General features: G+C 73.1%; 57 protein-coding genes and 1 pseudogene (2 of these 58 running past the window's edge). 23 read left to right on the forward strand and 35 right to left on the reverse strand.

The window, feature by feature from the left end; all coding sequences use genetic code 11:
- The 3 genes from ABD332_RS30665 to ABD332_RS30675 form a co-directional block, all read left to right on the forward strand.
- Positions 1–940 carry the 3' portion of an acetyl-CoA hydrolase/transferase family protein gene (locus ABD332_RS30665; RefSeq protein WP_344505814.1) on the forward strand. It extends 293 nt beyond the left edge of the window, so 940 of the gene's 1233 nt are visible here — the last part of the coding sequence; the start codon falls outside the window, past its left edge; the stop codon is at positions 938–940.
- A 77-nt stretch (positions 941–1017) separates the two neighbouring features.
- Positions 1018–1884 carry a universal stress protein gene (locus ABD332_RS30670; protein WP_344505815.1) on the forward strand — a complete coding sequence of 289 codons (867 nt, stop codon included), beginning with the start codon at positions 1018–1020 and terminating at the stop codon, positions 1882–1884.
- A gap of 33 nt (positions 1885–1917) precedes the next feature.
- The gene (locus ABD332_RS30675; RefSeq protein WP_344505816.1) at positions 1918–2205 is read left to right on the forward strand and encodes a hypothetical protein; all 288 of its coding nucleotides are present in this window, start codon (positions 1918–1920) and stop codon (positions 2203–2205) included.
- A 23-nt stretch (positions 2206–2228) separates the two neighbouring features.
- On the opposite strand, the gene ABD332_RS30680 is transcribed toward ABD332_RS30675, so the two are convergent.
- The gene (locus ABD332_RS30680; RefSeq protein WP_344505817.1) at positions 2229–2411 is read right to left on the reverse strand and encodes a hypothetical protein; all 183 of its coding nucleotides are present in this window, start codon (positions 2409–2411) and stop codon (positions 2229–2231) included.
- A gap of 39 nt (positions 2412–2450) precedes the next feature.
- Entirely contained in the window at positions 2451–2813 is a 363-nt protein-coding gene (locus tag ABD332_RS30685; protein WP_211273616.1) for a VOC family protein, read from the reverse strand.
- 218 nt (positions 2814–3031) lie between these two features.
- Between ABD332_RS30685 and ABD332_RS30690 the strand changes: the two genes are divergently transcribed.
- Both ABD332_RS30690 and ABD332_RS30695 read left to right on the forward strand, forming a co-directional pair.
- Positions 3032–3640 (forward strand): TetR/AcrR family transcriptional regulator, encoded by a 609-nt coding sequence (locus ABD332_RS30690; protein WP_344505818.1) that lies wholly within the window; start codon positions 3032–3034, stop codon positions 3638–3640.
- 327 nt (positions 3641–3967) lie between these two features.
- Positions 3968–4945 (forward strand): tetratricopeptide repeat protein, encoded by a 978-nt coding sequence (locus tag ABD332_RS30695; RefSeq protein ID WP_344505819.1) that lies wholly within the window; start codon positions 3968–3970, stop codon positions 4943–4945.
- Positions 4946–5166: 221 nt separating this feature from the next.
- Here the strand turns inward: ABD332_RS30695 and ABD332_RS30700 are convergent, their stop codons facing one another.
- Positions 5167–5898, reverse strand: a complete 732-nt coding sequence (locus ABD332_RS30700) for an alpha/beta hydrolase-fold protein (RefSeq protein WP_344505820.1) — start codon at positions 5896–5898, stop codon at positions 5167–5169.
- A 270-nt stretch (positions 5899–6168) separates the two neighbouring features.
- Positions 6169–7077, reverse strand: a complete 909-nt coding sequence (locus ABD332_RS30705; RefSeq protein WP_344505821.1) for an SDR family NAD(P)-dependent oxidoreductase — start codon at positions 7075–7077, stop codon at positions 6169–6171.
- 65 nt (positions 7078–7142) lie between these two features.
- Here ABD332_RS30705 and ABD332_RS30710 point away from each other — a divergent pair, with 65 nt between their 5' ends.
- Positions 7143–7730 (forward strand): acyl-CoA-like ligand-binding transcription factor, encoded by a 588-nt coding sequence (locus ABD332_RS30710; RefSeq protein ID WP_344505822.1) that lies wholly within the window; start codon positions 7143–7145, stop codon positions 7728–7730.
- 55 nt (positions 7731–7785) lie between these two features.
- Here the strand turns inward: ABD332_RS30710 and ABD332_RS30715 are convergent, their stop codons facing one another.
- Together ABD332_RS30715 and ABD332_RS30720 are read right to left on the reverse strand one after the other, a co-directional pair.
- Entirely contained in the window at positions 7786–8064 is a 279-nt protein-coding gene (locus tag ABD332_RS30715; protein WP_344505823.1) for an Imm32 family immunity protein, read from the reverse strand.
- A gap of 259 nt (positions 8065–8323) precedes the next feature.
- Positions 8324–8914 (reverse strand): DinB family protein, encoded by a 591-nt coding sequence (locus tag ABD332_RS30720; RefSeq protein WP_344505824.1) that lies wholly within the window; start codon positions 8912–8914, stop codon positions 8324–8326.
- 293 nt (positions 8915–9207) lie between these two features.
- Between ABD332_RS30720 and ABD332_RS30725 the strand changes: the two genes are divergently transcribed.
- Positions 9208–9645, forward strand: a complete 438-nt coding sequence (locus ABD332_RS30725) for a hypothetical protein (protein ID WP_344505825.1) — start codon at positions 9208–9210, stop codon at positions 9643–9645.
- A gap of 323 nt (positions 9646–9968) precedes the next feature.
- On the opposite strand, the gene ABD332_RS30730 is transcribed toward ABD332_RS30725, so the two are convergent.
- Together ABD332_RS30730 and ABD332_RS30735 are read right to left on the reverse strand one after the other, a co-directional pair.
- The gene (locus tag ABD332_RS30730) at positions 9969–11153 is read right to left on the reverse strand and encodes a HEAT repeat domain-containing protein (RefSeq protein WP_344505826.1); all 1185 of its coding nucleotides are present in this window, start codon (positions 11151–11153) and stop codon (positions 9969–9971) included.
- A 152-nt stretch (positions 11154–11305) separates the two neighbouring features.
- Positions 11306–11563 (reverse strand): hypothetical protein, encoded by a 258-nt coding sequence (locus ABD332_RS30735; RefSeq protein WP_344505827.1) that lies wholly within the window; start codon positions 11561–11563, stop codon positions 11306–11308.
- Positions 11564–12161: 598 nt separating this feature from the next.
- Here ABD332_RS30735 and ABD332_RS60155 point away from each other — a divergent pair.
- On the forward strand, positions 12162–12890 hold the full coding sequence (locus tag ABD332_RS60155; RefSeq protein ID WP_425552311.1) for a DUF4240 domain-containing protein: 729 nt from the start codon (positions 12162–12164) through the stop codon (positions 12888–12890).
- On the opposite strand, the gene ABD332_RS30745 is transcribed toward ABD332_RS60155, so the two are convergent.
- From ABD332_RS30745 to ABD332_RS30825, 17 genes are all read right to left on the reverse strand, one after another.
- Entirely contained in the window at positions 12866–13864 is a 999-nt protein-coding gene (locus tag ABD332_RS30745; protein ID WP_344505829.1) for a leucine-rich repeat domain-containing protein, read from the reverse strand. The genes ABD332_RS60155 and ABD332_RS30745 overlap by 25 nt on opposite strands.
- Before the next feature lie 129 nt (positions 13865–13993).
- Positions 13994–14608 carry a DUF4839 domain-containing protein gene (locus ABD332_RS30750; protein ID WP_344505830.1) on the reverse strand — a complete coding sequence of 205 codons (615 nt, stop codon included), beginning with the start codon at positions 14606–14608 and terminating at the stop codon, positions 13994–13996.
- Positions 14609–15754: 1146 nt separating this feature from the next.
- Entirely contained in the window at positions 15755–17713 is a 1959-nt protein-coding gene (gene cydC, locus ABD332_RS30755) for a thiol reductant ABC exporter subunit CydC (RefSeq protein WP_344505831.1), read from the reverse strand.
- Complete coding sequence (locus tag ABD332_RS30760) at positions 17710–17847, reverse strand: hypothetical protein (protein WP_344505832.1); 138 nt, start codon at positions 17845–17847, stop codon at positions 17710–17712. The genes cydC and ABD332_RS30760 overlap by 4 nt, the downstream gene beginning before the upstream one ends.
- The gene (locus ABD332_RS30765) at positions 17844–17981 is read right to left on the reverse strand and encodes a hypothetical protein (RefSeq protein ID WP_344505833.1); all 138 of its coding nucleotides are present in this window, start codon (positions 17979–17981) and stop codon (positions 17844–17846) included. Before ABD332_RS30765 ends, ABD332_RS30760 begins: the two co-directional genes overlap by 4 nt.
- On the reverse strand, positions 17978–19615 hold the full coding sequence (gene cydD, locus ABD332_RS30770; protein ID WP_344505834.1) for a thiol reductant ABC exporter subunit CydD: 1638 nt from the start codon (positions 19613–19615) through the stop codon (positions 17978–17980). Before cydD ends, ABD332_RS30765 begins: the two co-directional genes overlap by 4 nt.
- Complete coding sequence (gene cydB / locus ABD332_RS30775; protein WP_344505835.1) at positions 19612–20616, reverse strand: cytochrome d ubiquinol oxidase subunit II; 1005 nt, start codon at positions 20614–20616, stop codon at positions 19612–19614. Before cydB ends, cydD begins: the two co-directional genes overlap by 4 nt.
- An 11-nt stretch (positions 20617–20627) precedes the next feature.
- A complete protein-coding gene (locus tag ABD332_RS30780) occupies positions 20628–22022 on the reverse strand; it encodes a cytochrome ubiquinol oxidase subunit I (RefSeq protein ID WP_344505836.1) in 1395 nt (464 codons plus the stop codon).
- Between the two features lie 88 nt (positions 22023–22110).
- Positions 22111–23373, reverse strand: coding sequence for a PucR family transcriptional regulator (locus ABD332_RS30785; RefSeq protein WP_344505837.1), 1263 nt, complete (start codon positions 23371–23373; stop codon positions 22111–22113).
- 8 nt (positions 23374–23381) lie between these two features.
- Positions 23382–23789 (reverse strand): hypothetical protein, encoded by a 408-nt coding sequence (locus ABD332_RS30790; RefSeq protein ID WP_344505838.1) that lies wholly within the window; start codon positions 23787–23789, stop codon positions 23382–23384.
- 73 nt (positions 23790–23862) lie between these two features.
- Positions 23863–24168: a TraR/DksA family transcriptional regulator gene (locus ABD332_RS30795; protein ID WP_344505839.1), complete on the reverse strand. Its 306-nt coding sequence runs from the start codon at positions 24166–24168 to the stop codon at positions 23863–23865.
- Between the two features lie 53 nt (positions 24169–24221).
- Positions 24222–25058: a rod shape-determining protein gene (locus ABD332_RS30800; protein WP_344505840.1), complete on the reverse strand. Its 837-nt coding sequence runs from the start codon at positions 25056–25058 to the stop codon at positions 24222–24224.
- A gap of 158 nt (positions 25059–25216) precedes the next feature.
- Positions 25217–25471, reverse strand: coding sequence for a hypothetical protein (locus ABD332_RS30805; RefSeq protein WP_344505841.1), 255 nt, complete (start codon positions 25469–25471; stop codon positions 25217–25219).
- 124 nt (positions 25472–25595) lie between these two features.
- Positions 25596–26501, reverse strand: a complete 906-nt coding sequence (locus ABD332_RS30810; protein WP_344505842.1) for a methyl-accepting chemotaxis protein — start codon at positions 26499–26501, stop codon at positions 25596–25598.
- Positions 26498–27040 carry a PAS domain-containing protein gene (locus ABD332_RS30815; RefSeq protein ID WP_344505843.1) on the reverse strand — a complete coding sequence of 181 codons (543 nt, stop codon included), beginning with the start codon at positions 27038–27040 and terminating at the stop codon, positions 26498–26500. The genes ABD332_RS30810 and ABD332_RS30815 overlap by 4 nt, the downstream gene beginning before the upstream one ends.
- A 45-nt stretch (positions 27041–27085) precedes the next feature.
- Positions 27086–27877, reverse strand: coding sequence for a sigma 54 modulation/S30EA ribosomal C-terminal domain-containing protein (locus tag ABD332_RS30820; RefSeq protein WP_344505844.1), 792 nt, complete (start codon positions 27875–27877; stop codon positions 27086–27088).
- Positions 27878–27977: 100 nt separating this feature from the next.
- Positions 27978–28295 carry an HPF/RaiA family ribosome-associated protein gene (locus tag ABD332_RS30825; protein ID WP_344505845.1) on the reverse strand — a complete coding sequence of 106 codons (318 nt, stop codon included), beginning with the start codon at positions 28293–28295 and terminating at the stop codon, positions 27978–27980.
- A 295-nt stretch (positions 28296–28590) separates the two neighbouring features.
- Here ABD332_RS30825 and ABD332_RS30830 point away from each other — a divergent pair, with 295 nt between their 5' ends.
- Together ABD332_RS30830 and ABD332_RS30835 are read left to right on the forward strand one after the other, a co-directional pair.
- Complete coding sequence (locus ABD332_RS30830) at positions 28591–29592, forward strand: Acg family FMN-binding oxidoreductase (protein WP_344505846.1); 1002 nt, start codon at positions 28591–28593, stop codon at positions 29590–29592.
- A gap of 67 nt (positions 29593–29659) precedes the next feature.
- On the forward strand, positions 29660–30244 hold the full coding sequence (locus tag ABD332_RS30835) for a CBS domain-containing protein (RefSeq protein WP_344505847.1): 585 nt from the start codon (positions 29660–29662) through the stop codon (positions 30242–30244).
- Between the two features lie 43 nt (positions 30245–30287).
- Here the strand turns inward: ABD332_RS30835 and ABD332_RS30840 are convergent, their stop codons facing one another.
- The 3 genes and pseudogenes from ABD332_RS30840 to ABD332_RS30850 form a co-directional block, all read right to left on the reverse strand.
- Positions 30288–31325: an Acg family FMN-binding oxidoreductase gene (locus ABD332_RS30840; protein WP_344505848.1), complete on the reverse strand. Its 1038-nt coding sequence runs from the start codon at positions 31323–31325 to the stop codon at positions 30288–30290.
- A gap of 138 nt (positions 31326–31463) precedes the next feature.
- Positions 31464–31868, reverse strand: a pseudogene (locus ABD332_RS30845) (CoA-binding protein); the annotation flags it as partial.
- Between the two features lie 128 nt (positions 31869–31996).
- On the reverse strand, positions 31997–32926 hold the full coding sequence (locus ABD332_RS30850; RefSeq protein WP_344505849.1) for a universal stress protein: 930 nt from the start codon (positions 32924–32926) through the stop codon (positions 31997–31999).
- Positions 32927–33415: 489 nt separating this feature from the next.
- Between ABD332_RS30850 and ABD332_RS30855 the strand changes: the two genes are divergently transcribed.
- Together ABD332_RS30855 and ABD332_RS30860 are read left to right on the forward strand one after the other, a co-directional pair.
- Positions 33416–34396, forward strand: coding sequence for an Acg family FMN-binding oxidoreductase (locus ABD332_RS30855; RefSeq protein WP_344505850.1), 981 nt, complete (start codon positions 33416–33418; stop codon positions 34394–34396).
- 64 nt (positions 34397–34460) lie between these two features.
- A complete protein-coding gene (locus ABD332_RS30860; RefSeq protein ID WP_344505851.1) occupies positions 34461–34757 on the forward strand; it encodes a PLDc N-terminal domain-containing protein in 297 nt (98 codons plus the stop codon).
- 45 nt (positions 34758–34802) lie between these two features.
- Here the strand turns inward: ABD332_RS30860 and ABD332_RS30865 are convergent, their stop codons facing one another.
- Positions 34803–35024, reverse strand: a complete 222-nt coding sequence (locus tag ABD332_RS30865) for a DUF1918 domain-containing protein (protein ID WP_344505852.1) — start codon at positions 35022–35024, stop codon at positions 34803–34805.
- 502 nt (positions 35025–35526) lie between these two features.
- Between ABD332_RS30865 and ABD332_RS30870 the strand changes: the two genes are divergently transcribed.
- Positions 35527–36405 carry a universal stress protein gene (locus ABD332_RS30870; protein ID WP_344505853.1) on the forward strand — a complete coding sequence of 293 codons (879 nt, stop codon included), beginning with the start codon at positions 35527–35529 and terminating at the stop codon, positions 36403–36405.
- Positions 36406–36436: 31 nt separating this feature from the next.
- On the opposite strand, the gene ABD332_RS30875 is transcribed toward ABD332_RS30870, so the two are convergent.
- Positions 36437–37441 carry a zinc-dependent alcohol dehydrogenase family protein gene (locus ABD332_RS30875; RefSeq protein WP_344505854.1) on the reverse strand — a complete coding sequence of 335 codons (1005 nt, stop codon included), beginning with the start codon at positions 37439–37441 and terminating at the stop codon, positions 36437–36439.
- A 219-nt stretch (positions 37442–37660) separates the two neighbouring features.
- Between ABD332_RS30875 and ABD332_RS30880 the strand changes: the two genes are divergently transcribed.
- From ABD332_RS30880 to ABD332_RS30895, 4 genes are all read left to right on the forward strand, one after another.
- The gene (locus tag ABD332_RS30880) at positions 37661–38563 is read left to right on the forward strand and encodes a universal stress protein (protein ID WP_344505855.1); all 903 of its coding nucleotides are present in this window, start codon (positions 37661–37663) and stop codon (positions 38561–38563) included.
- Positions 38564–38597: 34 nt separating this feature from the next.
- A complete protein-coding gene (locus ABD332_RS30885; protein WP_344505856.1) occupies positions 38598–39494 on the forward strand; it encodes a universal stress protein in 897 nt (298 codons plus the stop codon).
- 183 nt (positions 39495–39677) lie between these two features.
- On the forward strand, positions 39678–40511 hold the full coding sequence (locus ABD332_RS30890; RefSeq protein ID WP_344505857.1) for a universal stress protein: 834 nt from the start codon (positions 39678–39680) through the stop codon (positions 40509–40511).
- Between the two features lie 92 nt (positions 40512–40603).
- A complete protein-coding gene (locus ABD332_RS30895) occupies positions 40604–41458 on the forward strand; it encodes a universal stress protein (protein ID WP_344505858.1) in 855 nt (284 codons plus the stop codon).
- A 49-nt stretch (positions 41459–41507) separates the two neighbouring features.
- Here ABD332_RS30895 and ABD332_RS30900 read toward each other — a convergent pair whose 3' ends face one another.
- Positions 41508–43934 (reverse strand): putative bifunctional diguanylate cyclase/phosphodiesterase, encoded by a 2427-nt coding sequence (locus ABD332_RS30900; protein ID WP_344505859.1) that lies wholly within the window; start codon positions 43932–43934, stop codon positions 41508–41510.
- Between the two features lie 199 nt (positions 43935–44133).
- Between ABD332_RS30900 and ABD332_RS30905 the strand changes: the two genes are divergently transcribed.
- Both ABD332_RS30905 and ABD332_RS30910 read left to right on the forward strand, forming a co-directional pair.
- A complete protein-coding gene (locus ABD332_RS30905; protein ID WP_344505860.1) occupies positions 44134–44604 on the forward strand; it encodes a Crp/Fnr family transcriptional regulator in 471 nt (156 codons plus the stop codon).
- Between the two features lie 317 nt (positions 44605–44921).
- Entirely contained in the window at positions 44922–45191 is a 270-nt protein-coding gene (locus ABD332_RS30910; protein ID WP_344505861.1) for a DUF1876 domain-containing protein, read from the forward strand.
- Between the two features lie 123 nt (positions 45192–45314).
- Here ABD332_RS30910 and ABD332_RS30915 read toward each other — a convergent pair whose 3' ends face one another.
- Positions 45315–45944, reverse strand: a complete 630-nt coding sequence (locus ABD332_RS30915; protein WP_344505862.1) for a hypothetical protein — start codon at positions 45942–45944, stop codon at positions 45315–45317.
- 269 nt (positions 45945–46213) lie between these two features.
- Here ABD332_RS30915 and ABD332_RS30920 point away from each other — a divergent pair, with 269 nt between their 5' ends.
- Positions 46214–46849: a response regulator gene (locus ABD332_RS30920; protein ID WP_344505863.1), complete on the forward strand. Its 636-nt coding sequence runs from the start codon at positions 46214–46216 to the stop codon at positions 46847–46849.
- A 38-nt stretch (positions 46850–46887) separates the two neighbouring features.
- Here ABD332_RS30920 and ABD332_RS30925 read toward each other — a convergent pair whose 3' ends face one another.
- The gene (locus ABD332_RS30925) at positions 46888–47652 is read right to left on the reverse strand and encodes a site-2 protease family protein (protein ID WP_344505864.1); all 765 of its coding nucleotides are present in this window, start codon (positions 47650–47652) and stop codon (positions 46888–46890) included.
- Positions 47653–47915: 263 nt separating this feature from the next.
- On the opposite strand from ABD332_RS30925, the gene ABD332_RS30930 reads away from it, so the two are divergent.
- Entirely contained in the window at positions 47916–49463 is a 1548-nt protein-coding gene (locus ABD332_RS30930) for a Rieske 2Fe-2S domain-containing protein (RefSeq protein WP_344505865.1), read from the forward strand.
- Between the two features lie 36 nt (positions 49464–49499).
- Here ABD332_RS30930 and ABD332_RS30935 read toward each other — a convergent pair whose 3' ends face one another.
- Positions 49500–50702 (reverse strand): molybdopterin molybdotransferase MoeA, encoded by a 1203-nt coding sequence (locus ABD332_RS30935; RefSeq protein ID WP_344505866.1) that lies wholly within the window; start codon positions 50700–50702, stop codon positions 49500–49502.
- 151 nt (positions 50703–50853) lie between these two features.
- Positions 50854–52068, reverse strand: coding sequence for an MFS transporter (locus ABD332_RS30940; protein ID WP_344505867.1), 1215 nt, complete (start codon positions 52066–52068; stop codon positions 50854–50856).
- 374 nt (positions 52069–52442) lie between these two features.
- Here ABD332_RS30940 and ABD332_RS30945 point away from each other — a divergent pair, with 374 nt between their 5' ends.
- Both ABD332_RS30945 and ABD332_RS30950 read left to right on the forward strand, forming a co-directional pair.
- Complete coding sequence (locus tag ABD332_RS30945; protein ID WP_344505868.1) at positions 52443–54017, forward strand: GMC oxidoreductase; 1575 nt, start codon at positions 52443–52445, stop codon at positions 54015–54017.
- Positions 54014–54832: the 5' portion of an NAD-dependent epimerase/dehydratase family protein gene (locus tag ABD332_RS30950; RefSeq protein ID WP_344505869.1), read on the forward strand. Its footprint extends 51 nt past the window's final position; the window shows 819 of its 870 coding nt (coding positions 1–819); its start codon is at positions 54014–54016; its stop codon lies off the right edge, out of view. The genes ABD332_RS30945 and ABD332_RS30950 overlap by 4 nt, the downstream gene beginning before the upstream one ends.

Genomic DNA, 54832 nt, shown 5'->3' on the forward strand with positions numbered 1-54832 from the left:
GCCCGACGTGGTGCTGCTGCACACCTCCCGGCCGGTCGGCGGTGCGGTCAGCCTCGGCGTCGAGGTCAACGTCCTGCCGGCCGCGATCGAGTCCGCCCGCGCCCGCGGCGGCATCGTCGTCGCGCAGGCGAACCCCGCGATGCCCTTCACCCACGGCGACGCGCTCCTGCCTCTCGACGCGGTGGACTACCTCCTCGAGGTCGACGAGCCACTCGCCACGCACGCGGTCGTGGCGCCCGACGCGGTGTCGGCGGCCATCGGGGAGCGGGTGGCCGCGCTCGTGCCGGCGGACGCGACGCTGCAGCTCGGCATCGGCGCCATCCCGGACGCGACGCTCGACGCCCTGCTCGACCGGCGCGGGCTGCGGATCTGGTCGGAGATGTTCAGCGACGGCGCCCTCGCCCTGGAGAAGGCGGGCTGCCTCGACCGGGACACGCCGATCACCGCCTCCTTCTGCTTCGGTTCGGCCGAGTTGTACGACTGGGTCGACGCCAACCCACGTATCCGCATGCTGCGCACCGAGAAGACCAACAACCCGGGCACGATCGCCGCGCACCCCAACCTCATGAGCGTCAACAGCGCGCTGCAGGTCGACCTGTTCGCGCAGGCCAACGCCACCCGGGTCGGCAACCGTACGCACTCCGGCTTCGGCGGCCAGACCGACTTCATCGTCGGCGCCATGCACTCCCCCGGCGGCCACGCCGTCATCGCGCTGCGCTCCTGGCATCCGAAGGCCGACGTGTCCTCGGTCGTGCCGCTGGTGTCCGGCCCGGTCACCTCGTTCCAGCACAGCTACATCGTCACCGAGCAGGGCACCGCCACGATCTGGGGCCGCGACTCGGTGGAGCAGGCCCAGGAGATCGTCGACCACGCCGCACACCCGTCGATCCGCGACGAGCTCCGCGCCGCCGGCCGGACGTTCGGGCTCCCCCTCCACTGACGACCGGGACCAACGGCCCGCATCCGCCGATCCACATGCCTCTGCCGGGTCCGCGCGCACCGGTCGACGCTGATCTCATGGACACCACAATCACGGGCACCACGAGCATCGTCGTCGGGCACGACGGGTCGCAGGCTTCACAGCAGGCGGTGGACTGGGCCGCCGACGAGGCGGAGCGCACCGGCGCGTCGCTGCGGATCGTCCACGCCTACCAGCTCGGCTGGCCGGCGGGTGCCTCCTACCGCCCGACGGCTCAGGAGGCGGACGAGGCCCGGGGCCGCGCCGAGGAGCTCGCGACCGGTGCCGCCGCGGCGGTCCGTGCCCGCGGCACCGGCGTCGACGCCGTCGCCACGGTGGTGCACGCCGCGCCAGCCGCGACGCTGCTCGACTTCGCCCATGCCGGCGCGCGCCTGCTCGTCGTCGGCAACCGCGGCGCCGGCGGGATGGCGAGCCTGCTCCAGGGCTCCGTCAGCCAGCAGGTCGCCACGCACGCCCGGGTCCCCGTCGCCGTCGTCCGCGGCCGCACGGCGACGCCCGGCGGTCCGGTCGTCGTCGGGGTCGACGGCTCCCCCTCCACCGACGCCGCGCTCACGCTCGCGTTCGAGGCTGCCGCCGCGCGCGGCACCCACGTCGTCGCCATCAGGGCGTACGTCCCGCCGTCCCCCTCGGTGCTGCCGCCGAGCGCCGTCGAGGCCGAGGAGCGCGCGCACCTGCGGGAGTCGCTGGCCGGTTGGCAGGACAAGTACCCGTCGGTGCGCCTCGAGCCACTGCTGGCCACCGGCCGGGCGGCGAAGGTCCTCGTCGGCGTCTCGCACACCGCACAGCTCGTCGTGGTCGGCAGCCGCGGCCACGGCGGCTTCGCGGGCCTCCTGCTGGGCTCCGTCGGCCAGCAACTCATGCACCACGCCGAGTGCCCGGTCCTGATCGCCCACCGTCCGGCCTGATCCGGCGCACATCTGATGGGAGGGGTGAGTCCGGTGGTGGCAGTCATGCTCGTGGCCACGTCCATCGCCGCCGTCTACGTCGCGCTGATCGCCCTGCACGTGCAGGCCATCCGCGGCGACCCACCGGGCGCCGACCGGCACCGGCCGCGTCTCGCGACCTGGCTCGCCACCCGCGAGGAGCGGCGCCGCGGCCGCGCCGAGCGCGACGCGGCCCAGCGCCTGATGTCCGGCTCGCTGGACCAGGCTTCGTACCGGGCGGCCATGGCCGCCATGGCCGCCCAGGACGCGGCCGAGCACCCCGTCGAGATTCCGAACACCTGACGCGACAGCGCCAGAACGCCAGGTCACTCTCCGTAGATTCCGGCCGCCACGGCGAACGATCGCGCCTTGCGCACATCTGCCGATTTCAGTGCATCCGAGCTGTGTTCACCGGTGGCGATCATGCTGGCGCGTTCGTGGTCATCGTGGTGGCGCCCCGGGTCGCCGAGACGATCGGCGCCTTCGACGCAGCCAGCCGCACGCTCCACCTGGACCCGTACGCTGCGGTCCGCGGCGGACTGCGGTAGTCAGCCGGCGATCAGGCAGAACGGGTGACCGGCTGGGTCCAGTAGCACCCGCCACCGGTTGCCGCCCGGCTGATGGTCGGGCCTGACCGCCCCGAGCTCCAGCGCCAGCTTCTCCGCGGCGTCGAGGTCCTCCACTTGGAGGTCCAGGTGGAACTGTTGTGGCACCTCCTGATCTGGCCACTGCGGGGACCGGTATCCGTGGACTCGCTGGAAGCCCAGGTCGCGGCCCGAACCAGCGGTCAGGGCAACGAACTCGTCGGCGTCGTAGCTGAGTTCCATGCCTGTCAGCTCTTGGTAGAACCGGGCCAGAGCCCGGGGATCGGCGCAGTCCATGGTCACGCCTCGCACCGTGGCGATCGGCATCCTCCACTCCTCCTCGTCCAGGTTCGCGGGCCACGAAGTGGCCGCAGGTAGTGATCCAACCGCGCTGTCGTGGCCCGGCTCCGCTCAACACCGGTCACACGGGCGGCCACAGGGACCAATCGCGGTGACCCTGGTCGATATGGAGTCCCCTCGTGTTCAGCTAAGCTGAGGCTGCCTCGAAATATATCGAGGGGGCCTCGACTTAGCAAGGAGGTACGGTGAGCGCCGCGAACATGCCCCAACGCCGGATGCGTGCCGACGCCCGCCGCAACTACGAACGGGTGCTCACGGAGGCGGAGGTCGCCTTCCGGGAACGGGGCACGGAGGCATCGCTGGAGGAGATCGCGCGCCGAGCCGGAGTGTCGATCGGCACGCTGTACGGGCACTTTCCGACCCGGCAGGCGCTGCTCGAAGCGATGCTGCACGAGAGCATCGACCGGCTCGTTGCCACCGCCGAGGAGTTGCTCACGCACCCGTCGCCCGGCGAGGCCCTCGCCCGGTGGGCCGGCGCGACCGCGGCGCACATGTCCGCCTATCGAGGGCTGGCCAGCTCACTGCTGAGCTCCCTGAAAGACGAGAGTTCTCCGCTGCACCGGGCATGCCAGCAGATGACCGCCGCCGGCGAGCGGCTGCTCGATCGAGCGCGCTCGGCGGGTCACGTGCGGGCCGAGGCCAGCGCCGCGGACATGTTCGCGCTCGTCAACGCGGCTGCCTGGGTCCGCGAGCAGGTCCCCGCCGAGCAGGGCGACCGCCTGCTGGCGTTCATGATTGACGGACTGCGCCCGGTAGCCGCCGAGACTCGCCGTCCCGCCGACCCTGGCCCGTGAGGTCACGGGGCCGGGAAGCGCCGAGGGCGGGTGCCGGCTCGCCCCCGCTTGAGCGACGAGGTCTCCTGCGTTCACCGCCTCAAGTCTTGCAACACGTCAAGACGGATGCACGGATCTGCCGCCGGTCGGGCGCTTCAGCTCGGCGGTGATCGTCACGCTGTGTACGCCGTCTCAGTGGCATGCTCCGCGGAGACGCTGCGCTCTCGTAGCCGATGAGCGCGCATTCGTGGGTCACGGTCGGTCGTATCCCGCCAGGTGCGCTGCCTCCCGCCAGTCGTACGCCTACCTGTGTACTCACTCGCTTCTGCACCAGGTAGCGTGCAGGACGTGTCGAAATCCGCATCACTGGCGATAGCGCGGGTTATGGCCCATTGCGGCGGCGCGCCCGGCGATGCGGTGAAGTACCTCGCCCAGGCGATCGCACAGAGTCCGGAGAATGCCGAGCCGTACGAGCTGCTCGCAGAACTGCGCCGGGAGTCGCCCGATGAGGTGGCCCGGTCCGTCGCCGCGCCGAACAACCTCTGGCAGTTCGTGGTCGGCGCGTACCTGCGTTTCCTTGACGGTGACATGAATCAGGCCGCGCAGGCGCTCGGCTCGGTGATCGGCTATCGCCCGGACGTCGCCTGGGCGTCGGCGCCCTGGTTCGGCGATGAGCGATTCCTCGAGGCGGTGACCGCAGCTGGGCTCGCCGACGCAACCCTGAACATCACCGACTACGGTCCCGAGCTGAGCAGCGACGCTGCGCGGGACCGATTGCGGCCGTGGTTCCGGGCCATCGACGTGGTGTGCGACCGGGAGCCGGTGGCCGAGGCGATGGCACGCATGGCAATCCTGCTGCGGATCTGCGGACGGACGGATGCGTCGCTTGCCCTGTGCGACCGTGCGGACTCCGTTGAACGGGTGAGTTTCGCCGAGGTTGTCCGCGCCGGTACCTGGCGCCGCCTCGGTGACCGGCGGCAGACGGCCGCGGCGTTCCGGCGGGCGCTGGAACTGGACCCGACGAACTGGTCGCTCTACCTCGACCTCGCCGATCTGATGGCGGAGGACGGCAACTTCGCGGAGGCCGCCGATCTGGTACACCGGGGCCTCGAGCACGAGCCGGAGGACGTGACACTGCGGGCGGCGGGCGCTGCCTACCAGGCGCGCGCTGAGGGCTCGGTGACCCACCTGGACCTGCTGCTGGAGCTGGCGCCGGAGGTGCCTCACGCGGGATACCGGAACGGGCTGATCGAGTACGCCGTAGGCGGTCCGAGTCTCCCGGCTGACCGGATAACGGCCGCCCGCCGGCTCCAGGCCGGCAACTGATCCGGATCGCCAATCGTCCCCAGCCGTGGCAGCCCGCCACTACCGGTTCGGCGCTGGTGTCTGGACCCGCCGTTCCCAGTGCCGCACGCCGGCGGCTGGCGCCGGTAGGCGGACCTCTCGGACCACCATGATCAGGTGCGCACATCTGCCGCAGACAAAGCACGCCCTGCCTGCGGCACCAGTTACCCTGACAGAGAGGGCCTCGGCGGGCGTCGGGCAGGTCAGTGTCCGAAGGCCCACGCCACCATCAGCGGAAACTCTCGTTCCCAGAATGCGTCGCCGTGCGAGCCGGCCCGTTCGGTCAGGACAACGTCGCCACCCGCATCGCGCAGCGCGTTCGCCCACCGGGTCGCGTTGTCGCGGAAGAACGGTTCTTCGGTGCCGGCGACGAGATAGGTGCGTGGGAACCTGCCGGACAGCACGGCGGGTGGCCGGTACCCCGCACCGGGCGAGGCGCAGAAGACCGCGCCGTAGATGTCGGGATGCCGAAGCCCCATGGCCAGTGCGAGTTCTGCACTGGCGGAGACACCGAACGCCGCCGTTCGGTCGGCCGGCAGCTTGGCGCCCAAGCGGGTCGCCGCCCATCGGCGTACGTCCTCGACGAAGAATTTCTCGTGTGCCGCGAACCGTTGCGGGTCGAAGGTGAACGCGTCCGTGCTGCGGCCCGGTGAGTACTCGTGCAGCCGCAGCGTCTCGTCCTCCAGCCGGTGCGCGCCGATGATCATCGTGGGCGGTAGATCGGCGGCCTCAAGAGCTGCTCCCCACGACGTGATCAACTGGCCGTCTCCGGCAAAGACGATCGCCTCGGGCGCGGCCGCCGGGACGTAGGCGGTGACCTGACGTCCACCGTCGTACTCCAACACCTCGGTAACGAGCTCGCCTGCTGTGGACGACATCGGCGTGGGCTCCTTGCTGATGAGGTAGCTGCTGACATGTGCTGGCAACAGTGCCAACTATCGCCGAACAGCGCCAGACATAACCGAACGTCATAGGAACCTCTGAGGGCGTCCAGCGCCCACACAAACCCGAGTAGTCGCATGTATGTGCGAAGTCTTGATCGTCGACTCGTTGCCGAACGGTGTTTCGTGTGTGGTACTCGGCTCGCCCGCAGGTGGCGTCCGGTCCGGGCGACATCGTCAACCGCGACGGCCTACCCGACGAAGGCTGGAAGGGGTCGGTGAGCGTTCACCGGGCAGCAGGCCGGGGAGTGCTGATGTGCTGGCTCATGCTGCCTGCCCTGTGGACCGGGTGGGCGCGGTGGCCAGTTGCTCGCAGATCGCGCCGACAGCGTCGCGGTTGCGCTGGCTGAGAACTGCGGCGGGCCAGGTCACGGCTCGGCACGAACTGTTGATGTAGGTGCCGTGCAGGTCGGCCACGCCCGGGTCGGACGCCAGGTAGACACTGGACCGGGACGCTCGTACTGCGGCCCGGTGCCCGTAGAGGATCGGCATGAGTGGCCGTAGGAGGGGGACGATCGGCCGCGCGAGCGGTGGGTAGGCGCTGACGGGCAGACTCTTGTTGATCGATGTGTACGCGTGGCCGGGATATGCCACGTTGAGGGTGACGCCGCTACCCCGGAGGCGTTCGGCGGTCGTGTAGCTCATCGCCATGAGCGCCAGTTTGGTCTGGTTGTAATGCGACAGCGCCACGTACGACCGCTCACCTTGCAGGTTGTCCAGGTCGATCGAGCCGTGGGGCACTCCGCCGGTGATGTTGATGATCCGGGCCGGCGCGGCGCGGATCAGCGTCGGCAGCAGGCCCTCCACGAGAAGGTAGGGCGCCAGAACGTTGGCGGCGAACGTCGTCTCGATGCCCTCGGGGGTCAGCATGCGGCTGGCCCGGGTGACTCCCATGTTGTTGATCAAGACATGGATCTCCCCATACCGGGCGGCGATACGCTCGGCCAACTCTCGCACGTTCCGCTTAAGGGTGAGGTCGGCGAGTACCGCCTCGACCCGGTCATTGCCGGCGTCACGCCGAAGCTCCGCAACTGCCGTGCGGGCGCGGTCGCCGTCTCGGCCGACCACCACAACCTGTGCTCCGAGTCGGGCGAGGCCGCACGCGGTCTCCCTTCCGACGCCGGCGGTGCCGCCGGTGACAACGACCGTCTTGCCTTCCATCAGTTCCGTCATGGACCTCATATTACGACACCTGGTGACAGATTCGACATCAAATGTAGTTAAGTAAACTTTGGTGCGTGACGGGTTTGCGGGAACGAACGCGGCGGGCAGTGCGGGCCGAACTCGCCGCCGTCGCGATACGGCTGTTCGCCGAGCAGGGCTTCGAGGAAACGACCGTGGACCAAATCTCGACCGCCGCCGGGCTAACCAAACGCAGCTTCTTCCGGTACTTCCCGGTCAAGGAGGACGTCGTATTCGGCGACGTCGATGTGCTCGGCGAGCAGGTCATCGTCGAGATTCGCGAGGAACCCGGCGACGACCCGTGGCACTGCCTGCACCAGGTGCTGCGGCGATGGCAGCAGCACATCCACGGCTCCGAGCAGGCCCAGACCAGACTCCGACTCATCGAGGTCACCCCGTCGCTACGGGCACGCCTGCACGAGAAGCGGGCCGAATGGCGGCAGAGCGTCAGTGATGCGCTGCGCGCTCGATCCGGCCTGCCAGTTGATGCGTTCACCGCCGATCTACTGACCAACGCCGCCGCAGCGGCGCTGGACACCGTCACACAGGAATGGGCCCGCTCCGGCGGTACCGCCGACCGAGACGCCCTGCTCGACCGGGCTTTCGCGCTGCTGCGCCCGGATATAGCGGGCGTCGCCAACTGATGGCGCCACGCCGACGTCCCAGGCGGTTCCGTGCGCACATCCGCCGCGATGAGCGCTATGGCGTCGAAGTTGAGTTGTGCCGGGCCAGCATGAGCGAGGCAGAACCGCGATCAAGCGGGTCGATCCCGGCGTCGAGATGAATGTGCGCGCCATCCGGTGGTCGCGGGTCTGCCAACGCCAGGCACATTCGGGCGAGGTCCCGCAGGCCGCCAGGGTCACCGAAGATCTCGACTGATCCGCCGACGATCTCGACTACGACCGTGCCATCTTCAGTCGGCGCGACTACACCGATCGCGGGGTCATACGCCGGCACGGACAACGAGTTCTCAGTCATGACATTGATCTTGCATCAAGACGACGACTTCGGCTCATGCCGCCGACCAGGCCGCGGCGGTCGCTGGTGCCGGTCACCGTCGGTCGCGCCTCACGGTCAGCGCACTCTCGTGGTCGGTGAGCGAACATCCCAGGCGCGGCGGCTACTTGACCATGCGGAAGTCGGGATGTGCCAACCAGGCGGCCAGCAAGTCGGCATCGGCATGGCCGATGAGCGGATACCGACCTGGTCCCCTGTATCGACGGACCGGACGACTCGACTATCCGAACCGGTCCGCGAGCTTCGTCAGCTTGGTGACGTACGCCGGCCAGTCGTAGTCGTTGGGGATGTTGGTGTTCTCCTGCTGCCAACCGACCGCTCCGTCGTGCTGCTCGCGCATGATGTCGGCGTGGCCGGCGTGACGGACGAGGTCGCAGGTCACGTGGATGATGATGCGGTGCAGCGTCACGTCCTGCCGCCCTGGCCGCCACCATGGCACCTGCCCCGGCGCGTCGAGGGGGAGCTGCTCGATCGTCTGGTCCGCGAAGTTCCCCACACGGCGGTACAGGTCGATCAGCCCATCCTTCGTCTCATCCTCCCGCGCGTACCAGTCCGCCTGCGGGTCCTGCTCAAACGCCTGCACGGAGACTAGATCCTCAGGCGACGGGAACTCACGCCCGAAGGTAGGCCCGAAGTAGCCGGCCTCGACATTGAGGCAGTGCTTGATGACTCCCAGCAAATTGTTGCCGGTCGCGGTGCGGGGCAGTCTGGCATCGCGTTCGCTCAGCCCGTCGAGCTTCCAGATCAGGTCGTCGCGAGTCGCCTGGAGGTAGTGGTGCAGGGCAGCCTTCGGGTCGCCGAGATCAGCCATGCCGGCCAGTCTTCCGTATGCGCACGAGTCATTTCATGCGAGGTGTCACATGCTGGATCAGCGCCCGGCTGCGTGGAGCGGCATCCTCATTTGCCGCCGAGGGTGAGCGCGAGTTGACCGCGTCCGTTACGCCGCGTGATGAGGTCACGCGGCGACCGGCGCGCTGAACTGCCGAATTGCGTGCATGTGATCATGCCTACCGATCATGAGCCCATGTTGATTGTGAGCTGGCCGACGGCGCACTGACCCGACGGGACAGTGGTTGCGGAGCCAGTGGAGTAGCGTGGCCGGCCATGACGCAGGTTGTGACCGCGCCGATCCGGCCGCCAGCTGCGGTGCGTACGGCATTTTGGCTTGCCGCCGCATCCATCGTGGCCGGCGGGGTGAGCGCCGTGCTGATCTTCTTCGACATCGACCTGATGTACGGCGGCCATGGCAACGAAAAGGTCGCGTACGGTTCCGCGGGTTTCGCTCTGGTCCTGCTTGCATTGCAGTTGTTGCTGGCACTCCGAATGCGCGCCGGTGCTGGATGGGCCCGGATCGTGCTGACGGTCCTGATGGTCGTCATGCTGCTGGCCGTGCCGGGGGACGTGTCCTACCTGATGGGTCACACTCGCAGCGTTCTCGGCATGGCTGAGCTGGCGGCATCGTGCCTGGAGGGTCTTCTCGCGCTGGGATATTTGGTCGCTGTGCATCTCCATGGCACCGGGGCGTGGTTTCGGCGCCGGTGACACGGCCAAGCTACCTCTCGTGCCGAAGATAAGGCGCGGGCAGCCGAGCTCGGCATCGTGACGTCGGGACGCGTCTACGTGCGAATTTGGCAAAGCTTGCCGCCAAGCCTTCCGTTCCAAGGCGGTACAGATCATCCCGCGCACTTCAAGATCACGTGCGCTGTCATGCCGCCCGATCGCGCGCTGCAGCTCATAAGTGATCATTACGCTCCGTACCCCACCGAGGCCAGCGTGCCCCTCGGTCTCGTGCGCGCTCGTGGCCGATGAGCGGTCGTTGCAGGACACAGGTTGACGGCGAGTGGGGCCGTAGGCCGGTCGCCGTGTCAGCGGGCGTTGGGGCCAGTCAGCCGTTCCAGTTCGATGCCGGCGATTCCGCGCACACGCTCGTCGGGGTCGCGGGCGTACCGGCGGAGAATGTCTCGAGCGGCGTCGAGTGGGAGCCGGCGTGCCGCGACCGCGACTCGTAGGCGGACCACCGGATCGGGATCCGCAGCCAGCCCGGCCACGAGCGATGCCCAGCGTGAGGCATTGACGCCGGAACCGGAAAGGCCGCTGATCGTGGCCGCCCGTACCGCCGCCTCGCTGTCCTGTGCCAGCGCCACGAGGTGCTGCGAGACACGGAGATCCGAGTCGACTGCCTTCGCGAGTGCGGCTGCGGCCTGGGCTCGCAGCTGCGGGTCCTCGGCGGCGGCGAGCCCCAGCAGCGTGTCGACCGCAGCCGAACCACCGACAGAGCCGAGGGCCTCCACAGCGCGCTCACGGACGTGTTGATCGGGGTCGTGCAGAAGGTGTAGGAGTGCCGGGATTGTGTCTGCACCGCATAGGCGTCCGAGTGCGTATGCGACCATGGACCGCACCTGAGGTGCAGGATCATCGACCCGGGCGGCGAGGGGCGCGACCGCATCGGTCCGGTCGGTGAAGCCGAGCCTGCTGACCGCCGCCGCCCGCACCTGCTGGTCCGGGTCATCCAACGCGGAGAGGATCACACGGTACGCCCGGTCGTCGCCGTCGGGGTCGGGAATCGAGCCGATCGCGGTGGACCTGACCGCTGCGTCGACGGCAGTCGCGGCCGCGGCTAGCAGCTCAATGTCCTGGGCTTCGGCCACGAACCCGAGCGCCCACAACCCCGTGTGGCGCAGTTCGGGCGTGTCGCTGGTGGCGAACTCGACTACCGTACGGCGAGCGGTGGCCCGGTCCGCCTCCAGCAGGACGATGATCTCGGCGCTCAAGCTGTCCTGGTCATCGTGGAGATCGCGGGCCGACGCGCGCAGCAGCGCTGGCAGCGCCGCCGGGCCCTGGATACCGGCCAGGATACGAGCGATCAGATCGCGGCCGTAGAAGTTTCCGTCGTCGAGGAACCGGTCGAGTGCCTCGTGAAGCGGGGATACCAGCGCGGTGTCGCCGCTCGCTGACAGCGCCTCGAGGGTCGACGCGACGTCGACGTAGTCGTCCTCAAGCTCCACGGCGTGCCGGACGACGGCCGCCAGCATCCCACGCCTGTCGATCATCAGGTCACGATGCCATACCAGGCCGGGTCTTCGGCACCCGCGAAGACCGTGCGCATCGTCGCGCTGCAAGTTAACGAGCCGCATCCGGATCTGCCGCGGATGTCGCGCGGCGGAAGGCGGCGGTCATTGCCAGCTCCGGGTTCTTCGGGTCGTCAGCTAAGGCCGAAGTCGGCAGGCGACTCAGCAGCCTTCGCACGGAACGCGGCCTCGAGGTGCTCGTCCCGCTGGCCGAGGATGGTCACCAGATCGGAATCCCTGGATTCGGCATACGCGCCGTCTCCGTAGCGGGCGATCAGGTCCTCCAGCAGTTCGGCCAAGCCGACCAGACCGAGATACTGCGCGGCGTCGACGGCGCGTCGCAGCCGGAACTCCTCGTTGACCTCGACGGCGAAGCCCAAACCACCGCCCATCGCAGAGTTTGTAGACACGTAGCAGATGCGAAAGGTGCACAACTCCGATCGGTGCGTCCTCGGGTACTTCGCCGTCCGCCCCGTAGTCGGCGGCGCAGTTCCACAGGATCCGCAGGCTTTCGAACTCGGGCACCGGCGAAGGTCCAGTCACGCCCCGAAGGAAAAGAGCGCCGACGTGCAGAACTCGATGCAGGTCGGTCACGATGGCGGCAGGATGCGGTTGCACACTCATGCCGCCGTCCGAGTGCGGGCCCATCGGCAGCCGTCACGCTCTGTTCGTCACCGCGTCGTCGTGGTCCGCGCTCGTGCTGGTGTGCATGCTTCCGACCTTCATGCGAGGCGTGGTGGTGCACGCCTTGGCTCGGCAGTGGAATCACCCTGATTGCCGCGGGTAGTCGTGCCGGCGACAAGCCAGGGCAGCGGTCCGGAAGCACGTCGCCGACAAGACCGACCACGACCACGAATGAGCGATCCCGGCACCGCATCAGCCGCGGCTCACGTGCCGGCGTCCGCCGCCAAGGTCACGTTGGTGAAGCCGAGTGCTGGCGGCCCGGCGCTCGCTCGATGAGCGTGCGTCTCGTACGACATGATGTGGCACATGGATCTTGCCGGATTCTGGGCGCTCATTGCGCGGTCGGCGCAGAAAGCCACCGATCCGATCGAGCGAGGCGACTGGCTCGCAGCGGCACTGACCGGGCTCGCGGACGAAGATCTGATCGACTTCCAGGATCACCTCGACGCCCAGACAGATCGGGTGGGCAGCTGGTTGATGTGGCACGCGGCCAGCCTGATCCAGGGTGGGTGCAGCGATGATGGTTTCAGCGGGTTCCGCGCATGGCTGGTCGGCCTCGGTCCCGTCGTGGTCGACCGTGTTGCTGACGACCCTGACCGGCTCGCTGACCAACCAGAGGTACAGCGCCTGGCCGGCCGGCACTCGCGCACCTGCGTCCCGGCTGACTACCGCCGAGCCACTACCGCAGCCTGTCGAGGAAGAACGCTGGGATCACTACGACCCGGCAGAGTCCTGTCAACGGCTGCCGCGACTCGCCGCGATGTTTCCACAGGCCGGTCCATCCCAGGCCACGCCCGAGGCCGCGCAAGCCTCCCTCATGCAAGCGAAGGAGGGCCTCGAACGACAGCTCGCAGAGTCCGGCCGAACGTTGGCCGACTTCTTCCGCGGAGTACCGCCCAGGACTCCGTGACGAACGAGCACTCACGCCGCAGCGGTTGGGCGACGAGTGCAGCTGTTCGCACGACGGTCGAGTCGCCGAGATGTGGCGCTGTGCGGAGCCGAGGGGTCCTTCAGGCGCCGCGGACCGGCGGCTGAGCAAGATCAGGTCCGCCGTGGTGCGGGGTCCTGACATGGCCGGAGGGACCCCGCGGGACCGCCGCCAGACACGCTGCGGAGCAGGCGTTGACGAGCAGCGGCAGTACATCGGTGGCCACACGGAGGGAGATCCAGGCCTGGTGCAGTTCGTGATCGACCGGTTCCGCGCACACGCTGCACGCGTCGACCCTGTCAGCGCCCCACACTCCGGGGTCAAGCCGCGTGAAGTCCGCCTCGGTCGCGGTGGTCACCGGCCTCAGGCTCGGAAACGGCGGCCGGTTGTTGAAGCTGGTGTACAGCACGCGAGTGCTGACGGTGCTGTCCCGGAGCCGGGTGCACCTGGTCAGCTCGTACGGGTACCAGTGCAGGCGGTGCGAGGTGTACGGCTCGAACACCTCGAGGCTCGCCATCGCCCCGATCTCGGGCGGGATACGAACCAGGTTGGTGCCGTACAGGACGAGGTGCCTGACTTTGGTCAGGGTCGCGATCGTCGGTGGCAGGGTGACGATCTGCCGGCGCTCCTCGGCGCTGAGCTCGACGAAAGGCTTGAAGACCGTCCTGCCGTCGGCCGCCGCCTCTTCGATGAGCGTCAGGAGGTGCCGCCAACCGTCGCGTGCGGTGTCCTGCCGCTCGGCATGGAAGGCCACCCGCGCCGGTCGTGTCTTGACCGAAGGATCCGTGCATCGGCACCGGTCCCGGTCTGGTGCTCGACCCGACGGCCCGACAGCATCGGCGAACCGGTTGGTGAACATGCGTGGCTCGGCCTCGTTGCCGCTCATGGCGCAGGAGCCTACCCACGCCACGCTGCAATATCCTGCCCTTTGCCGGCCTGCTTCGAGATGCCGTAGGCCGTGGCGCTCCACCGGCAAGGTTGCTCTCGTCCCGCTGCCACCCTCTGTCGTACGGGCGATTGAACGCGCCTCGACAGACGCCCCAACGAGCCGATCCTGCGCAGCACCCTCGGGCACCCGCATGGACCACCACGTCGCGACGCGGCGACTCAAACACCTGGCCGCCACCGCGACCTGGCACACCTCCCGCGCGCCGGTGCGGCCAGCACCGGCCGACAAGCTGCTCGCCGCGCCTTCTGTACAGCCACGGTCTCATCTCACCTCAGTGGAAACCGGTTCGAGCAGGAAGAGATCTGCGTACTCGTGCCCGGTGTAGCCCTTTACCTCAGCAGTGATGCGAAGCTTCTGCCCAACTCCAATGGAGTCGGCGATGTTCGAGCCCGTGACGCGCAGATCGCTGGTGATGTTGACGTCACTGAACCTGAAGTTCGGCCCAGTCGCTCCCGCCCCGATGTTGTCTCCGGCGAAGACCAAGATGTCGAACCGCGTTTTGGAATTGCCGAGACGGTTCATTGCAGCGATGGTGCCATCGAACCTGATGGTGCGGCCCTGGTACTTGGCCGCGAACTTCTTGAACAGGTCGTAGTCATCCACCGCTGCCAAGAGCGCTGCGAAATCCTCGTTGTTCTCGACGGTCAGGACCGCCTCGGCCGCGGGCTCGGCGGACGTAGATTTCGACTCGGCCGCAGCGACCGGCGGCTTTTGCTCTGTCGGGGCTTCCGTCGTGGCGGCAGCCGCAGGCGTAGGCGCATCCTTCTCGTTGATCGCCCCGATAGCGATGACGACGGCGAGAACGGGGAGCAGGCCACCCGCAACCCGCAACCCGATCTTCTGCTGGTTCGTCAGCGGCCGCCTTCGCGTGGTCATGAGCGGATCATAGCCGCGCTCTCAGCGGCCCATCTGCGCCCTTCCGGCGCGCCTGCGGTCCCGACCCTCCAGAACGACCGCCAGCATGGCTGGCTGGATCTGCCGGTCGATGTAGCGCACCAGCGGAAGGCGCCAACCGGCTCGGAGATCGTCACGCTTCGTGGTGACTGGCGGGCGCATCGAACCGTGCGGCTGTGCGCGCTCGTGTTGCTGAGCACGATCATGCACGGCGACGGCTGGGGCCGCCGCGGCAATGGTGGGTGACATCTTCGGCTGTTCGCGCCCCGGGTAGTCGGAGGTACAGCCCGCGCTGACGCCTCGCAGTTCGGCCGGCACCGCCGCGGGGTCCATGCGGTTCCGACTGCGGAGGCCGGTCACCGCTGAGGTCGGCCTCGTCCCGAACGGGCAAGGCGGCTTCCGTCTTGAAGTCGCCCTGCGGACGAAGCTGCCGGAAAGCCTGCCCCGGGAAGCCGGTCGCGAACTCATCGAGGCCACTCACCAGGTGTGCCCGTACTCCCACGCCACACGCGGCAACATCCCAGTCGAACTGCTCGCCGGGTAACCGCCGCCCGCCGCCTGGACCGCAACCACCGGAGTCCGCGACGCAGGTGGCGTCGTCGACCCCGCCGATCCACCCGTCCCGGTCCGTACTGCGGTCGCCGCACTGGTGCTCAACGCCGACGCGGTGCGCGCCGCCTGCAGCCTGTCCGGCGGCGCTCGGCGTTACCGGTTGCAGGTGCGCTCCCCTGCCGATGGCGCGGTCTGGCTCACGCGGCAGCAGATCACCGAGTTGTACGGCACCTCCGTGCGGCGCTCATCACGGTGCGTAAGAAGGCCCTGGTTTCGGTGACCTGCTGAGCCTTCGGTGCTGTCGGTGGGGCCCGAACTCGCGAGCAAAAACCACCCATCCGGACCGCGAGTGGCGCTTGGCGCTGCGGCATCACCTCATACACCGCCGACGTGGAATGAACGCCCGCGCCTGGGAACAACTGCACCGCAAAGCCTCACCGGCATCGTTCAACGGGTCAGCCGGCCCGTGCCCGGGTTGCCGTGGAGAACGCGGGGCGGTGGAGCTCGACCCCCCTTCCCGCCGCTGGCCGGTGTGCTCAGCCTCTCCTCCTGCCCGGCTGCAGCGGGCGGTGGGGCTCAATCGCCCTTCCTGCCCGGCAGGTGGGCATCGTTGCGGTGAGGCGGGGCCAAGTTGACGACCTCGTCGACGTCGGTGAGGAGGTCCGTGCGGTGGGTGATGAGCAGGACCGCCCGGTCGCCCGTGGCGGTCAGCAGGTCGCGGGTCAGTGCGGCGGCGGTGGCCTCGTCGAGGTGTTCGGTGGGCTCGTCGAGGATCAGGACGGGGAAGTCGGCCAGCAGCGCGCGGGCGAGCGCGAGCCGGCGGCGCTGGCCGCCGGACAGGGTGACGCCGTGCTCGCCGACGGGGGTGTCGAGGCCGGCGGGCAGGGTCCTGACCCAGTCGAGCAGCCGTGCGGCCGTCAGGGCCGTCTCGAGCGCGGCCTGGGTCGCGCCGGGGCGGCCGATGCGCAGGTTCGCCTCGATGGTCGTGTCGAACAGGTACGCGTCGTCGCCCAGGTAGCCGACGACCCGGCGCAGGTCGTCGCTGCGCAGGTCGCGCACGTCGACATCGTTGAGCGTCACCCGGCCGGCGACCGGGTCGAGCCACCGCAGCAGCAGTGCCGCGACCGTGCTCTTGCCGGCGCCGCTCGGGCCGACGAGCGCGACCCGGCGGCCCGGGCGCAGCGTGAGCGACACGTCGCGGACCACCACCTGGCCCGGTGTCCAGCCGGCGGACACGCCCTCGAGGCGGACGGTCGGCGGGCCGGCCGGCAACGGCGCGGGCTCGATCGGGTCCGGTGCCGGGTCGGCGGCTGCGGCGATCTCGGCGAGCCGGCCGAGGGCGGCGCGGGCCGCGGCGAGGCGCTGCGCGGCGGCAGGGATCGTGCCGACCGTCTCGAACACGGCGAGCGGGGTGAGCACGACGACGGCGAGCAGCTCCCCCGGGAGGGTGCCGGCCCGGACCGCGACGGCGCCGGCGGCCAGGCCGGCGAGGACGCTCAGGCCCGTGCATAGCGCGGTGACCGCGGCCGACAGGCCCGCGGCGGCGCTGGAGCGGCGGGCGGCGGTGAGCAGCTGCCGGTCGGTGCGGTCCAGCGCGGCGAGCGCGTCACCGGCGGCGCCGTGCGCGATGAGCTCGGGCAGCCCTTCCATCAGGTCGACGGTGCCCGCGGCCAGCGCGCCGCGCAGGGGTGCGAGCCTGGCGTCGGCGCGACGGACCGCCGCCGACTGCAGCACCGGCACCCCGACCGCGACGACGAGCAGCCCGGCCGCGAGGACCGCACCGGCGACCGGCAGCAGGCCGCCGACGAGCAGCACGGTGGCCGCACCGGTGACGGCGGCGACCGCGATGGGCAGCAGCACGCGCGCGATCACGTCGAGCACGGACTCGACGTCGTCGACGAGGCGCGCGACGAGGTCACCGCGGCGGAACGCGGCGATGCCGGCGGGCGCAAGACGCTCCAGCCTCCGGTACGCCTGCACCCTCAACCCGCCCAGCACCCGGAACGCGGCGTCGTGGCCGGTGACCCGCTCGACATACCGCAGCACGCCCCGCCCGATGCCGAACGCCCGCACGGCGACGATCGCCACCATCAGGTGCAGCACCGGCGGGTGCTGAGCAGCGCGCGAGATGAGCCACGCCGACGTCGCCATCAGCCCGACCCCGGCTCCGGCCGCGCCGACCCCGGCGATCAACGCCAGTGCGAGCTGCCCTGCCGCCGGCCGGCACAACCGCAGCACACCACGGACAACGCCGACGCCACGGCCGTCCACGGCTCGCTCCCGGCCCACCGCGCCGGCCACGCCACGCCCCCGGGACGCCGCACCGGGCACGCCATCCACGCCGCGCTCCAGGGGAGGCTGACCGGCCGCGCGGGCACGGTCGTCGCGCGGTCGGGTGGCGGCGTGGACGGGGCGGTCATGCGTCCGGGTGGACTCGGCCGGTGCGCCGTGGTTGTGGTCGGGGATCATGTCGCCGTTCTTCGTGGGCGAGGTGGACGGGCCGTTGGGACGGGCCGCGTGGTCGGTGACGCTCATGCCGGCACCGCCATCCGGCCGACCGGAACCACGCGGTCGGCGAGGGCAACAAGCACAGAACGATGAGCCGTCACGATGACCGTCCAACCGTTCGCGGGAGCGCAGCGGCGGGCCGCGTGGTCGGTGACGCTCATGCCGGCACCGCCGAGCGGCCGACCGGAATCACGCGGTCAGCGAGAGCAACGAGCACGGAACGATGAGCCGTCACGATGACCGTCCAACCGTTCGCGGGGGCGCAGCGGCGGGCCGCGTGGTCGGTGACGCTCATGCCGGCACCGCCGAGCGGCCGACCGGGATCGTGCGGTCGGCGAGGGCGATGAGCGCGGGGCGGTGGGCGGTCATGATGACCGTCCGGCCGGTGGCGTGGGCGCGGATCGCGGCGAGGATGCCCGCCTCCGTCGCGGCGTCGAGGTTGGCGGTCGGCTCGTCGAGCAGGACCAGCGGGGCGTCGCGCAGGAACACGCGGGCCAGGGCGATGCGCTGCCGCTGGCCGGCGGACAGGCCCGCGCCGTCGTCGCCGAGCCTGGTCGACATGCCGTCCGGAAGGGCGTCGATGAACTCCAGGGCGCCGGCGAGGTCCGCGGCGCGGCGCAGCGACTCCTCGGTGGCGGCGGGCGCGCCCAGGCGGATGTTGTCGGCGATGGTGCCGGCGCTAAGCCAGGGCCGCTGCGGCAGCCACGCGACCAGCCGCCGCCACGCGTCGGGGTCGACGGCCGCCAGGTCCTGGCCGTCGACGGTGACGGTGCCGGCCGCCGGTGCGGCGAAGCCGAGCAGCACGGCCAGGGCCGTGGACTTGCCGCAGCCGCTGGGGCCGGTCAGGGCCACCAGCTCGCCCGGGTGGATCTCGGCGGTGAACGGCGGCAGCGACGCCTCGGATCGCCCGTCGTGCCGGACGACGACGTCCTCGAAGCGCACGGTGCCGGCGGGTGCAGGTGCCGTGCCGTGCGGTGGCGGCGGCCGGTCGAGGATCTCGAACACCGACGTGGCGGCGGCGAGACCTTCGGCGCTGGCGTGGTAGTTGGCGCCGACCTGGCGCAGCGGCAAATAGGCCTCCGGGGCGAGGATCAGCACGAGCAGCGCGGTGGCGAGGCCGAGGCTGCCGTCGACGAGGCGCAGGCCGATGCCGACCGCGACGAGCGCCACCGACAGCGTCGCGAGCAGCTCCAGCACGAGCGAGGACAGGAACGCGACCCGCAGCGTGCGCATGGTGGTGGTGCGCTGCTCGGCACTGATCCGGGCGATGACCCCGGCCTGCCGCTTCGCGCGGCCGAAGACCCGCAAGGTCGGCAGGCCGGCGACGACGTCGAGGAAGTGGTGCGACAGCCGGGCGAGGAGCCGGAACTGGCGCCGGTTCGCCGACTCGGTGTGCAGCCCGACGAGGGCCATGAACACCGGGATGAGCGGCAGGGTGAGGGCGATCGTGCCCGCGGCGACGAGGTCCGCGGGCGCGATGCGGGCGAGCACGATGACCGGCACCAGCGCGGCGAGGACCAGCTGCGGCAGGTACCGCGCGAAGTAGGCGTCCAGGGCGTCCAGCCCGCGGGTGGCGAGGACGGCGACCTTGCCGCTGTCGCCGGCGGCGCCCGGGCCGAGCGCCGCGACGTGGGCGAGCAGCCGCGACCGCAGCTGCCGCTTCACGGCCGCGGACGAGCGGGCCGCGGCGACCTCCTGCGCCCAGGCGACCGCCGCCCGCAGCGCGACGACGGCGGCCAGCCAGCCGAGGGCCGGCGCGATCCGGGCCACGTCGGCGCCGTGCAGGTACACGGCGGTGATGCCGTCGGCGAGCAGCGTGGCCTGGGCCACGACGAGCGCGGCGAGGGCGACGCCGAGGGCGACGGACAGCACGAGGTAGCCGCGGGTCGCCCGGGCGTGGCGCAGCAGGCGCGGGTCCAGGGGCTTCACGGGTGGGCCGCCGGGATGTGCTCGACCCGCAGCCGCCGGCGGAACACCCAGTAGGTCCACGACTGGTAGCCCAGCACGATCGGGGTGAAGCAGACCGCGACCCAGGTCATGACCTTCAGCGTGTACGGCGTGGACGACGCGTTGGTCACGGTGAGGCTGTCGCCGCCGGGGAGGGTGGTCGGCATGACGTCGGGGAAGAGCGTGACGAACAGTGCGGCGACGGCGAGGACCAGGGTCGCCCCGGTGGCGAGGAACGCCCAGCCTTCGCGGCGGGCCCGCGCGGCCACCACCGCGCCGATCAGGGCCGCGGCGGCCGCGCCCGACAGCGCCCAGCCCCAGGCGTCGTCGTGGGTCAGCTGGGTCCACAGCAGGAACGACGCGGCGAGGAGCACGGCGGGCAGGCTGAGCCGGAACGCGAGGCGCCCCGCCCTGGCCCGGACGTCGCCGTCGGTCTTCAGCGCCAGGAACACCGCGCCGTGCAGCGCGAACAGCGACAGCGTCGTGAGCCCGCCGAGCAGCGCGTAGGGGTTGAGGAGGGTGAAGAACGTGCCGGCGTACTCGTGCTCGGCGGTGATCGGCACGCCGCGGACGATGTTGCCGAACGCGACACCCCACAGCAGCGCCGGCACGAAGCTCCCGGCGATGATGCACAGGTCCCAGCGGCGCCTCCACTGTGGACTGTCGACCTTGCCACGGTATTCGAAAGCGAGCCCACGCAGGATGAGCGCCACGAGGATGATCAGCAGCGGCAGGTAGAAGCCGGAGAAGAGCGTGGCATACCACTCCGGGAAGGCGGCGAACGTCGCGCCGCCGGCGACGAGGAGCCAGACCTCGTTGCCGTCCCAGACCGGGCCGATGGTGTTGATGAGCAGGCGCCGCTCCCGCTCGTCGCGGGCGAGGACCGGCAGCAGCATGCCGACGCCGAAGTCGAAGCCTTCCAGGAGGAAGTAGCCGGCCCAGAGCACGGCGATGAGCGCGAACCAGACGGTGGTGAGTTCCATGTCGTTTCCCTCTAGTACGCGAACGCCAGTGGACGGTCTTCGTCATCTTCGTCGTGGGGTACGACGATTTCGGGTGCCCCGGCTCGGGCGTAGCGCAGCATCAGCATCAGTTCGACGACGGCGAGCGCGCCGTACAGGAGCGTGAAGACGACGAGCGAGGTCGCGACGGTGCTCGCGGCCACCGACGGCGAGACGCTCTGTGAGGTCTTGAAGATGCCGAAGACGGTCCACGGCTGGCGGCCGACCTCGGTGAAGATCCAGCCGAACGAGTTGGCCAGCAGCGGCATGGCGACCGTGGCCACGGCGGCCGTCCACAGCCAGCGCCCCGCGGGCAGCCGGCCCTTCCGGGTGCGCCACAGCGCGACCACGGCGACGGCCATGGCGAGGGCGCCGAAGCCGATCATGAGGCGGAACGACCAGTAGGTGACCGGCACGTAGGGCACGTAGTCGCCTTCGCCGTACCGCTGCGAATACAGCTGCTGGAGGTCGTTGATGCCCTCGACGGAGCCGCCGGGGCTGCCGGTCGCCATGAAGGACAGCAGCGACGGGATGCGCACGCTGGCGACCTCCTCGCGCCCGTCGAGCGAGCCGATGGTGAAGATGGAGAACGAGGCGGGTTCGGACGTCTGGTACAGCGCCTCCGCGGCGGCCATCTTCATCGGCTGTTGCTCGGTCATCACCCGCGCCTGCAGGTCCCCGGTGACGAGCACGCCGACGCCGGCGACGAGCACGACCCAGGCGCCGAGGCGCAGCGCCGGCCGGAACACGTCGACCTGGTTGCCGCGGCGCAGGTGCCAGGCGCTCACGGCGAGCATGAACGCGCCGCCGGTGAGGAAGCACGCCGTGACGGTGTGCGGGAAGGTCACGAGGGTCGTCGAGTTCGTCAGAACCGCGACGATGTCGGTGAGCTCCGCCCGGCCGCGTTCGGCGTTCACGGTGTACCCGACGGGGTGCTGCATCCAGGAGTTGGCGGCGAGGATGAAGTACGCCGACAGCATGGTGCCGATCGACGCGAGCCAGATCGCCGCCAGGTGGACGCGCTTCGGCAGCCGGTCCCAGCCGAAGATCCACAGTCCGAGGAACGTCGACTCGAGGAAGAACGCGAGGAGTCCCTCGATGGCCAGGGGCGCGCCGAAGATGTCACCGACGAAGCGTGAGTACGCGCTCCAGTTCATGCCGAACTGGAACTCCTGCACGATGCCGGTGACGACCCCCATCGCGAAGTTGATGAGGAACAGCTTCCCCCAGAACTTCGTCGCTCGCAGGTACTCGGGGCGCCCGGTCCGGAACCAGGCGGTCTGCAGCCCGGCGACGAGCGCCGACAGGCCGATGGTGATCGGCACGAAGATGAAGTGGTAGACGGTGGTGATCGCGAACTGCCACCGCGCAAGGTCCAGCGCGTCCATGGCCCGATTCTCGGGAGCCGGCGCGGGCGGCATCAGGGCCGAACGGCACGTCCGTCCGGGACTGTCGGGCCCTCCTGCGTGAGGACGGTCACGCGGTGCCCGGGCGCGCGTCGGCCGGCCAGTTGAGGACCTTGGCGCCGAGGACCGCGGCCTGCAGGGTGAACCGGTGGGTCGGGTCGGCCGCGTCGTAGCCGGTGAGGGCCTTGATGCGCTCCAGCCGGTACGTCACGGTGCGCACCGACACCCGCAGCCGCTTCGCCGACTCGGTGGCCACCCCGCCGGTGGCGAAGTAGACGTCGAGGGTGTCCAGCAGCGGCCGGGCGCCGCCGCGGGCCTGCAGCAGCGGGCTGAGCACGGCGGAGACGAGGTCGACGATGGCGGGCTGGTCGCGCAGCAGGACCCGGTAGACGAGCAGGTCGTGCGCGGTGATGACGGACTTGTCCGCGTGCAGGCGCCCCGCCATGGTCAGTGCCTCGCGGGCCTCCTCGTAGGAGCGGGCGATGCCGTACAGGCCGGGGTGCGGGCGGCCGACCGCGACCCGCCACGGCCGTCCGTGCCGGAGCCGGTTGAGCTCGCCGTGCACCAGCTCACCCAGGTCGCTGTCGCGGCCGGCGGGTGCGGTCGTGCCGGCCACGGCGGGCTCCGCCGGGGCGAGGACCACGAGGAGGTTGTCCTTGGTGGCGACGAGGACGTCCCGGTCGCCGAGCCGGTCGAAGATGACCGCCTCGAGGGCGCTGATCGCCGTGTCGGTGTCGGGCAGCCGCCGGCCCGGGGCCGCGAGCGCCACCTGGTGCACCCGGGCGAGGTCGAGCCCGAACGGCTCGGCCCGCTCGACCACGCTGCCGAGGTCGGAGTCGCCGCGCAGCAGGTCGTCGACGAGCTCCCGGCGCAGCGCCTCCTCCCGGCGGACGAGGTCCCGGCGCGCGACCGCGTACCCCTCGGCGAGGGTCGCGACGGCGTCGTCGATGACGTGCAGCACCGCGGCCGCGGCGGCGCGGACGACCTCGCTGTCGCGGGAACGCACCACCATCGGCAGGTCCTGCCACAGCCGCCGGGCCGCCGACAGGTACAGCTGCACCACCCGTCCGGCGGAGATGCCCTGCTCGGCGGCCTGCCGGCCGAGCAGCGCCACGGCGTCGAGCTCGGCGCGTCTGGGCCGGCGGCCGCTGACCGCGGCGTCGGCGAGCATCGGCAGGTAGTCGCCGAGCAGCAGCACCGGCACGTCACCGGCGTCGCGGGCGGCGGCGGTGGCGACCTCGGCCAGCCATGCCTGCTGCGCCTGCTGCGGCTGCGCGGCCTTGGGCGCGTCGGCAGACGCGCCGGTCGAGGCCCGCCGGCTGCGGTCGGCCATCGCAGTGCTCACCTCCCGCCGGCGTCCGGCCGCCGGGTCTCCGGCGCGGCGGTGCGTTCCCGCCGTGGCCGGTCACCGGCAGTGTAGACCCGGCTCCGCAGGCCCGGCTCCGGTTCCCGCCGCGAGCAGCCGGGGCAGCGGCTGGCCGCCGGTTGCCGGATCAGCTGGTCGATACGGATGTCCGCCCCGCATCCGGTACACCTGCCGTAGCGGCCACGGTCGAGCGCGTGCAGCGCGTGTTCGACGTCGTCGAGCCGGCGCCAGGTGAGCTCGGCCAGCGCCGGCTGCTCGGTGCTGCCGGCGCCGCCCTGCCGCGGCTGGTTGAGCAGGCGGAGCTGGGTGCGGTACCGGTCGCGGTGCTCGTGCAGCAGCACCCGCAGCATGTCGAGATCCCGCTGCCTGCCGCGTGTGTCCATCGTGAAGCTCCTGGTTCGTGGCCGCCGGAGGCGCCGGCCGTGCGGTCCGGCGCCTCAGGGCGGCAGGGGACGGTCAGCGCCCGCGGGCCTGGCAGGGCACGCAGAACCGCGCGTGCGGCAGGATCTCCAGCCGGGCGGCGGGAATCGGGCCGGCGCAGCGTTCGCAGCGGCCGTAGCTGCCCGCGGTGAGCCGGGACAGCGCGGCGGAGATCTCCTCGATCGCCTGGCGGGCGGCGGCCGTGCGCGCACCGATCGTGTCCGGGTCCTCGCCGGCGCTGCCCGGCTCGGTGCCGGCCGCGGCGAGGACCGCGAGCTCCTCGGTGTGCTGTCGCAGCTGCGTCTGCAGCGTGTGCCGCAGCGGACTCGTGTCGACGCTCATGCTGGTCTCCCATCAACCTGTCAGAACATTGCGGTGGAGCACGCGTGTGCCGGTCAGGGCCGCACGGCGCCGCGGCGCAGCGCGGCAAGCGCGGCCAGGCCCGCGCCGCGCACCGCGGCCAGATGCGGCGCGGCCGGGCGGCGCACCGGGGTGCCCGCGGCACCCGCGATGCGCGCCGCCAGCCGGGGCCGGGCGGCGCCGCCGCCGACGAGGAGCTGTCCCCCACGGACCGCCGCGGCGACGACCTGGCGGCGTTGGCCGGTCTGCCGGCGCACCCGGCCGACGAGGTCGGTGATGGCGGCGACGACCGCCGCGTCGAGGTCCGGCCCGTCGACGCCGTCGTGCAGCCCGACGTCGCGCCGGTGGGCCGCGACGATCACGCCGCCCTCGAGCACGGCGACCTCGGTCAGGTGCGCGCCGACGTCGGCGACCAGCAACGGGCCAGGCGCCGCGCCGGCGCCGATCGCCGCCGCGCGCACGGAGTCGATGAACAGCAGCCGTGCCGGTTCGAACACCTTCGTCACCAGCTCGCGCACGGCCGGCTCCATCCGCGGGTCGGTGCCCACGGGCCGGCACGTCACGACCACGGCACCGGCGGGCAGCGGCCGGCGCCGCTCCCATGAGAGGCCGGACAGCAGGGTCCGCATCGCCTCCAGGTCGGTGATCCGGCCCCGGGCGACCAGACCGGACCACGGCGCGGTCACCGTCTCCGGGTAGCTGAGCTGCAGCACCCCACGGCCCGACGCCCAGATCCTGGCGCCGGCGCCGCCGAGGTCGAGCCCCACGGCCGCGGGCTCGTGCGCGGGGTTCGCCGCGCCGGTGCGGTGCCGGGGGTCGCCCGGGCGTTCCAGCCTTTCTAGGGCGGCGCTGCCGGTCGGTTGGGTGAACATGGCTCTCCTCTCGGACACCTGTACGCGGTCCGTGACGACGGTGAGGTTGTGCGGAAGGCGGTCCGGACGCGACCGGGACGGGCTGTGGCGGTGCCGCAGCACGAGGGGTCAGGCGCGTCCGGCGTCGATCGCCGCGGACGCTGTGGCCGGGCCTGCGGTCAGCCGATGACGGCCGGCACGCCGTAGCGGCCGGGCGGCGACTGCCGGCGGAAGCGCTCGAGCCCGATGCGTCCCCGCGCCACACGTGGCCAGGCTGAGGTCGCACCGGGCGAGCCGGTCGGCGCGGGGCAGGCGGCGACCAGGACGGGGGGCCGCTCAGGGCACAACACGCCAGTCACCACGATCACCACCCCTGCGAGCCGTACCGAAGGAATCTCCAGCATCGGCGATCCGCGCACGGTGCGCACCAGCATCGGTCGGCAACCTTGACGGCGCCCTACTTGCCGATCATCGGCAATCTGGCCGGCGGCGGGCGCCGTGCCACCGCGTGGCGCCCGGTGCCCGCACGGGCCCGCACGGGGCCCGGCCCGGTGGCCCTCAGGTCCTGCGCACCGTGGTGACCAGCGCGAGCACCTCGCTGCGCAGCGACTCCGCGAGCTGCGCGAGCCCGGACGGCTTGCCGTCGACGGCCGCGGCGATGCCGTCGACGAGCGAGCTCATCTCGCGGAGGCTCTGGGTCACCGACTCCAGCACCGCGATCGCCGACCTGGCCGCGGCCTGCATGTTGTCCACGTGGGCCACGATCTCGTCGCTGGACGCCGCCGTCTCGGTGGCGAGGGTCTTGACCTCGGTGGCGACGACGTTGAAGCCGAGACCCGCCTCACCCGCGCGGGTGGCCTCGATGGTGGCGTTGAGCGCGAGCAGCCGGGTCTGCGCGGCGACCCGGGTGATGAGCTCGACCGCCCGCCGGATCTGCTCGGAGGCGGCGCGGAGCCCGCCGACGGTCTGCATGCCCTCCTCGGCGTGGCCGACCGCGTCGTTGGCGAAGGACGCGAGCCCTCCGGCGGACGCGCCGACCTGGCTGGCGGCGGCCGCCACCTGCTCCGACACGGTGAGCACCGCGGACTCGAGCTGGTCGGCCAGGCCGAGACGGCTCAGGCCGGCCGCCGCGAGGTCCTCGGCGGCGGCGCGCATCCGGTCCGTGGCGCGGTTGATGGTCGCCGCGCCCAGCCCGAACGCGCCCCGCATCCCGCCCGGCAGGAAGCGCCGGTGGTAGCGGCCTTCCGCGGCGGCGGTGAGCGACGCGGTGGACTCGCGCACGAACGCGTCGACCACGTCGATGAGCTGGTTCACGGCGTCCGCCGCCGCGGCGGCGTCCGGGTCGTGCCCCACCACCGGCACGCGGGCCTCGAGGTCACCGCCGGCGACGGCCCGGCAGACGGCGGCCAGCGTCCGGAGCGTGTCGTCCCCGGACGGCCGCGGTTCCTTCGACGCCCGTCTCATGCCGTGACAGCCCCGGTCAGCGACCAGAAGAACTCGTCGTAGGTGCGGCCCTGCTCGGCGAGCTCCCGCTCCAGCAGGCGGGTGGACGCCTCGATCGCCTCCTGCGGCCGGCCGTGGCGGCGTTCCTCGGCGCGCAGCCTGGCGTAGAGCCCGGTGACGGCCGCGACCGCGGAGCGATCCGGGCGGCGGCGGTTGGAGTGGTACCCGACGCGGGCGCCACGGGCGTCGAACGACGGCGTCACGTGCGCCAGCACCCAGTAGTGCGCGCCGTCGCGGGCCAGGTTGACGACGTAGGCGAAGAGTTCGTCGCCGCGACCGATGGTGTCCCACAGCAGCTTGAAGACGCACCGCGGCATGTCAGGGTGGCGGATCACGTTGTGCGGGCTGCCGATCGCCTCCGCGGCGGTCAGGGCGGACATCCTGAGGAAGACCGGGTTGGCGTACGTGATGACGCCCCGCAGATCGGTCTTGGTCACGATCAGCTCGTCCTCGCCGAGCATCCGCTCCTGCCCGGTCGGGGCCACCGTGGCCTCACGCATCACACCTCGCCGTCCGATCGGTCCGTGCCTGTTCCGTCCGTCCCTCTATTCGCCGCCCCGCGCGCGAAGTGTAGGAAAACGCGCGGCGTCACCCGGCGCCAGCAGGCCGACGCCGCCGTCGTAGCGGCGGTAGACCAGGGCGCCGCGGCCGTCGGCGGCGTCGGTGAAGAACAGGAACGGCAGCCAGCCCTCGGCGAGGTGGGTGGCGGCCGCGTCCGGGGTGAGGACCGGCGTCCGGCGCGAGTTGACCGTCGGCGTCGGCGTGCCGTTGGCGGTGACCGGACGCATGCTGTGCTGCCGGGCGACCCGTAGGCCGGTGGGGCCGGCGCGGTACACGACGGCGTCCTCGCCCGTGTCCAGCTCCGTGAACAGGCACACGTCGTAGTCCATCGCGGCCAGCGTCGACCCGGCCTGGCAGGCCCGGCGCGGCCGCAGCGGCACCACCTTGCGGCGGGTGATCCGGTCCGGGCCGGGCACCGCGAGCGTGCGCCGCTGCGGGTCGGGCCACGGCCACGGCTCCCACCCGGTCTCCAGCCGGGTGATCTGGCGCTCCAGCCGGTCCGCGGCGGCCGCGACGGCGGCCGGCAGGGTCGGGCCGTCGACCTGGATCCGGGCGGGTGCCCCGCCGACGCGCAGGTTCACCTGGATCACGGCCGGGCAGCCCGCGTGGGGTCCGCAGGTCAGGCGCAGCCGCGCCGCGCCGGCCGACCGGTGCCGCGCGACCACGGCCGCGACGGCCGCCCGGGCGCGGTCCCGGTCGTCCGGGTCGACCGGCCCGCGGCTGCGCACGTCGACGTCACCCGCGGGGCCGATCACTGACACGTCGAGCTCCGGCACCGGTACACCTCCTGGATCGGCAACGGCGTCAGTGTCGCCGCCCGTCACAGGGGCCGACAGTGCCGAAGGTCCCGTCCTCGCCGTCCCGGATCCCGGTGCCCTACCGGTGGCCGGCCTTCTCGTGCTCGAGCCTGGCAAGCAGCCGGTCCTGGAGGAGGTCCACGGCCTCGTACGGGCCGTCCGCGGCCGCCTCGGCGTGCAGGACCCGGCCGTTCAGGTCGATCTCGGCGCGGGCGGTGACGGGCCGGGTGGCGGCCGGGTTCGCGATCCGGTCGAGCCGCACCTTGGCGTAGAGGATCGGGCGTCCCGTGTGCCCGAGCACCGCGGTGACCTTCTCCCGGGCGTACCCATGCAGCCGAGGCTCCATTCCGGCCTGCAGCTGGACCTGGACCTCGACCTCGTCGTGCGTGCGGGACATCGTCTCGTCCTTCCCTCGTCCAAGGGGCGGGGTTCCGACCGCCTGAGATCATTTGATCTCCCCGGTACGGGACGCCTCCAGGGTCTTTGGTCCCGTCACACCGTGGCGGCGCGGGCCGGCCGGGATCATTCCCCGATGCCGCCCGTGGCCAGGTGTAGCGGGCGGCACGGCGGGCAGGTGCGCTGCGACCACGCCGCCCCTGCCGCCGCCACGGACGGTCCGGCACCGCCTGCGGGCTCGAAGCACCGTGGAGGCGGCAGGCACTGAGGCACTTCGCGGGAAGCGAGGCCGACGGATGGACATCAGCACACGCAACAACGGGCGGACGGTGCAGGAGCTGCTGCGCTGCGCCGCCGAGGAGGCCACGCGGGCACCGTCCGTGCTGAACACGCAGCCGTGGCGGTGGCACGTCGGCGAGGACGGGCTCGACCTGCACGCCGACCGGACCCGCCAGCTGCACGCCATCGACCCGGCCGGCCGGCTGCTGATCCTGAGCTGCGGCGCGGCGCTGCACCACGCCCGGGTCGCGCTGGCGGCGTCCGGGATCAACCCATCGGTGCGGCGTTATCCCGACGCGGCCGACCCGGACCTGCTCGCCCGGGTGCGGTCCGGCGGGATCCAACCGGTGCGGGCGGAGGACGCCGCCGCCGCGGACGCCATGCGGCAGCGGCGGACGGACCGGCGGCCGTTCCTGGCGTCCGGGCCGGCGACCGGCGACACGCTGGACGCGCTGCACGCGGCGGCGACGGCCGAGGACACGACGCTGCACCGCATCGACGGCGACCAGATCGCGTACCTGCGGGCGGCCGAGCACGGCGCGCAGATCATCGAGGCCAAGGACGAGCGGCGCCGGGAGGAGCTGCGGGAGTGGACGGGGCGGCCGGCGGAGAAGGGCGACGGTGTGCCGCCGGAGACCGTCGCGGGACCGACGCCCCGGCCGGTGCCGCTGCGCGGCTTCGGGCTCGGCGACCGGGCCGCCCTGACCCCGGGCACCGGCGACGACCGGTCCGCCGGGTACCTGCTGCTCGCCACGCGCACCGACGAGCCCGCCGCCTGGCTACGGGCGGGTGAGGCGGTCAGCGCGGTCTGGCTCACCGCGATCAGTCTCGGGCTGGCGGTCTCGCCGATGAGCGACGCCGTCGAGGTGCCCGGCGCCCGCGCCCTGCTGCGGAGCCTCCTGCCGCACGGCGGCAATCCGCAACTCGTGCTGCGCGTCGGCGCCGATCCCGGGTCGCCGCCACCGGCGAGCCCCCGCCGGCCGACCGGTGACGTCATCGGCGACGAGACCGGACCGTGACTCCCCGCCGTGGAGCAGGCCGGGAAGCCAGGGAGCACACACCCAGGAAGGCGACAGGAGGCACGCCATGCACGCCAAGGACATCATGAGCCGGCCCGTCCACACGGTGCGGGCGGACGAACCCGTCGCCGGCGCGGTGGCCCTGCTCGAACGCGAGCAGATTACGGCCGCGCCGGTGGTCGACGCGCACGGCAGGCTGGTCGGCTCGATCAGCGAACGGGACCTGCTCCGCCGGTCCGCCGGACCGGCGGCACCCGGGGCGGACACGCCGGGCACCCGGGTGGAGGACGTCATGTCCGGGCTGCCGGTGGCCGGCTGGCCCGACACCGACGTCGCCGACATCGCCAAGGTCATGGTCGACCAGGGCGTCCACAGCGTGCCGATCGTGATCGACGAGCACGTCATCGGCATCGTCAGCCGGTGCGACGTGCTCCGCACGATCATGCCCACCGACGACACGGCGATGCGCGAGGCGCAACGACGGCTGACGGAGTACGCCGGCGGTCAGCGTCGCTGGACGGTCGCCGTCACCGGTGGCACGGCGGTGGTCAGCGGCCGCTTCGACAGCGGCACCGAACGCGACATCGCGATGGCGCTCGTGCGCACCACGCCCGGCATCGACACGGTCACCACCGCCGACGAGGAGACGTGATCCGCAACGCACGGGGCCCTCAAAGGGCCCTGCGGACGGGACGTCAGCCGTCCACCATGAGTTCTCCGACGACCTCGACGGTCTCGGCGGCGGGCCTCCTCGGCGAGTGCGGCGGGAGGGCTCCCGGGGCGGGGACGCCGATCCGGACGCCGATGACGGGATGGGCGACGTCGCCGAGCATGCGGCGCAGCAGGTCCCGGGCGCTGCGGACCTCCACGAGGTCGCTCATCGCGGAGGTGGCCAGCCGTTCGGCGGTCGCGGTGAGCAGCACGGCGGACAGCGCCTCACCCGCGACGAGCCAGGCCGCCGGCTCGTCCACGTCGGTGACGATCACGCCGTACGAGGCGGCGCGGTCCACGGGTTCGGCACCGCTGTAGATGCTCGGGCCCTCGTCGACACCGGTGAAGTCGCGGATCGGCACCGGCCGCGCGCCCACTGCCGCGGTGGTGTCGTGCGGCACCCCTTCGCCGGCGGCGAGACGCGCCCCGGTCCACCTGTCGAGCTCGGCCCGGTACGCCGGGTCGGCCCGCTCGGCGGCGGCGGCGTGACCGGCGGCGACGGCCACCGCGGTGAGATCCTGCGGCCGGACGAGGTGCATGTCGGCGCCGGCGTGGCGGGCCGCGGCGCGCAGCCGGTCGGCGATGTGCTCCGGCACCGGGCGGACGTCGAACGGCCGCCGGTCGGTCCGCCGGGCCTGGATCGCATGCCGGAGCCGTTGTGCGGGCGACGACGGTTGCAGGCGGCCGGCGTACCGCAGCGTCGCCAGCAGGTCCGGGTCGTCGTCGCGGGGCAGCCGGTCGACGACCACGGCCGCGCCCTCGGCCGCCAGCGCGACGCACGCGTGGTGCAGCGCGGCCCCGCAGCTGACCGTCAGCAGCCGGCCCTCCGGATCGATGGGGTCCAGCTGCCGGCGCCGGTCCGCGCGGAGCACGGCGACGTCGTGCTCGATGCGCCAGCGCCAGGGCTGGGTGTTCCAGATGGACGGTGCGCGCAGCGCGGTCACGGCCGCACGCGCCAGGATCCGGCTGACCGCCTCCACGCGGATCGCCGCGTCGGGCTCGGTGTGCCGTACCGTTACCATGACGAACTCCTTCCCGGCCTCATCGTCCAGATCCTTGTGCCGCACCGGTTCCGGCGACGTTCACCGCGCGTCGGCCGGCTCCGGCGACGACTCCGGCACGGGCACGATGCCGTGGTAGACGGGGCACTCCGGCTCGCATCCGCCGTGCACCATGTCGGCCAGCGCGCGCTCCGCCCCCATGCACGTGTCGTCGACGTAGTCCAGCGCGAGCTCGCCGGCGAGCTGCCGCGCCTTCGGGCTGGCGATGCCCTCCTGCAGCCAGATCGCCCCGGCACCGGCCGCGGCCGCCTCCCGGACCAGACCCTCGGCCTCCTCCGCCGGCCGGAACACCTGCACCACGTCGATGTGCTCCGGGACGTCGGCGAGCCGTGCGTACGCGTGCTCGCCGAACAGGACCGTGGCGTGCGGATTGACCGGGACGATGTGCCAGCCCTGCTCCTGCAGCATCTTCGGCACCCAGTGCCCGGGCTTCTGCGGGTCGCGGGACGCGCCCACCACCGCGATCGTGTGCGCGCCGGCGAGTATCTGCCGTGGTGTACGCATCGTGATCAGCTCCTCGCTGTGAAGATGACCGGCGACACCTCCACTGTGCCACCGGCTCGGGACGCTGTTCGGTGCCGAACGGCCTGCTTCTTTGCGACCGCCGGCCCGGGCGGGGGTGCGGGCGGCTGTCACGCTGACGCCGAATGCACGGCGCCCGGCACGGGTGCGGCGTGCTCCTGGACGGTGCCGTGCGCGATGAGCGCGGGACAGGCCATGTCGCGCAGGACCCGGTGCATCACCGAGGGGCTCGGCGGCTGGTCGGGATCCGCCGGGCTGCGGGTGCCGAACACCATGAGCATCGCCCACTGCGAGGCGAGGGTCAGGGCCTCGACCGGGTCGCCGGGCTCGCTGCGCAGCTCCATCTCGACGAGGGGGTGCCGCGCGCGCCACGGCTCGGCCGCCGCCACGAGCGCCTCGTGGACGGCCGACTCGTCGCTGCTCAGGCACGGCCCGTGGTGCCGGCCTTCCCCGTGGTGCCGGCCGTGCAGCCACAGCTCGGGATGCTGCCAGACCTGGATGACGACGAGTCGCTGGCCGCGGTCGGCGGCCTCCTCGAACGCGAGGCGGAGCGCCCGGCGGGCCGGGTCCGACCCGTCGAAGCCGGCCACCACCGGGCCCGTCTGCGGCAGGACCGTGAACGGATCGGCCCAGCGTCGTGCCGCGTGGACCGCGAGCACCGGGCACTCCGCCCCCAGGCAGAGCTGGTCACACACCGAGCCGAGCGGGTCGGCCATGTTGTTGCCGCCGCCGTGGCTCGCCACGACGAGCAACCGGGCCTGCCGCGTATGGCTGCGCAGCACCTCGACCGGGGCTCCGACCTCCGTCACCCCGGCCGCGCAGACGCCGGGTCGCCATCGCACCGCCTCGTCCGCCGCCCGGACGGCGATGTCGGCGCTGCCCGGCGGCACGTCACCGGCGTGCAGGGCCGGGTCGATCGCATGGACGACGAGCAGCTCCCGGTTGTGCCGGCAGGCCTCGTCCGCCGCCCACCGCAGCGCACCGAGACTGTCGGCCGAACCGTCGACGCCGGCCACCACGGGTCCGTACCGGTAGCCCAATGTCGGCCTCCCTCCGCGTCCCCCGAAGTCCCCCGAACAGTCCCCCGAACACGTGCGTCCGGAGCCGGGCGGACCGCCGGCCGTGCCCGGCCCCCACGACGACGGGCGGCGATGCGGTGCCGCCACCACGTCGTCGGTGACCTGCCGCGCCGCCTGGACCGGCCCTGCCGGGGGCGCGCCGATGCCGCAGTCGCGGCTGCCAACGCCCCGCACCACGTGCGGCGCTCGGGTCCAGCATGATCTCACCGCGGCGCTCTGTGCCAGCACGCCGGACACGAATCATCCGCATCAGGTGATCGATGCCGCGATCACCGTCGATCCGGAAGGGCAGGGGGCGCCGCGTCGGCTCCCGCCGGCGGGCCGACCTGCCCGGCGCGACAGGACCAACGCCTCGTGCGGCCCGCGGCCACGGCGACGAGGCTGGACGCCGGAACCACGACAGCACGGCGGCCAGTCGGCCGGTGCGGCGACGATCGGAGATGACCGGCGATGCGCTGGCGACTCGATGCCGGGACGACGGAGACCCTGCTGCGCGCCGCCGTCGCCGCGCCCTCCATCCACAACACCCAACCGTGGCGGTTCCACATCCACGACGGCGTGATCGACGTGCGCACCGACCCGGCGCGCCGGCTGCGGGTCGTCGACCGCGACCACCGCGCGATGCTGCTCAGCGTCGGCGCCGCCGTGTTCAACCTGCGCCTGGCCATGGCGCTGGACGGGTGGCTGCCGGTGCTGCGGCCGTTTCCCGCCGACGGCCTGACCGTGGCCCGGATCGAGCCGGGCAGGTCCGGCGCCCCCGGGCCCGGCCTGCGCGCGCTCGGCACGGCGCTCTTCCGGCGGCACACGAACCGCGGACCGTACGCCCGCGCCGTCGTCCCGGCCCGCGTCATCGACGAGCTGCGGGCGGCGGCAGCCGCGGAGGGTGCCGAGCTGACCGTGCTGGACCGGGTGCGGCGCGAGGCGCTGCTGACGCTCACCGCGGCGGCCGACGCCGCCCAGCGCCGCGACCCCGCGTACCGCCGGGAGCTGGCCACCTGGACGGCCGGCGGTCCCGGCCGCCGCGACGGCATACCGGCGGAGCTCACCGGCCCGCGCGACGTGCACGGCTGGCTGCCGGCACGCGACTTCGGGCTGCTGTCGGCGGACCCGGGCCGCCCGGCCGCCGTGTTCGAGCCCCATCCGCAGCTCGTCGTGCTCAGCAGCCGCGCCGACGGCCGCACCGCCCGCGTGCGGGCCGGCCAGGCCATGCAGCGGGTCCTGCTCAGCGCCACGGTGCGCGGCCTCGCCGCCCAGCCGATGACCCAGGCGCTGGAGATCCCCCGGCTGCGCCGCGCGATCGCGGACCCCGCCGACCCGTGGGCCCCGCAGATGATCCTGCGCATCGGCTACGGCATGCCGGTGCCCGCGAGCCCGCGCCGGGATCTGTCCGAGGTCGTCGTGGCGGCGGGCGCGCCCACCACCGCGGTGTGACGCCGCTGTCGCCGGCGCCTGCCTACGGTGGCCTTGCCGGCCTACAGCACCGTGGAGGCATGCGATGACACTGGCGACCGTGGCCCGGGCGATCGGCCGCGAATCCGTGCACCACTCCCGATGGAGCGACCTGTCCACCCGCGACCGGGCGGCGCTCGTGGTGGGGACGGCCGCGGAGATCACGCTCACCGCGATCGCCGCCGCCGACCTGTACCGGCGCCCCGCGTCGCAGGTCCAGGGGCTGAAGGCGCTGTGGTGGCCCGCGCTCGCGATCCAGCCGGCGGGCCCGCTGCTGTACCTCCTCGCCGGGCGGCGGCCGGACGAGCACGAGACGCGCCGCGGCCGGGCCCGGCGGCCCTGACCCGGCGACCCTGACACCGGGCCCCGCCGGACCACCGCCCCGGTGTCAGGACGCCGGGCCGCCGACCGGCTCGTCGTCGTCGGCAGGAGGGCGCACCCGGGCGTCAGGGCCCGGGAAGACCAGCGCCTCATGGCCCGTGTCGAGCCAGCGCACCCTGTACGGCGGCGTGTGATCGGCGTGGCCGACCTCGGTGATGACACCGATCCGCCGGCTGTCGCCCAGGTGGGTGCCCTCGACGATCAGCCGGTCTCCGATGTTCGCCTGCATGATCCGTTCCTCCTCCGCTCGTCCCGCGAGCGGTCCCGCGGGGTCGGGGTCTCCCTCTCGGTCAACCGTGCGCCGCGCGCCACGCCGTTGCCAGGGTCTTCATCCTCTTCCGGTCGCCGCGTTGTCGTGGGCGGTCGGGGAGACGGCGGCACGCCGGCCATCTGCCACGTGCGGCGCGACGGCGCGCCGGGCAGAGCCCCGAGCGCGTGGCGGTCCGGGCCGCGCGGCCCACGGCGGGCGGGACCTTCTCCGGTGCCGCCGACCGTCCGCCGCGGTAAGGATTGAGGTGCGACACCCGCTGCCGGGCACAGGTCACGACGAGCGGAATGCCAAGGACGGCGACGAGGGCCGCCAGGTTCGCCATCACCAAGATGGTCACCGCACCGGGCTCCCCAACAGCGGGTGTCGTTTCGCGTCGGCCACCCGGACGTCCGACACGAAGCGCCGGCGCAGGACGACGGAACGCCGAAACGGCCCGGGGATCCGTGGAAGGAGACGCGTGATGGAGCACAAGCATGACGTCGTCGTCGGTGTCGACGGCTCACCGGAGAGCCTGGCGGCCGTGGACTGGGCCGCCTGGGACACCGCGCGCCGGGGACGCCGGCTGCACATCGTCCACGCGTACGCGTGGCCCGTCGCCCACCCGTCGCTGGGCGCCCGCCGGACACCCGCGCTGGACGAGCTCGTCCGGCACGCCGCCGACACCGTCGTCGACACCGCCGTGGCCCGCGCGCGCACCGTCTCGTCCCAGTTGCCGATCACCACCGATACGCCGATCGAGCCCGCCGCTGCCGCGCTGGTCCACGCCTCCGGGTGGGCCGGCACCGTCGTCGTCGGCAGCCGCGGCCTGGGCGGATTCGGCGGCCTGCTGCTCGGATCCGTCGGCGCGCAGGTGGCCGCGCACGCCGCCGGCCCGGTCGTCGTGGTCCGCCAAGGCGAGCCCGCCGGCGCCGTCGAGGCGGGCCGGGTCGTTGTCGGCGTCGACGGGTCCCACGACGCCGAGCACGCGATGCGGTTCGCGTTCGAGCAGGCCTCGTTCCGTGGGGTCGGGCTGACCGCGGTGCACACGTACCGCTGGCCCGAGTCCACCGGCCCCGGCGACATGCTGCCGCTCGTCTACGACACCGAGGACCTGCTCGACGACGAGCGGCGGGCCCTGGCGGAGTCGGTCTGCGGCTGGGCCGACAAGTACCCGGACGTCGACGTACGCCGCCGCACGGTGCGCGGCGGTGCCGCGTCGGTCCTCAGGCGGCTGTCCCACGGCGCGGAGCTGATGGTCGTCGGCTCGCGCGGCCGCGGCGGCTTCACCGGGCTGCTGCTGGGCTCGGTCAGCCAGGCGTTGATCCACCACGCCGCCTGCCCGGTCGCGGTGGTGCGGTAGCCCGGCCGGGCCTCGCAGTCAGGTAGGGCGGTCAGGTGGGCGGGACCAGGACGGCGGCGCCGTTGACCCGGTCGGCAGCAAGGTCGGCGAGGGCCTCGTCCGCCGCCCCCAGGGGGTACTCCGTGATGCTCACCCGCAGCGGATGCTCCTGCGCGAACGCCAGGAAGTCGTGGCCGTCCTGGCGGGTGTTGGCGGTGACGCTGCGCAGCGTCCGCTCCTGGAACAGGTGGTCGGCGTACCGCAGGACCGGGATGTCGGTGAGGTGGATGCCGGCCACCGCGAGCGTGCCACCGCGGTCCAGCACCGACAGCGCGACCGGCACCAGGTCGCCCACAGGCGCGAACAGGATCGCGGCGTCCAGCGGCTCCGGCGGCCGGCCGGCGGCATCGCCCGCGGACGCGGCGCCGAGGTGCAGGGCCAGCTGCTGCGCCTGCGCCGAGCGGGTCAGCACGTGGACCCTCGCGCCCTGCGCGATCGCGACCTGCGCCGCCAGGTGCGCCGACGCGCCGAACCCGTACAGGCCCAGGCGGCCTCCCGGGGGAAGCTCCGCCCGGCGCAGCGCGCGGAAGCCGATGATCCCGGCGCACAGCAGCGGGGCGGCGTGGGCGTCGTCGTAGCGCGGCGGCAGCCGGTAGACGAACGCCGCCGGCGCCACGCAGTGCTCGGCGAAGCCCCCGTCGGCGTGCCAGCCGGTGTACCGCGAGGACGGGCACAGGTTCTCCGCCCCCGCGCGGCAGTAGACGCAGGCGCCGCAGGTGTGGCGCAGCCACGCCACCCCCACCCGCTCACCCACCCGCAGGTCGCCGGCGTCCGGCCCCAACCGCTCGACGTCGCCGACGACCTCGTGGCCGGGCACCACACCGGGCCGCAACGGCGGGAGGTCGCCTTCGGCCAGGTGCAGATCGGTGCGGCAGACCGCGCACGCGCGGACCCGCACGAGGACCTCGCCCGGCCCCGGCTCCGGTACCGGCGCCGAATCCATCCGCAGGGGACGCTGCTGGATGGGGCCCGGCCGCTCGACCCGCCACGCGGTCATCCGTCGCACCCGGCCTTCCTGCCCGCCCGGACGCCCACCATGCACGCACCGCGGTCCCCGTCGTCCGTTGCCGCCGGGCCCTGGCCGGCCACGCACCCGGCGCGGATGGTTGGTGGTGGGGACAGCGGTGGCGGTGCGCGCCGCCCGCGACGCCGGCCGGACACGCCCGCGCGACCCGCCGTCCCGGCGACGGCGCAGGAGCGATCGTATGGAGCTGCCATGTCCACGTCATCCGTCCCGGCCACTGCTGTCGTCGCCGGCGTCGACGGCTCCGCCGGCAGCATGCGGGCCGTGCGGTGGGCCGCTGCCGACGCCGCCCGGCGGCACCGGCCGCTGCACCTGCTGCACGCGCACGACTGGCCCGACCTGGTGTACCCGCCCGTGGGGTTCGCGCTGCCGGTCGCCTACGAGACCGACGTGCGGGCGACGGCGGCCCGGGTGCTCGCCGACGCCGTCGTGGTGGCCCGTGACGTCGGCGCCGACCTGCGGATCACCACCGAGTTCACGACCCGGCTGTGCGTGCCGGCGATGCTGGCCGCCTCTCGGCTGGCGTCGCTCGTCGTCGTCGGCAGCCGCGGCCTCGGCGGCTTCGCCGCCCTGCTGGTCGGCTCGACGGGAGTCGAGCTCGCCGGGCACGCCGCCTGCCCGGTGGTGATCGTCCGGGAGGTCGACCTTGCCGACGGGCCGCACGCCGGCCGGGTCGTCGTCGGTGTCGACGGCTCGCACGGCGCCGACCTCGCGCTCGGCCTCGCGTTCGAGCAGGCGGCGTTCCGGCGGGCCGGGCTGACCGCGGTCACCGCGGTCCAGTGGCACGTCGCCGGGCAGAGGGACGGGGTCGCCCCGCCGGTGCACGGCGAGCACGCCGAACTGCTCAGTGCGCGCCGGGTGCTCGCCGAGGCGATCGCCGGATGGCAGGAGAAGTACCCGCAGGTCGACGTCCAGCTCGAGGCCGTCGCCGGACGTGCCGGCGGCGTGCTCGTCGACGCCTCGGCCGCCGCCGAGCTGCTGGTCGTCGGTGCCCGCGGGCACGGCGGCTTCACCGGGCTGCTGCTCGGCTCGGCCGGCCAGGCCGCCGTCCACCACGCACACTGCCCGGTCGTCGTCGTCCGCCCGCCGAGGTGACGCGGCGGCCACCCGACTGTCAGGAGGGCCCGCGATGACGAAACGCGCCCTGGTCTGTTACGACGGTTCCGCCGCCGCGAACGCCGCGCTGCGGGCCGGCACGCAACTGCTGCCGGACGCGCACGCCTGGATCGCGTACCTGTGGACGCCACCGTTCGCCGAGGAGGGCCTCCGCCGGCGGTTGTGGGCCGGCCGGGACCACATCGAGGAGTTCGTCGAGGCGCTGCGCGGGGAGGGGGCGTGGCGGGCCGAACAGGTCGTCGTCACCGGGGTCACGATCGCCCGGACCGCGGGCTGGCGCGCCGAGGCCCTCACCCGGCCCACCGAGGGCGGCGAGGGGTTCGAGCTGGCCAGGACCGCCGCCGCCCTGGAGCCCGACGTGGTCCTCATCGGCTCCCGTGGCCTCGACGGCTTCCGCGCGGTCCTCGGCAGCGTCTCCGACGTCCTCGTGCACTACAGCCCGAAGCCGGTGCTGGTCGTGCCGTATCCCATGCTCATGCGGGACGCCGCGGCGGTCCCGGGCGGACCGGTCGTCGTCGGCTGGGACGGCTCCCCGGGCGCCTCGGCCGCGGTCGTGGCCGCCGACCGGCTGCTGCCGGAGCGGGAGGTGGTGCTCGTGTCGGTGCACGACAGGGCCGAGGAGTGGCCGTCGACCCCGCCGCCGGACGGGAGCCGGTCCGTCAAACCGGTCCTGGTCCGGCCGGGGAACGGAACACCGGGACACGCCATCGCCGACGCCCTCGGCCGGTACGCGGCGGACCGGTCGGCGGCACTGGTCGTCGTCGGCTCGCGGGGGCGCTCGGCGGCACAGGAGATCATGCTCGGCAGCGTGGCGATGGCCACCCTGCACCACGCCCACCGGCCGGTGCTGGTCGTCCCGCGGCCCCACGGTGCGCCCGCCGGTACACCGGCGGGGCGGGGCGCCGCCTGAGGCACCGCACCCATCCGCCGGGTGGCCCGACCAGGATCGGGTACCAGGGTCTGCGCGCGGTCAGGGCCGGTCGGCGCATGCGCCGGTGTCGCCGCCCGCGGTGGACGGGACCATCGGCCCTTCCGGCCGGCGCGGCGGTGGACGACCGTTGAAGACACCGCCGCACATCGTGAGGAGGCCGTCATGACCACCATCCAACGGCCGGTGATCGTCGGCGTCGACGGCTCGCCGGCCGCGTTCGGCGCGGTCCGCTGGGCCGCCGACGAGGCGGTCCGGCTCCGCCTGCCGCTGCGCATCACGCACGCCCTCGGCGTCCCCGGCCCTCCGGAGGAGGTCACCGACGAGCAGGGCCTGGTCCTGAACGCCGCGGTCGAGGCCCGCCGGTGGTATCCGGGCCTGCACGTGACGACGTCGACGTGGTTCGGGCAGCCCGCGCACGCGCTGCGCGAGCAGTCCCGGCACGCCGAGCTGGTCGTCGTCGGCAGCCGCGGGCACGGCGGCTTCCACTCGCTGCTGGTCGGCTCCGTCGGCGTGCAGCTCGCCGGTTACGCGTACTGCCCGGTCCTCGTGGTGCACCACGCCGAGCGCTGGTCCGGGCCGGAGGCGCAGCTGCCGTCCCACGGGCCGGTCGTCGTCGGCACCGACGGGTCCGCCGGCGGCCTGCTGGCGCTGGAGGCGGCGTTCGGCGAGGCGTCGGCCCGCCGGGTGCCGCTGGTCGCGGTGCGCGTGTGGCAGCCGCCGACGAGCCGCCTGGCCCGCCGCCCCGACCCGGACAAGCTGGCCGCCGAGCTCGACGCCGACCTGGAGCGGCTGCGGGCGAAGGACCCCGCCGTTGAGGCCGAGGCGCGGGTGCGGCAGGGCGTGCCGGTGCCGGTGCTGCTGGACGAGGCGCGGGACGCGCTGATGATCGTGCTCGGGGCGCGGGGGCACGGCGGCTTCACCGGGCTGCATCTCGGTGCGGTCGCCCAGCACGTGCTCGAGCACGCGGACTCGCCGGTCCTCATCGCCCGGCACTGACGGCACCACGCGCCGCCGGGCGGGGCCGGAGGTCCCGCCCGGCGAGGAGACCCCGGCCCTGTCCGGCCGGACCGTCACGAAGGAGGACTGCGATGGACGCACAGCGGATCGTCGTCGGATTCGACGGGTCGGGCGAGGCCCGGGCCGCCGTCGACTGGGCCGTGGACGAGGCCGAGCGGACCGGGTCGCGCCTGCACATCGTGTACGCCTACCAGCTCGCCTGGCCCGGCGGGGAGTACGCGGGACCGGCCGGGGAGATGGCCGCCGAGGCGCAGGAGCGCGGCGACGCGTTGATCGCCGAGATCGTGGAGCATCTCCGCCGGCGCGGCACCGGCGTCAGCATCGACGGCACGGCGGTCCACGCCGCGCCGTCACCGACCCTGCTCGAGCTCGGTGACGCGGGCGCCCGCCTGATCGTGGTCGGCAACCGTGGCGGCGGCGGGCTCACCCACCTGCTGCTCGGGTCGGTCAGCCAGCAGGTCGCCACGCACGCGCGCACCCCGGTCGTCGTGGTGCGCGGCCGGGCCGCGGCAGGCGGCCCGGTGGTGGCCGGCGTCGACGGCTCCCCCAGCTCCGACGCCGCGCTGGGTGTCGCGTTCGAGGCGGCGCGGCTGCGCGACACTGGCGTGCTCGCCGTCCGTGCCTACCTGCCACCCATGGTCACCTCCCTGCCGTACGCCATGATCGAGGCGACGGAACAGCAGCTGCTGGAGGCGGCGGTGGCCGGCTGGCGGGAGAAGTACCCGGCCGTCGCGCTGGAGACCCGGCTCGTCAACGGCCGGACGGCCCAGGCGCTGCTGGACGCCTCCGGCACCGCCCAGCTGGTCGCCGTCGGCAGCCGCGGGCACGGCGGGTTCGCCGGCCTGCTCCTCGGCTCCGTCGGCCAGCACCTGATGCACCACGCCGCGTGCCCGGTGCTGATCGTCCACGCACCGGCAGCCCCCTGACCCACCGGCAGCATACCGGCGGCGCGGCAGCGTGAGGCCCGGCCCGGGGTCAGCCGCGGACGAGGTCGGCGGCGGCGCGCAGCTGCCCGACCGGTGCCGGGCGGGCCAGGTGGTACCCCTGCGCGTACCGGCAACCGAGGCCCACGAGCTCGGCGAGCTGCTCGGCGTCCTCGACGCCCTCGGCGACGACCCGCAGGCCGAGGGTGTGCCCGAGCTGCACGACGGCGGCGAGCAGGCCCCGGTGGCGGTCGCTGCCGACGAGCCCCTCGAGGAACGACCGGTCGATCTTCAGCACATCGGCGGGGATGTCCCGGAGGTAGCCCAGGGACGAGTACCCGGTGCCGAAGTCGTCGATGGCGATGCGCACGCCCGTCGACCGCAGCCGCTCCAGCCGCGGCGCGGTGCCCGCCACGTCGCGCATGAGGGTGGTCTCGGTGACCTCCAGGACCAGCGCCTCGGGGCGCAGGCCCGTCTCGCGCAGCGTCCGCGTGACGAGGTCCGGCAGGTCGGGGCTGTCCAGCAGCGCGGCGGAGATGTTGACGGTGATCCAGTCGGGGGCGCCCGCGGCGTCGTCGTCCTGCCACGCGCGCAGGGTCAGGCAGCTCTCCCGCAGTATCCACCGGTCGATGTCGGTGATGAGCCCGGCGCTCTCGGCGAGGGGCAGGAACGTGCCCGGCGCCCGCAGCCCGGCCGCGGGGTCCTGCCACCGCACGAGCGCCTCGACGCCCTCGGTGCGGCCGGCGAGCGTCTCGACGATCGGCTGCAGGTGCAGGCGCAGCTCCCCGCGCTCGATGGCGGTCTTCAGCCGGCGCTCCTGGTCGAGCTGGTCGACGATGCGGGCGTGCATGTCGGCCTGGAAGTCCACGCAGCGGGCCTTGCCCTGCTCCTTGGCGGCGTACATGGCGACGTCGGCGTTGCGGACCACCTCATCCGCGTCGGCGTGCCGGGCGGCGTCCCAGACGGCGCCGACGCTCGCGGTGACCGTCACCTCGCGCCCGCCGAGCAGGAACGGCTCGCTCATCGCCTGGAGCAATCGCTCCGGGAGCCGTGCGACGACGGTCTCGCCGGCAGGCTCGACGAGGATGCCGAACTCGTCGCCGCCGAACCGGGCGACGGTGTCACCGGGGAGCACCGCGTCGCGCAGCCGCTCGGCGGCGATCTTCAGCAGCTGGTCGCCGGCGCTGTGCCCGAGGCTGTCGTTGACGCGCTTGAACCCGTCGAGGTCGACGAACAGCACCCCAGCCGGCCCGTGCCCGGCCGTGCTGCGGGTCATCGCCTGGTCGAGGCGGTCGTTGAACAGCGCCCGGTTGGGCAGCCCGGTGAGCCCGTCGTGCAGCGCCTGGTGGCGCAGCTCGTGCTCCAGGGCGCGCTGGCGGGTCACGTCCCGCAGCAGCAGCACCGCCCCGGCGCGCCGGCCGTCCCTCATGATGGGGCTGATGGTGCAGGAGACACGGGCCGACGACCCGTCCGGAGCCGGCATGTCCCGCTCCCGGACGGTGTCGGCGCGGCCCTCGCCCAGCGCGGGGTCGACGTCCGGGAGCACCGTGGCGGTGGGCCGGCCGAGCAGCCCGCCGACGCCGAGCCCGGTGAGCCGTCCCGCCGCGGCGTTGGCGAACGTGATGCGGTCGTGCTCGTCGACGCCGCAGATACCTTCGGCCGCGCTGGCCAGGATGGCGTCGGTGTACTCCTTGGCGAGGATCTCGCGGGCGGAGCGTCCGAGCTCGGCGGCCATGTCGTTGAACGCCCGGCCGAGCTGGTGGATCTCGTCGCGGCCGCCGGCCGGCACCCGCCGCTCGTAGGCGCCGTCGCGGACGTCGCGCACCGCCGCGGTCAGCGTCGCGACCCGCCGCGTCACCGACGACGCGAGCAGCCCGCCGACCAGGAGCACGAGCAGCACACCGGAGCCGCAGACGACGGCGATCGTCAGCTGCGCCCGGCCGGTGGAGGCGACCATCTCGTCGTAGAGGGGGGTGTATTCGAGGATCACCGCGCCGAGTGTCACGTCGTCGCGGCCGACGAGCGGGACGACGACCTGTTTGATGCCATCCGGGTGGTCGTCGCTGACCTCGACGAATGTCCGCGGCACCCGGTCGCGGATCGTGGCGCCGACCTGGTCCGCGGTGTCATGGTCGAAGGTGGTGCCGACGTGGTCCGGGACCGCGCCGCCGAGCACCACCTGCCGGCGGTCGACGACGACGATGTCGCGGCCCTGCAGGTCGCGCAGCCGCCGCAGGTAGGCGTCGAGCCACTCAGGTCTGTCGTACAGCGGGCCGGGGTCCTGCTCCCCGGCGGAGTCAGGTGGCAGCCCGAACGCGACGTCCCTGGCCACCCCGAACGCGACGTGCTCGGCCTCGGTGATCGCCGCGCGGCGCGCGGACCCGACGTCGACCCGCCAGGCCACCACCCCGACGAGCGCCACCAGGACCGCGACCAGCAGGTACCCACCGACCAGCTTGCGCCGCAGGGTCACTGCCATCCTCCAGGAGTCAGTCGTCAACCGCACTATCGGCCGCCGGACCCCGGGCCTGAAGACTTGCCGCCACGCGTCCCCGAACGACCCGGCCGGCGACAGGGCCGTAGGTCCTGCCATCGGAGGGCTCGCGGCTCTACCTGGGACCGGCCGGGGCACGTTGTCTGGAGGCGGAGACCACCACACGACGGTTGAGGTGAGATCGATGATCACCGCGCACGATCTGCTCGTCGAGCATCCGTTCATGGCCGGAGTGCCGGACCGGTTCCTGGAGCGCATGGCGCACTATTCGCACCGCGTGACGGTCCGCGCGGGCACCCGGCTCTTCAGCGAGGGCGGCAGGGCCGACAAGTTCTGGCTCATCCGTGACGGGCTGGTGAGTCTCGACACGCGCCTGCCCGGCCGCGGCGACGTCGTCGTGGAGACCATCGGCGCCGGACAGGTGGTCGGCTGGTCGTGGCTGTTCCCGCCGTACCGCTGGCACTTCGGCGCCACGGCCGACACGCCCGTCCTGGCGATCTGCTTCGAGGCTGCGGGCGTCCGCGCGATGTGCGCCGACGAGCCGGAGCTCGGCTACGAGCTGACCCGGCGCCTGATCGAGGTGGTCGTCGCGCGGATGCAGGCGACCCGGCTGCGGATGCTCGACCTGTACCGGGAAACAACGCCGACGCGGTGACCCCCGCCTCGCGGCCGCGCCGCCGCGGTGCCGGATCACGCCGGTTTGTGGCAGGTCCGCGAGTACCGTTGGAACGGTCACGCCTTCACCCAGCACGACGGCCCGCTCAGCTTCTTCGGTCGACCCGGCGGTCGCCGAGGATCGCCGGCGTCGCGGCACCGCTGTTGGTGACACGTTCGCGGGCAGGGCCGCCACGGCCCAGGCGCCCGCCTTCCGTCCGAGATCGACGCGAGCGCCCGGACCGCGGCCCGGTCGCGGGACCGTCGGAGGTGACGCGTCGCCCCGCGACGCGACGAACGACCGGACTGGAGGAGATCATGCCCACGACCAAGCACTGGACGGTGGACCTGCTGATCGGTGAGACCGAGGGGGAAACCCACGCCGAGGCCCGGCTGCACGCCAACGACGACAGTCACCAACTCGGCGTCGGCCGGGCCCGCCTCAACCCCGCCGACGAGAACGTGCCGGAGATCGGTGACGAACTCGCCGTCGCCCGCGCGCTCAACGACCTCGGCCACCAGCTGCTGCTCTCGGCGGCGGCCGACATCCAGGCCATCACCGACGAGCGCGTGCGGCTGCTGGCCTGACCGCGCCCGCCCACACCTGCCGGACCGGAGGCCGCCGGTCCGGCAGCCCGATGCCGACATGCGCCCGACCCGGGCGCTCACTGGGAGGCCCGGGTCGGGGGGTTCGGGGGTCGCGGCCGGCGGTCAGGCTCTGACGAGCGCCTGGTCGGGGACCGCGAAGCCCTTGGTCCCGGGGGTCGCGGCGGCGTGGACGAGACCGGCGGCGCCGAGCAGGAGCAGCAGGCCGGCGGCGAAGTACGCGACGAGCGCGGCCTGGCCGGCCTTGGCGCCGAACTCGCTGAAGCCGTACGAGGTGAGCAGCAGGCCGCGCAGGGTCTCGCCCTTGAACACGGTCTCGCGGGCCGTGTTGGCGTCGGTCAGCTGCTTCTGCAGGTCGGCGGCGGCCGGGTCGTCCTTCGGCAGCGCGGCGATCTTCGCCTTCAGGTCGGCCTGGACGTCACCCATCTGGGCGTAGGTCTTGCCGCCCGCGATCGACTTGAGGTGCAGGCCGATGAACTCGTTGGCGTAGCACTCCGCCTGCTTGCCGGTGGTCAGCTGCTGACCGGCGTACTTGACCAGGCAGGCCGACTCCTTCTCCTCCGCCGTCAGGGTCGCCGCCGGCTTGAAGGAGATCTGTTGCTGGCCGAGCTGGTCCTTGACGTAGTCGTTGGCGAAGTTCGCGTTGCTGGTCAGCACCAGGCCGGCCACCAGCAACAGCCCTGCCAGGACGACGAGGCCGAGACCGACGAGGATGTCGAGCGTCTTGCGCTTCATGGCGTGCCCTCCGGGGCCTTGGAAAGTGCGTCGATGTGATGGCATCAGCCTGTGGCACTGGCACCGGCCCGCCACAGAGCACAACCACCCGCATCGACGGGACCTACGTCCCGGGCCACCTCGGGACCTCCGGCCGGTCGATGCCGCAGGGCCGGTTCAGTGCCGAGGGGCTGGTTTCAGTGCCGAGGGCCGGTTCAGTGCCGAAGGGCTGGGGCGGCCCGGGACTTTCGGCCCGCCCGCGCGGGTGGCCACCGGGTGACAATGAAGCCATGATTCGGGTGTATCTGCTCGACGACCACGAAGTCGTCCGGTTCGGCCTGCGCGAGATGCTCGAGCGGGAGGGTGACATCGAGGTCGTCGGCGAGTCCGGGTCCGCCGTCGACGCGACGCACCGCATTCCCGCGCTGCGGCCCGACGTCGCGGTCCTCGACGGGCGCCTGCCCGACGGCAGCGGCATCGACGTCTGCCGCGACGTCCGCTCCGTCGACCCGTCCATCAAGGCACTGATCCTGACGTCGTACGACGACGACGAGGCCCTGTTCGCCGCGATCATGGCCGGCGCTTCGGGCTACGTGCTGAAGCAGATCCACGGCACCGACCTCATCGACGGCATCCGCCGGGTCGCCGCCGGCCAGTCGCTGCTGGACCCGGCCGTCACCGCCCGGGTGCTGGAGCGCATCCGCAAAGGCCCGGAGCAGCCCGACGAGCTCAAGAACCTCACCGACCAGGAGCGCAAGATCCTGCTGCACGTGGCGGAAGGCCTGACCAACCGCGAGATCGCGGAGCGGATGTTCCTGGCGGAGAAGACGGTGAAGAACTACGTCTCCAGCCTGCTGGCGAAGCTCGGGCTGGAGCGGCGCACCCAGGCGGCGGTGCTGGCCTCGCGCCTGCTCGGCAAGCACTGACGGCAAGCACTGACCCAGACGGGTGCACCGGTGCGCCGCTACCGGAACGCACCGGTTTTCGGCTGCTGCCGCTGGGCGTCACCCCTTGACCGGACCGACTCGCCCTCCGCGCCGGCCGCCATGAGCAGGAACCAGCCCACCAGCGCCGTCCAGAGACCGTCGACCAGGCCGAAGATCACCACTTCGACCAGCCCGGCGAGGATCAGCGTCACGCCCAGCGCGTGACCGACCCGGACGGCGGTCAGCGCGGCCCGCGCACGGTCGCCGTGCCACCACCACAGCGCGGCCCGCAGCACCCGGCCGCCGTCGAGCGGGGCACCGGGCAGCAGGTTGAAGACGGCGAGCACCAGGTTGATCGTCGTCAGCCAGAGCAGCACGACGACGACGGCGACCGGCCCGCCGGCGGCCGACAGCAGCACCGCGACGGACCCGAACCCCACCGCCGCCGCGACGCTCGTCAGCGGGCCGGCACCGGCCACCAGGAGGTCGGCCCGCGCGCTGGGCGGCTCGTCGCGGAACTCGGCCATGCCGCCGAGCAGCCAGAGCGTCAGCCGCTCGACCCGGATGCCGAAGTGCCGGCCCACCAGGGCGTGCGCGAGCTCGTGGGCGAGCAGCGACAGCAGCATCAGCAGGGCACCGGCGGCGCCGAACAGCCAGGCGACCGGCCTGGGGGTGCCCGGCGCATCGGCCGGCAGGACGGCGGTGGCGAGGCTCCGTGCCAGCAGCACCATGATGACCAGCACCGACCAGTGGACGCCGATCGGGATTCCCGCGACGCGTCCGAGCCGCAGCGTCTGTTTCATGTCACACCTGCCCCCGGTGGACGGTGCCGCGGAGCGAGCGGGATGGGGCGGTTCCGCTGTTCCCCGGCACCTCAAGTCTCGCGCGCCGCGGCGCCGGGGCACGGCGGCGGAAGTCCCGGTGCCATCGGTCCTCGTGCCGCCCGGGTCCGGGACTTTCGGCATGGTGCCGGTCGGGCCCTTCAGCCCTGCCCGGCCCGGCCGGCAGGCGGCAGGCTCGGCACCGTGCCGCCACGTCCGCGGCGGCGGAGAGGAACGTGCGCCCCATGCGGGTTACGGGGACCGGCCACGCCGGCATGCTGATCGAGACACCGGCCGGCACCATCCTGTGCGACCCGTGGGTGAACCCGGCGTTCCTCGCCTCCTGGTTCCCGTTCCCCGACAACTCCGGTCTCGACTGGGACCGGCTCGGCCGCTGCGACTACCTCTACGTGTCGCACCTGCACCGGGACCACTTCGACGCGGAGCACCTGCGCCGGCACGTGTCGAAGTCGGCCACGGTACTGCTGCCCGAGTACCCGACCAGCGACCTGGAGGACGAGCTGCGGGCGCTCGGGTTCCGGTCGTTCCTGCGGACCCGCAGCGGCGAGCCGGTGGCCCTGGACGGCGGGCTCAACGTCATGATCCAGGCGCTCGTGTCGCCGACGGACGGCCCGATCGGCGACTCGTCGATCTGGGTCGAGCACGACGGCGTGCGGCTGCTCAACCAGAACGACGCCCGCCCCCGCGACCTGACCGAGTTCGCGCGGCTCGGTCGCGTGCACGCGCACCTGCTGCAGTTCTCCGGCGCCATCTGGTACCCGATGGTCTACGAGCTGCCCGCCGCCGCGAAGCGCGCCTTCGGCAAGCAGAAGCGGGAGCGCCAGTTCGACCGGACGATGCGGTACATCGAGGAGCTCGACGCCGGCTGGGTCTTCCCGATCGCCGGGCCGCCCTGCTTCCTCGACGACGAGCTGTGGGGCGTCAACGACCTGTTCGGCGACGAGGGCAACATCTTCCCCGACCAGCAGGACTTCATCGACCACTACGAGCGTCTCGGCCGCACCAACGGCGTGGTCCTGCTGCCCGGCAGCACGGCCACGATCACCCCGGACGCGTGCGAGGTCGGCCACCCGGTCGGGGACGTCCGCGCGTTCTTCGCCGGCAAGGCCGGCTACCTGCGCGACTACCAGCGGCGGCAGCGCCCGGTGATCGAGGCCGCCAGGGCGGCATGGCCGCACCCGGAGCTCGACGTGCTCGCGGAGCTGGTCCGCCGGGTGCAGCCGCTGATGGCCGCGAGCGAGCACATCGCCGCCGGCATCGGCGGGCCGGTCCGCTTCGACCTGACCGACGACGCCGACGTCGTGGTGCAGAGCGTCGTCTTCGACTTCACGGCCCGCGAGGTGCGCGCCGCCGGTGACGAGCGGGCCCGGTACCGCTTCCGCACCCGCCGCGGCCTGATCGAGCACCTGCTGGCGACCGGTGAGACCGACTGGGTCAACAGCCTGTTCCTGTCCTGCCGCTTCTCCGCCGCCCGGGTCGGCCAGTACAACGAGTACGTCTACACCTTCTTCAAGTGCCTCAGCGAGGAGCGGCTGCGCTACGCCGAGGCGTGGTACGCCGGCCGGACCAGCGACGGCGAGGAGATCGTCATCGGCGACTGGGCGGTGCAGGGTCACTGCCCGCACCTGAAGGCCAACCTGGAACGCTTCGGCAAGCTCGACGGCAGCGTGCTGACGTGCCAGATGCACGGCTGGAAGTTCGACCTGCCGACCGGCCGGTGCGTGACGAGCGCGGGCCACCCCATCCGCGCCCGGCGGCTCGACCGGGCGTGATGGTCGGCCCTGGCGCTCGGCCGGCGCCAGGGCGGGTCACTGCGGCAGGAGCAGCAGCTCGACCGTTTCGCCGGGACGCCACGCGGGTGGCACGACGGCGAGCGCGTCGGCGAGGGCCGCGGCGCCGAGGTGGCCGGGGCGGGCACCGTCGACCACGCTCGGCGCGGCGCCGTCCCAGCGGACCGGCACGATGCTGGTCGCGGTGGCGTGCACCCGTGGAGTGCCGTCCAGGCACACCCGGGGCAGGGCCGGCAGCGTCCGGCCCGCGAGGCCGGCGAGCAGCGGCTGCAGCAGCGTGAACGCGGCGACCATGGCCGCGTACGGGTTGCCGGGGAGCCCGACGAGCCAGTGCCCGGCGCGCGAGGCGAGCACCTGCGGGTGGCCGGGCCGGCAGTCGACGCCGTCGACGTGGATCGTCGCGCCGGCGGTGGTGAGCACGTCGTGGAGGGCGTCGGCCGGGCCGACCGACGACGCGCCGCCGACCACGGTGACGTCGACGTCGCTCAGCGACCGTTCGACGGCGGCGGCCGTGACGGCCGCCGGGTGGTCCGGTGTCCATCGCACGTCGACCAGGTCGGCGGACCAGGCCCGCAGCAGCGCCGTCAGGGTGGGCCCGATCGCGTCGCGCACCTGGCCGTGGGCCGGGGTGCCGGCCGTGACGATCTCGTCGCCGGTGAGCAGCAGGCGGACGGTCGGTGCGCGCCGGACGGTGACGACGTCCACGCCGACGCTCGCGGCGAGCCCCAGCGCGGCGGCGGTCAGCACCGACCCCGCGGGCAGGACGGGCCGCCCGGCGGTGACGTACTCCCCCGCCCGCCGGATGTGGCGCTTGCCGGCACCGTCGCCGGACGCGGACACGACCGCGCCGTGGCGGGCGACCACCTCGTAGGGCACGACCCGGTCGGCACCCGCCGGGACCGGCGCGCCGGTGGCGATCTCGACCGCCTCGCCGGGCGCGAGCGGCGCCGCGCCCGGTCCGCCGGCCAGGACACCGCCGACGACCCGCCACGGACCGTCGCCACGGACCGCGTAGCCGTCCATGGCCGCGTTGTCGAAGCCCGGCAGGTCCACGGCCGCGGCGAGCGGCCGGGCCAGGGTGCGGCCGGCCGCGCCCGTCAGCGGCACCTCGACGAGGCCCAGTGGCTCCGCCACGCGGTGCGCCAGCGCGCGGGCGGCCGCCCACGGGGTCCCGCCGGCGTGATGCCGCGGGTGGTGCGGGCGGGTGATTGCCGCGGTCATGTCATCCACCGTATCCGGACATGTCGCCCGTTCCTCGCCGAAAGGTCGCTTCCAGTAACGATTGTCCGCCGCCATGGCCCGCGCCGGGTGGAGCCCCGCACGCGGCGGCCCCGCCGCCCGGCGCACACCGGGCGGCGGGGCCATGAGCGGGTCAGGCACGGCCGGGGACCGCACGCGCCGACCTGCGCACGACGGTGGCGGTCAGCAGCACCGCGCCCGCCGCGACGACCGCGAGCAGCGCGAGGCCGATCGTGTACGAGCCGTACCGGCCGTAGATGGTGCCCATCAGCAGCGGCGGCACGAACCCGCCGAGGCCGCCCGCGGCGCCCACCACACCGGTCACGGAGCCGACCTTGTTCGCCGGGGCGAGCTGCGCGACGAGCGCGAACGTCGCTCCGCTGCCGGCGCCGAGGGCGGCGGCCAGGGACAGGAAGGCGACGGTGCCCAGCGGCGCGAGGGCCGGCGTGAACGTCTGCACGAGCGCCGCGACCCCGACGACCAGCAGGGTGCCGGTCAGGACCCGGGCCGGTTCGATCCGGTCGGACAGCCAGCCGCCGATCGGTCGCATCACCACGGCGAGCAGCACGAACCCGGCCATGCGGTTGGCGGCGTCGGCCTGCGCGAGGCCGTACGCGGTCTTCAGGTACGCGGGCAGGTAGACGGAGAACGCGACGTAGCCGCCGAACGCGACCGCGTAGAGGGCGGAGGCGTGCCAGGTGACGCGGAGCTTGAGCGTGGCGGCGAGGCGGCGGCCGAGCGGCTCGGCGGGCACGGTCCGGCCCGGCGCGTCGCGCAGCAGCAGCCCGGCCAGCAGCGCGTAGGCGGCGAGGACGATCGCGGTGAGCACGAACGGCATCGCGCTGCCGTAGGCGCCGACGAGCTTGACGGTGGTGAGCGCGCTGATCGCGGTGCCGCCCATGCCCATGCCGAAGACGCCGACGGCGAGGCCGCGCTTCGCGGGCGGGAACCAGGCGGTGACGAACGGGACGCCGACGGCGAAAGCGGTCCCGCCGATGCCGAGGAAGAAGCCGCCGACGAGCAGGCCGGTGAGCGACTGCTGCCCGGCGAGCCCCAGGTACAGCACCGGGACGATCGTCGCGAGCGACACCAGCGGGAACATGACCCGCCCGCCGAACCGGTCGGTCAGCGCGCCGACCGGGATCCGGCCGAGCGAGCCGACGACGACGGGCACCGCGACCAGCAGCGCCTGCTGCAGCGGGCTCAGGTGCAGGGCGTCCTTCAGCTTCGGCGCGAGCGGGCTCAGCAGCGCCCAGGCCCAGAAGTTGACCGCGAAGCCGGCCGTGGCGATCGCCAGCATCATCCCCCGGCGCGCCCCGGTCACCGCGGGTGCAGTGTGTCCACTCATCATCGTCACTTCCGTAGGTTCGGGTGGCGGCTCCGGCGTACGGCGCCCGTCGACCGCGGGTGAGCTGCTGGTCTCCAGGATCGGAGCGCACAGCGCGCGGGCCCAGGGACCTACGACCCGAATCGCCGGGACCATACGGCCGCCGGTCCGGTCCCGCGGTTCATGTGTGAATTTCGGGTGAGGCCCGGGTGAGAAACGGCCGATGCCGGCGTCCGCCATGCTTCGGCGGTGGTGGACTGCCGGCAGAGGTGAGCCATGAGCCCGCGTGCGCAGCACCACCACCATCAAGCCGACCGAGGTCCACTGTGGACCGTCCCGGCGGCGCGCCCGGCCCGTGACGCCGTGCCGTGCCTGACCCCCGGCGGCATCCAGGCATGATCTATGTCATCGGGTCCGGTCCGGCCGGCACCGCGGCGGCGGTCGCCCTGACCCGGCAAGGTCTGCACGTCACGGTGCTGGACGCGGGTCTGACGCTCGAACCCGCCCGCGCGTCGACCGTCGCACGGATGGCCGCCGAGCGGCCGGCGCAGTGGAGCCCCGGCGACGTGTCGGCGGTCAAGGCCAACATGGGCGCGGGACCCGGCGGCGTCCCGCTGAAGGTCAGCTTCGGCTCCGACTTCCCGTACCGGGACGCCGACCGGCACCTGCCCTCCCGCGCGACCGGCGTCGGCGTGGTGCCGTCGTTCGGCAAGGGCGGGTTCGGCAACGTCTGGGGGGCGGCGGTGCTGCCCTACCTGCCGGCGGAGCTGGAGTCCTGGCCGACCGGGCCCGGCGAGCTGGGCCCGTGCTTCGAGCAGGTGCTGTCGTTCGTCGGGCTGTCGGGCGCCGACGACGACCTGGCGGAGCGGTTCCCCACCTACGCGCCGCGGCTGGAGTCGCTGCCGGTGAGCCGGCAGGCCGAGGCGTTGCTGCATGACCTGCGGTCCAACCGCGAGGCCCTGCGCAGCAACGGGTTCCTGTTCGGCCGGGCCCGTCTCGCGGTCGCCAGCCGCAACGCCGGCGGGCAGCCGTGCGAGCGGTGCGGCCTGTGCATGTTCGGCTGCCCGTACGGGCTGATCTACAACCCGGCGCGCACGCTGCAGGAGCTCGTCGCGCAGCGGAAGGTCACCTACGTGCCGGGCGTGGTCGTCACCGGGTTCACCGAGCGCGGCGGCGAGGTGCACATCGAGGGCCGCGACCGGCGTACCGGCGAGGCGGTCCGGCACGTCGCCTCCCGGCTCTACGTCGGCGCCGGCGTGCTGTGCACCACCAAGCTCGTGCTGGCGTCGATCGGCGCCTACGACCGCGAGGTCGTCGTCCGCGACAGCCAGTACTTCCTGCTGCCGATGCTGCGCTACGCGGGCGTCCGGGGCGTCTTCGACGAACCGCTGCACACGCTCGCTCAGGCGTTCCTGGAGGTGTTCGACCCAGAACTGTCCGCCAACAGCGTCCACATGCAGGTCTACACCTACAACGAGCTCTACCGGCAGGCGATCGCCTCGGCCCTGCGCGCGGCGCGGCCGGCGTTCCGGCCGATCTCGGCGGCGTTCCTGCGCCGGATGCTGCTGATCCAGGGGTACCTGCACTCGGACCTGTCCGGCGAGATCGGCCTCACCCTGCGCCGCGACGGGGTGCTCGACCTCCAGGGGCGGCGCAGCCCGCGGACCCGCGGCGTGCTCAGGAGGCTCGTCGCGAAGCTGCGCCGGCACCGTTCCCTGATCCGGGCGGTGCCGCTGGGCGCGGCGATGAAGCTCGGCGAGCCGGGGCGCGGCTTCCACTGCGGCGGCACGCTGCCGATGCGGCGGCAGCCGGGCGAGCTCGAGACCGACCCGCTGGGGCGTCCGGCCGGGTTCGAGCGCGTGCACCTCGTCGACTCCAGCGTGTTCCCCACCATCACCGCGAGCACGATCACGCTGACCGTCATGGCGAACGCCTACCGCATCGGCGCCCATCCGGGGGCGCACCGGTGAGGGTCGCGGTCACCGGCGCCTCGGGCTACCTCGGCTCCCGCATCTGCAAGCGGCTGGCCGGCGTCGGCCGGGTCGTCCGCTTGGGCCGCAGCGCGCCCGCCGAACGGTTCACCCTCGCCGGCGGGGCGGACGACGGCATCTTCCGCGACAACAGCGTGACCGCGCTGGTCCACTGCGCCTGGGACTTCTCCCTGCACACCCGCGCGGACCTGGTGGCACGCAACGTGCGGGGCTCGATCCGGCTGATGGAGCAGGCCCGCGCCGAGGGTGCGCAGACGATCGTGTTCATCTCGACCATCAGCGCCTTCCCCGGCTGCCGCAGCGACTACGGCCGGGCCAAGCTCGCCGTGGAGGACGCGGCGCACCGGCTGGGTGCCCTCGTCGTGCGGCCCGGCCTCGTCTTCGGCGACCAGCCCGGCGGCGTGGTCGGCGCCCTGAACACCATGGTGCGCAGGCTGCCGGTCGTTCCGCTGATCGGCAACGGCCGGCAGGTGCTCTACCCGGCGCACGAGGACGACGTCGCCGCCCTGATCCGCCGTCTCGTCGTCCGGCCCGCGCTGGCCGCGCCCGGCGAGCCGGTCATCGCCGCGCACGAGCGCGGCTGGACGCTGCGGCAGGTCCTCCTGGAGCTCGCCGCCAGGCAACGCCGCAGGGTCGCCGTGGTGCCGGTGCCGTGGCGGTCGGTCTGGCTGCCGCTCAAGGCCGCCGAGGTGGTCGGCCTGCGCGTGCCGTTCCGCAGCGACAGCGTCGTGAGCGTGCTCAACCAGGACCCGTCCCCCGACTTCGCGCCGACCCGCTCCGTCGGCGTCCCGTTC

It is taken from the genome of Dactylosporangium maewongense (assembly GCF_039531485.1).
GTDB lineage: Bacteria > Actinomycetota > Actinomycetes > Mycobacteriales > Micromonosporaceae > Dactylosporangium > Dactylosporangium maewongense.

Coding starts and splice junctions, on each gene's coding strand:
- ABD332_RS30760 (WP_344505832.1), bottom strand. CDS start 17,847: ATGAGCGTCACCGACCACGCGGCCCGCCGCTGCGCTCCCGCGAACGGT.
- ABD332_RS30935 (WP_344505866.1), bottom strand. CDS start 50,702: ATGACCGCGGCAATCACCCGCCCGCACCACCCGCGGCATCACGCCGGC.
- ABD332_RS30730 (WP_344505826.1), bottom strand. CDS start 11,153: ATGATCGACAGGCGTGGGATGCTGGCGGCCGTCGTCCGGCACGCCGTG.
- ABD332_RS30830 (WP_344505846.1), top strand. CDS start 28,591: ATGGACATCAGCACACGCAACAACGGGCGGACGGTGCAGGAGCTGCTG.
- ABD332_RS30945 (WP_344505868.1), top strand. CDS start 52,443: ATGATCTATGTCATCGGGTCCGGTCCGGCCGGCACCGCGGCGGCGGTC.
- ABD332_RS30860 (WP_344505851.1), top strand. CDS start 34,461: ATGACACTGGCGACCGTGGCCCGGGCGATCGGCCGCGAATCCGTGCAC.
- ABD332_RS30875 (WP_344505854.1), bottom strand. CDS start 37,441: ATGACCGCGTGGCGGGTCGAGCGGCCGGGCCCCATCCAGCAGCGTCCC.
- ABD332_RS30725 (WP_344505825.1), top strand. CDS start 9,208: ATGACGCAGGTTGTGACCGCGCCGATCCGGCCGCCAGCTGCGGTGCGT.
- ABD332_RS30885 (WP_344505856.1), top strand. CDS start 38,598: ATGACGAAACGCGCCCTGGTCTGTTACGACGGTTCCGCCGCCGCGAAC.
- ABD332_RS30870 (WP_344505853.1), top strand. CDS start 35,527: ATGGAGCACAAGCATGACGTCGTCGTCGGTGTCGACGGCTCACCGGAG.
- ABD332_RS30735 (WP_344505827.1), bottom strand. CDS start 11,563: ATGGGCGGTGGTTTGGGCTTCGCCGTCGAGGTCAACGAGGAGTTCCGG.
- ABD332_RS30765 (WP_344505833.1), bottom strand. CDS start 17,981: ATGAGCGTCACCGACCACGCGGCCCGCCGCTGCGCCCCCGCGAACGGT.
- ABD332_RS30890 (WP_344505857.1), top strand. CDS start 39,678: ATGACCACCATCCAACGGCCGGTGATCGTCGGCGTCGACGGCTCGCCG.
- ABD332_RS30815 (WP_344505843.1), bottom strand. CDS start 27,040: ATGCGTGAGGCCACGGTGGCCCCGACCGGGCAGGAGCGGATGCTCGGC.
- ABD332_RS30750 (WP_344505830.1), bottom strand. CDS start 14,608: ATGACCACGCGAAGGCGGCCGCTGACGAACCAGCAGAAGATCGGGTTG.
- ABD332_RS30910 (WP_344505861.1), top strand. CDS start 44,922: ATGCCCACGACCAAGCACTGGACGGTGGACCTGCTGATCGGTGAGACC.
- ABD332_RS30785 (WP_344505837.1), bottom strand. CDS start 23,373: ATGGCCGACCGCAGCCGGCGGGCCTCGACCGGCGCGTCTGCCGACGCG.
- ABD332_RS60155 (WP_425552311.1), top strand. CDS start 12,162: ATGGATCTTGCCGGATTCTGGGCGCTCATTGCGCGGTCGGCGCAGAAA.
- ABD332_RS30915 (WP_344505862.1), bottom strand. CDS start 45,944: ATGAAGCGCAAGACGCTCGACATCCTCGTCGGTCTCGGCCTCGTCGTC.
- ABD332_RS30800 (WP_344505840.1), bottom strand. CDS start 25,058: ATGTTCACCCAACCGACCGGCAGCGCCGCCCTAGAAAGGCTGGAACGC.
- ABD332_RS30805 (WP_344505841.1), bottom strand. CDS start 25,471: ATGCTGGTGCGCACCGTGCGCGGATCGCCGATGCTGGAGATTCCTTCG.
- ABD332_RS30780 (WP_344505836.1), bottom strand. CDS start 22,022: ATGGACGCGCTGGACCTTGCGCGGTGGCAGTTCGCGATCACCACCGTC.
- cydB (WP_344505835.1), bottom strand. CDS start 20,616: ATGGAACTCACCACCGTCTGGTTCGCGCTCATCGCCGTGCTCTGGGCC.
- ABD332_RS30670 (WP_344505815.1), top strand. CDS start 1,018: ATGGACACCACAATCACGGGCACCACGAGCATCGTCGTCGGGCACGAC.
- ABD332_RS30880 (WP_344505855.1), top strand. CDS start 37,661: ATGTCCACGTCATCCGTCCCGGCCACTGCTGTCGTCGCCGGCGTCGAC.
- ABD332_RS30685 (WP_211273616.1), bottom strand. CDS start 2,813: ATGCCGATCGCCACGGTGCGAGGCGTGACCATGGACTGCGCCGATCCC.
- ABD332_RS30925 (WP_344505864.1), bottom strand. CDS start 47,652: ATGAAACAGACGCTGCGGCTCGGACGCGTCGCGGGAATCCCGATCGGC.
- ABD332_RS30790 (WP_344505838.1), bottom strand. CDS start 23,789: ATGGACACACGCGGCAGGCAGCGGGATCTCGACATGCTGCGGGTGCTG.
- ABD332_RS30715 (WP_344505823.1), bottom strand. CDS start 8,064: ATGACTGAGAACTCGTTGTCCGTGCCGGCGTATGACCCCGCGATCGGT.
- ABD332_RS30745 (WP_344505829.1), bottom strand. CDS start 13,864: ATGCGGGTGCCCGAGGGTGCTGCGCAGGATCGGCTCGTTGGGGCGTCT.
- ABD332_RS30855 (WP_344505850.1), top strand. CDS start 33,416: ATGCGCTGGCGACTCGATGCCGGGACGACGGAGACCCTGCTGCGCGCC.
- ABD332_RS30810 (WP_344505842.1), bottom strand. CDS start 26,501: ATGAGACGGGCGTCGAAGGAACCGCGGCCGTCCGGGGACGACACGCTC.
- ABD332_RS30930 (WP_344505865.1), top strand. CDS start 47,916: ATGCGGGTTACGGGGACCGGCCACGCCGGCATGCTGATCGAGACACCG.
- ABD332_RS30795 (WP_344505839.1), bottom strand. CDS start 24,168: ATGAGCGTCGACACGAGTCCGCTGCGGCACACGCTGCAGACGCAGCTG.
- ABD332_RS30720 (WP_344505824.1), bottom strand. CDS start 8,914: ATGGCTGATCTCGGCGACCCGAAGGCTGCCCTGCACCACTACCTCCAG.
- ABD332_RS30940 (WP_344505867.1), bottom strand. CDS start 52,068: ATGAGTGGACACACTGCACCCGCGGTGACCGGGGCGCGCCGGGGGATG.
- ABD332_RS30840 (WP_344505848.1), bottom strand. CDS start 31,325: ATGGTAACGGTACGGCACACCGAGCCCGACGCGGCGATCCGCGTGGAG.
- ABD332_RS30905 (WP_344505860.1), top strand. CDS start 44,134: ATGATCACCGCGCACGATCTGCTCGTCGAGCATCCGTTCATGGCCGGA.
- ABD332_RS30705 (WP_344505821.1), bottom strand. CDS start 7,077: ATGACGGAACTGATGGAAGGCAAGACGGTCGTTGTCACCGGCGGCACC.
- ABD332_RS30865 (WP_344505852.1), bottom strand. CDS start 35,024: ATGCAGGCGAACATCGGAGACCGGCTGATCGTCGAGGGCACCCACCTG.
- ABD332_RS30895 (WP_344505858.1), top strand. CDS start 40,604: ATGGACGCACAGCGGATCGTCGTCGGATTCGACGGGTCGGGCGAGGCC.
- ABD332_RS30900 (WP_344505859.1), bottom strand. CDS start 43,934: ATGGCAGTGACCCTGCGGCGCAAGCTGGTCGGTGGGTACCTGCTGGTC.
- ABD332_RS30825 (WP_344505845.1), bottom strand. CDS start 28,295: ATGTCCCGCACGCACGACGAGGTCGAGGTCCAGGTCCAGCTGCAGGCC.
- ABD332_RS30835 (WP_344505847.1), top strand. CDS start 29,660: ATGCACGCCAAGGACATCATGAGCCGGCCCGTCCACACGGTGCGGGCG.
- ABD332_RS30920 (WP_344505863.1), top strand. CDS start 46,214: ATGATTCGGGTGTATCTGCTCGACGACCACGAAGTCGTCCGGTTCGGC.
- cydC (WP_344505831.1), bottom strand. CDS start 17,713: ATGAGCGTCACCGACCACGCGGCCCGTCCCAACGGCCCGTCCACCTCG.